General features: G+C 69.4%; 32 protein-coding genes and 1 pseudogene (2 of these 33 cut by a window edge). 13 read left to right on the top strand and 20 right to left on the bottom strand.

All coding sequences use genetic code 11. The features are described 5' to 3' along the window. Together ACH4RG_RS31775 and ACH4RG_RS31770 are read right to left on the bottom strand one after the other, a co-directional pair. Positions 1-1,267: the 5' portion of an NAD(P)/FAD-dependent oxidoreductase gene (locus ACH4RG_RS31775; RefSeq protein ID WP_397923506.1), read on the bottom strand. 95 nt of this gene lie to the left of the window's left edge; 1,267 of the gene's 1,362 nt are visible here — the first part of the coding sequence; the start codon lies at positions 1,265-1,267; its stop codon lies beyond the left edge, outside the window. A 125-nt stretch (positions 1,268-1,392) separates the two neighbouring features. Continuing rightward, a complete protein-coding gene (locus ACH4RG_RS31770) occupies positions 1,393-2,457 on the bottom strand; it encodes an aminoglycoside phosphotransferase family protein (protein ID WP_397931598.1) in 1,065 nt (354 codons plus the stop codon). 147 nt (positions 2,458-2,604) lie between these two features. Here ACH4RG_RS31770 and ACH4RG_RS31765 point away from each other — a divergent pair, with 147 nt between their 5' ends. After that, positions 2,605-4,167, top strand: a complete 1,563-nt coding sequence (locus tag ACH4RG_RS31765) for a fused MFS/spermidine synthase (RefSeq protein ID WP_398540612.1) — start codon at positions 2,605-2,607, stop codon at positions 4,165-4,167. A 24-nt stretch (positions 4,168-4,191) separates the two neighbouring features. On the opposite strand, the gene ACH4RG_RS31760 is transcribed toward ACH4RG_RS31765, so the two are convergent. From ACH4RG_RS31760 to ACH4RG_RS31740, 5 genes are all read right to left on the bottom strand, one after another. Beyond that, a complete protein-coding gene (locus tag ACH4RG_RS31760; protein WP_398540611.1) occupies positions 4,192-5,973 on the bottom strand; it encodes an ABC transporter ATP-binding protein in 1,782 nt (593 codons plus the stop codon). Then, the gene (locus ACH4RG_RS31755) at positions 5,970-7,811 is read right to left on the bottom strand and encodes an ABC transporter transmembrane domain-containing protein (RefSeq protein WP_398163348.1); all 1,842 of its coding nucleotides are present in this window, start codon (positions 7,809-7,811) and stop codon (positions 5,970-5,972) included. The genes ACH4RG_RS31760 and ACH4RG_RS31755 overlap by 4 nt, the downstream gene beginning before the upstream one ends. 160 nt (positions 7,812-7,971) lie before the next feature. After that, the gene (locus ACH4RG_RS31750) at positions 7,972-9,456 is read right to left on the bottom strand and encodes a Gfo/Idh/MocA family protein (protein WP_397931594.1); all 1,485 of its coding nucleotides are present in this window, start codon (positions 9,454-9,456) and stop codon (positions 7,972-7,974) included. A 262-nt stretch (positions 9,457-9,718) separates the two neighbouring features. Next, the gene (locus tag ACH4RG_RS31745; RefSeq protein WP_398540648.1) at positions 9,719-12,664 is read right to left on the bottom strand and encodes an FAD-binding and (Fe-S)-binding domain-containing protein; all 2,946 of its coding nucleotides are present in this window, start codon (positions 12,662-12,664) and stop codon (positions 9,719-9,721) included. Positions 12,665-12,698: 34 nt separating this feature from the next. Further along, on the bottom strand, positions 12,699-13,196 hold the full coding sequence (locus tag ACH4RG_RS31740; RefSeq protein WP_398540610.1) for a MarR family winged helix-turn-helix transcriptional regulator: 498 nt from the start codon (positions 13,194-13,196) through the stop codon (positions 12,699-12,701). A gap of 114 nt (positions 13,197-13,310) precedes the next feature. Between ACH4RG_RS31740 and ACH4RG_RS31735 the strand changes: the two genes are divergently transcribed. The 3 genes from ACH4RG_RS31735 (at position 13,311) to mltG (ending at position 17,107) form a co-directional block, all read left to right on the top strand. Beyond that, the gene (locus ACH4RG_RS31735; protein ID WP_397923520.1) at positions 13,311-15,137 is read left to right on the top strand and encodes an ABC transporter ATP-binding protein; all 1,827 of its coding nucleotides are present in this window, start codon (positions 13,311-13,313) and stop codon (positions 15,135-15,137) included. 92 nt (positions 15,138-15,229) lie between these two features. Continuing rightward, the gene (locus ACH4RG_RS31730) at positions 15,230-15,841 is read left to right on the top strand and encodes a hypothetical protein (RefSeq protein ID WP_398540609.1); all 612 of its coding nucleotides are present in this window, start codon (positions 15,230-15,232) and stop codon (positions 15,839-15,841) included. A gap of 405 nt (positions 15,842-16,246) precedes the next feature. Then, positions 16,247-17,107 (top strand): endolytic transglycosylase MltG, encoded by an 861-nt coding sequence (mltG, locus tag ACH4RG_RS31725; RefSeq protein WP_397923524.1) that lies wholly within the window; start codon positions 16,247-16,249, stop codon positions 17,105-17,107. A gap of 22 nt (positions 17,108-17,129) precedes the next feature. Here mltG and ACH4RG_RS31720 read toward each other — a convergent pair whose 3' ends face one another. The 6 genes from ACH4RG_RS31720 to ACH4RG_RS31695 all read right to left on the bottom strand — a co-directional run bounded on the left by ACH4RG_RS31720 (position 17,130) and on the right by ACH4RG_RS31695 (position 22,849). After that, positions 17,130-18,311 (bottom strand): NAD(P)-binding domain-containing protein, encoded by a 1,182-nt coding sequence (locus ACH4RG_RS31720; protein WP_398540608.1) that lies wholly within the window; start codon positions 18,309-18,311, stop codon positions 17,130-17,132. A gap of 79 nt (positions 18,312-18,390) precedes the next feature. Continuing rightward, positions 18,391-19,599, bottom strand: coding sequence for an LLM class flavin-dependent oxidoreductase (locus tag ACH4RG_RS31715; RefSeq protein WP_398540607.1), 1,209 nt, complete (start codon positions 19,597-19,599; stop codon positions 18,391-18,393). Beyond that, positions 19,596-20,624: an ABC transporter substrate-binding protein gene (locus tag ACH4RG_RS31710; RefSeq protein ID WP_397931580.1), complete on the bottom strand. Its 1,029-nt coding sequence runs from the start codon at positions 20,622-20,624 to the stop codon at positions 19,596-19,598. Before ACH4RG_RS31710 ends, ACH4RG_RS31715 begins: the two co-directional genes overlap by 4 nt. Further along, a complete protein-coding gene (locus tag ACH4RG_RS31705; RefSeq protein ID WP_398540606.1) occupies positions 20,621-21,562 on the bottom strand; it encodes an ABC transporter ATP-binding protein in 942 nt (313 codons plus the stop codon). The genes ACH4RG_RS31710 and ACH4RG_RS31705 overlap by 4 nt, the downstream gene beginning before the upstream one ends. Next, entirely contained in the window at positions 21,535-22,425 is an 891-nt protein-coding gene (locus ACH4RG_RS31700; protein WP_398163352.1) for an ABC transporter permease, read from the bottom strand. Before ACH4RG_RS31700 ends, ACH4RG_RS31705 begins: the two co-directional genes overlap by 28 nt. Before the next feature lie 340 nt (positions 22,426-22,765). Then, positions 22,766-22,849, bottom strand: a complete 84-nt coding sequence (locus ACH4RG_RS31695; protein WP_311307964.1) for a putative leader peptide — start codon at positions 22,847-22,849, stop codon at positions 22,766-22,768. 92 nt (positions 22,850-22,941) lie between these two features. Here ACH4RG_RS31695 and ACH4RG_RS31690 point away from each other — a divergent pair, with 92 nt between their 5' ends. Next, positions 22,942-23,352, top strand: coding sequence for a secondary thiamine-phosphate synthase enzyme YjbQ (locus ACH4RG_RS31690; protein WP_398540605.1), 411 nt, complete (start codon positions 22,942-22,944; stop codon positions 23,350-23,352). A 228-nt stretch (positions 23,353-23,580) separates the two neighbouring features. Here the strand turns inward: ACH4RG_RS31690 and ACH4RG_RS31685 are convergent, their stop codons facing one another. After that, positions 23,581-27,123, bottom strand: coding sequence for a hypothetical protein (locus tag ACH4RG_RS31685; protein WP_398540604.1), 3,543 nt, complete (start codon positions 27,121-27,123; stop codon positions 23,581-23,583). A 311-nt stretch (positions 27,124-27,434) separates the two neighbouring features. Between ACH4RG_RS31685 and ACH4RG_RS31680 the strand changes: the two genes are divergently transcribed. The 3 genes and pseudogenes from ACH4RG_RS31680 to ACH4RG_RS31670 all read left to right on the top strand — a co-directional run bounded on the left by ACH4RG_RS31680 (position 27,435) and on the right by ACH4RG_RS31670 (position 28,501). Further along, positions 27,435-27,581, top strand: coding sequence for a hypothetical protein (locus tag ACH4RG_RS31680; protein WP_398540603.1), 147 nt, complete (start codon positions 27,435-27,437; stop codon positions 27,579-27,581). Between the two features lie 12 nt (positions 27,582-27,593). After that, positions 27,594-27,974: pseudogene (locus ACH4RG_RS31675) on the top strand (winged helix-turn-helix domain-containing protein). After that, positions 27,971-28,501, top strand: coding sequence for a transposase (locus tag ACH4RG_RS31670; protein WP_319272951.1), 531 nt, complete (start codon positions 27,971-27,973; stop codon positions 28,499-28,501). The pseudogene ACH4RG_RS31675 and the gene ACH4RG_RS31670 overlap by 4 nt, the downstream one beginning before the upstream one ends. A gap of 27 nt (positions 28,502-28,528) precedes the next feature. Here ACH4RG_RS31670 and ACH4RG_RS31665 read toward each other — a convergent pair whose 3' ends face one another. From ACH4RG_RS31665 to ACH4RG_RS31640, 6 genes are all read right to left on the bottom strand, one after another. After that, complete coding sequence (locus tag ACH4RG_RS31665; RefSeq protein WP_398540602.1) at positions 28,529-29,050, bottom strand: hypothetical protein; 522 nt, start codon at positions 29,048-29,050, stop codon at positions 28,529-28,531. 105 nt (positions 29,051-29,155) lie between these two features. Then, entirely contained in the window at positions 29,156-39,736 is a 10,581-nt protein-coding gene (locus ACH4RG_RS31660) for a LamG-like jellyroll fold domain-containing protein (protein ID WP_398540601.1), read from the bottom strand. A gap of 832 nt (positions 39,737-40,568) precedes the next feature. Then, complete coding sequence (locus ACH4RG_RS31655) at positions 40,569-41,912, bottom strand: AAA family ATPase (protein WP_398540600.1); 1,344 nt, start codon at positions 41,910-41,912, stop codon at positions 40,569-40,571. Continuing rightward, on the bottom strand, positions 41,909-43,420 hold the full coding sequence (locus ACH4RG_RS31650; RefSeq protein WP_398540599.1) for a hypothetical protein: 1,512 nt from the start codon (positions 43,418-43,420) through the stop codon (positions 41,909-41,911). Before ACH4RG_RS31650 ends, ACH4RG_RS31655 begins: the two co-directional genes overlap by 4 nt. After that, positions 43,417-44,541 carry a hypothetical protein gene (locus ACH4RG_RS31645; protein WP_398540598.1) on the bottom strand — a complete coding sequence of 375 codons (1,125 nt, stop codon included), beginning with the start codon at positions 44,539-44,541 and terminating at the stop codon, positions 43,417-43,419. Before ACH4RG_RS31645 ends, ACH4RG_RS31650 begins: the two co-directional genes overlap by 4 nt. A gap of 53 nt (positions 44,542-44,594) precedes the next feature. Then, positions 44,595-45,494 carry a hypothetical protein gene (locus tag ACH4RG_RS31640; protein ID WP_398540597.1) on the bottom strand — a complete coding sequence of 300 codons (900 nt, stop codon included), beginning with the start codon at positions 45,492-45,494 and terminating at the stop codon, positions 44,595-44,597. A 139-nt stretch (positions 45,495-45,633) separates the two neighbouring features. Here ACH4RG_RS31640 and ACH4RG_RS31635 point away from each other — a divergent pair, with 139 nt between their 5' ends. The 5 genes in view from ACH4RG_RS31635 to ACH4RG_RS31615 are tightly spaced (at most 57 nt apart) and all read left to right on the top strand, a layout consistent with a single transcriptional unit that may run on beyond the window. Then, positions 45,634-47,259 (top strand): PD-(D/E)XK nuclease family protein, encoded by a 1,626-nt coding sequence (locus tag ACH4RG_RS31635; protein WP_319272766.1) that lies wholly within the window; start codon positions 45,634-45,636, stop codon positions 47,257-47,259. Next, positions 47,256-48,452: a hypothetical protein gene (locus ACH4RG_RS31630; RefSeq protein WP_319272765.1), complete on the top strand. Its 1,197-nt coding sequence runs from the start codon at positions 47,256-47,258 to the stop codon at positions 48,450-48,452. Before ACH4RG_RS31635 ends, ACH4RG_RS31630 begins: the two co-directional genes overlap by 4 nt. Next, complete coding sequence (locus tag ACH4RG_RS31625; protein WP_398540596.1) at positions 48,445-51,891, top strand: signal recognition particle; 3,447 nt, start codon at positions 48,445-48,447, stop codon at positions 51,889-51,891. Before ACH4RG_RS31630 ends, ACH4RG_RS31625 begins: the two co-directional genes overlap by 8 nt. 57 nt (positions 51,892-51,948) lie before the next feature. Continuing rightward, a complete protein-coding gene (locus tag ACH4RG_RS31620) occupies positions 51,949-54,828 on the top strand; it encodes a pPIWI_RE module domain-containing protein (RefSeq protein WP_398540595.1) in 2,880 nt (959 codons plus the stop codon). Next, positions 54,815-57,671, top strand: the 5' portion of a protein-coding gene (locus ACH4RG_RS31615; RefSeq protein WP_319272759.1) for a sacsin N-terminal ATP-binding-like domain-containing protein. The gene runs 1,688 nt beyond the window's last position; only the first 2,857 of its 4,545 coding nucleotides appear in the window; the start codon lies at positions 54,815-54,817; its stop codon lies beyond the right edge, outside the window. Before ACH4RG_RS31620 ends, ACH4RG_RS31615 begins: the two co-directional genes overlap by 14 nt.

Below are 57,671 nucleotides of genomic sequence, written 5' to 3'. Positions count from 1 at the left end.
TGCGGGACTGGAACCCGGTCCGTACGAAGTCGTCACCGGCGACCGCGTTCAGCATCCAGTTCGTCATCACCCGGGTCCTGGCGACGTTCGTCCGCAGCGCCGACCAGTGGTAGCCGCGCGCCACCGCCTGCGCGGGCAGCCCGCGCAGCTCGATGCCCAGCGGCTTGGAGACGGCGTCCTTGCCGCCGAGGTCCACGACGAGCCCCAGGTCCTTGTGCACGTAGTCCTTGAGCGGCTGATGGCGCAGCGAGGCGATCAGGTTGTCCGCCAGCACCTTGCCCTGGCGCATCGCGTGCTGCGCGGTGGGCGGGCAGACCGCTCCGTCGCCCTTCGCGAGGTCGGGCACCGCGGCCGCGTCGCCGAGCGAGAACACCCCCTCCGCGCCCGGCAGGTTCAGCTGCGGGGTCACCGCGAGCCGACCGCGTACGGTCTCCGCGCCGAGGGTGGCGATCAGCGGGCTGGCGGCCACTCCGGCGGTCCAGATCAGGGTCCGGCAGGGCAGCACCCGGCCGTCGGTGAACGTGACCTCCTCCGGCCCCGCCTTCGCGATCGAGACCCCGAGCGACACCTCGATGTTCCGCTTGCGGAGCACCTCCAGGGCGGCCTGCCCCAGCTTGTCGCCCAGCTCCGGCATCAGCTTGGGCGCGATGTCGATCAGATGCCACTTGATCAGCCGCGGGTCCAGCCGCGGGTAGTGCCGGACCGCGCTGGTGGTCAGGCGCTGGAGGCAGGCGGCCGTCTCGGTGCCCGCGTAGCCGCCGCCGACCACCACGAACTGGAGCCGGGAAGCCCGCTCGGCCTCGTCGTCACTGGCGTCCGCCAGATCCAGCTGGGCGATGACGTGGTCCCGGACGTACGCGGCCTCGGCCAGCGTCTTCATCCCACGGGCGTTGTCCAGCAGCCCCGGGATGTCGAAGGTCCGGGTGACGCTGCCCGCCGCCAGCACGATGTAGTCGTACGGCTCGTTCACGATCTCGTCCGTGATCTTCCGGACCACACAGACCTTGGCCCGGGTGTCCACGCCGATCGCCCCGCCCGGCACGATCCGGGTCCGGTGGCGGCGGCTGCGGCGCAGCGACACCGCGACGGACTGCGGTGTGAGCACCCCGGAGGCCACCTGGGGGAGCAGCGGCAGATACAGCTGGTAGGAGAACGGCGTGACGAGCGTGATCCGGGCCTCTCCCGGAGCGAGCCTGCGCTCCAGGCGGCGTACGCACTCGACGCCTGCGAAACCGGCGCCGACGACGAGAATCCTGGGTGGTGCCACGGTCTGCGTCCCTTCTCGGGCTTGCGTGGTTCTGCGCTCGCCTGCCCCGTTTACCGGGTGATTCACCTCTCATCCTTAACCGGATGCCCCCGCGTCCGCCTCCTGGCAGGGGTCAACGGGGCCGCTCACAGGGGCGGGGCGACCGCCAGCTCCCGCAGCCAGTGGGCGGCCTCGGCGCCCCCCGGCACAGCCGGTCCACCCGGCGGTACGGGGAACATCCGCCCCCACGAGGCGGCCCGGCCGAGCGGCGCCAGCCGCCAGGCCAGGCTCACCGCACGCCGCAGCCCGGCCGCCGTGACGCCCCCGCCGGTCCACGGCTCCAGATAGGCGTCCCGCAGCCGGGGCAGCACCCCGGGGCCGCAGCGGTCACGGGCCGCGAGGGCGGGCACCAGCAGGCTGGAGAACGGATGCCCGACCAGCGCGTCGCCCCAGTCGAAGAACGCGTACCGGCCGCCCACGGGCGCGAAGAGCTGCTTCTCGTGCAGATCGGCGTGGTCCAGCGAGTCCGCCACCCCCGACGACGCCAGCTCCTCGCACCATTCCGCCATCCGGGGCCGCAGCGCCTCCAGCGCCGCCCGGTCCTCCCCGGTCAGCGCGGCGTTCTCCGCGATCAGCCGGTCGAACAGCGCCGGCAGCGCGAGCGGCCGGGCCGCCGGCACACCGAGTGCTTCGATCGCGTCCGCGTACGGGGTCAGCGCCCGCTGCATCGCGGCGTACTGGCGCAGCGGCTCCTCCCAGTACCGGGGGTCGACGGTGCCTCCCTCGCGTCCTTCCAGCACGTCCCACAGCACCGGGCCGCCATCCGGGGTGAGCGTCCAGCCACGCGCGGCCTCGACGGCGAGCGGGGCCAGCACCTGCTCCGGGACCCAGTGCGCCAGGGCCTCGGAGAGCCCCGCCTCGAACGCCGCGGAGGGCGGAACGGCCTTGAACCACACGGGCGCGGGCCCCGCGACGGTCAGCCGTACCAGCACCGACCAGGGGCGCAGGCGTACCGTTCGCGGGCCGGTCTCCCGCAGCCCGTGGGCGGCGAGGCCCTCGGTCACCCAGGCGAGGGCCGCCGCCCGCCAGGCCGGGTCCTCCCAGGGGCTCACGGCGTCCTCGAAGCGCCCCCGGTCCACGGTCGTGGGCACGTCGGCCGTGGCTTCGCCGGCCGTGGTTTCGTCGATGGTGGTTCCGTCATCTCCGCGCACCGGATCATGGGACCACCGGTCCCTGCGCGTGCGCACCGCATTTTTCCGGGGACACCCGTTCCCGTCCCGCACGACCGGTGGCCCCGTCCTCTCCGTCCCCCGCAACAGCGGGAGTTCGCCGGCCGCACCCCGTGCGAGGATGCTGCGGTGACCACCTCGCCCCCCTCGCCCGTGGCCGACGACTCCCCTGCGGCGGACGCCCCGCCCCACGATCACGGCCTGGGCCCCCGCGCCGCCGCGGTCCTCGTGTTCGGATCATCGGCCGCGGTCCTGGTGGTCGAGATCGTCGCCCTGCGGCTGCTGGCCCCGTACCTCGGCCTCACCCTGGAAACCAGCACGATGGTGATCGGCATCGCCCTCACCGCCATCGCGCTGGGCTCCTGGCTGGGCGGGCGCGTCGCGGACCAGGCCGACCCGCTCCGGCTCATCGCCCCGGCGCTCGGGGTGTCGGGCGTGGTCGTCGCGCTCACCCCGCTCCTGCTGCGCACCACCGCCCAGTGGTCACCGGCGCTGCTCCTGCTGGTCGCCTCGGCGACGCTCCTGGTGCCCGGAGCGCTGCTCTCCGCTGTGACCCCGTTCGTGACGAAGCTGCGGCTCACCAGCCTCGCCGAGACCGGCACGGTCGTCGGGCGGCTGTCGGGCATGGGCACCTTCGGCGCCATCGTCGGCACCGTCCTCACCGGGTTCGTCCTGGTCTCGCGACTACCCGTCAGCTCCATCCTGATCGGCCTCGGCGCCCTGCTGGTGCTCGGCGCCGCACTGGTCGGACGGCGGGCCCGCCACGGGCGACGCGCCTCGGCCGTCGCGCTCGCCACCGTCGTCGCGGGCTCCCTCGCCACCGCGTTCGCGCCCGGCGGCTGTGACGCGGAGACCCGCTACCACTGCGCACAGGTCGTCATGGACCCCGACCGGGACAGCGGCCGGACCCTCGTCCTCGACGGTCTGAGCCACTCCTACGTCGACGTCGAGGACCCGACGCACCTGAAGTTCGCGTATGTGCGCGCCATCGCGTCGGTGGTCGACACGGCCTTCCCTGCGGGGGAGCCGCTGACCGCCCACCACATCGGGGGCGGCGGCCTCACCTTCCCCCGCTACCTCTCGGCCGCACGCCCCGGGACGCGCAGCACCGTCTCCGAGATCGACGGCGGAGTCGTCCGCATCGACCGCGACCGGTTCGGCCTGGGGCCGTCGACCGCCACCGGAATCGACGTACGCGTGGAGGACGGCCGACTGGGCCTGCGCAGGCTGGACGCGGGAAGCCACGACCTGGTCGTGGGCGACGCCTTCGGGGGCGTCAGCGTGCCGTGGCACCTCACGACGTCACAGGCGCTGGGAGACGTCCGCCGGGCGCTCGACGAGGACGGCCTCTACGTCGCCAACCTCATCGACCACGGCGAGCTGGCCTTCGCCCGCGCCGAGGTCGCCACCCTCGCCGCGACCTTCGAGCACGTCGCGCTCCTCGGGAAGCCCGCGGACATCGGGCTGGACCCGACCGCGTCCACCGTGGGCGGCAATCTGGTGGTGGTCGCCTCCGGCCGGCCCATCGGCGCCCCCGCGGTCCAGAAAGCCCTGGACGCCCGGGACGTCGGCTGGAAGATCACCACCGGCGACGACCTCGCCCGCTGGACCGGGGACGCCCGGGTGCTCACCGACGACCACGCGCCCGTCGACCAGCTCCTCCAGCCCGACCGCACGCGGACGGCCCGGTGACCCCCGGGCCGTCCGCCGGGCGGCTCACCCGTGCCAGGACCGCCACAGGGACGCGTACGCGCCGTCCGCCGCCACCAGCTCGTCGTGGCTGCCCAGCTCGCTGATCCGGCCGTCCTCCACGACCGCGATCACATCCGCGTCGTGCGCGGTGTGCAGCCGGTGCGCGATCGCCACCACCGTGCGGCCCTCCAGTACCCGGGCCAGCGAACGCTCCAGATGACGGGCGGCCCGCGGGTCCAGCAGCGAGGTCGCCTCGTCCAGCACCAGCGTGTGCGGATCGGCGAGCACGAGCCGGGCCAGCGCGATCTGCTGGGCCTGCGCCGGGGTCAGCGCGAAGCCGCCCGAGCCGACCTCGGTGTCCAGCCCCTTCTCCAGGGCCTTCGCCCAGCCGTCCGCGTCGACCGCGGCCAGCGACGCCCACAGCTCCGCGTCCTTCGCCCCGTCGCGGGCCAGCAGGAGGTTGTCCCGGAGCGAGCCGACGAAGACGTGGTGCTCCTGGTTGACCAGGGCCACATGCTCGCGGACCCGCTCCGCCATCATCCGCGACAGCTCCGCCCCGCCGAGCCTCACCTCACCGGTGCGCGGCGCGTAGATCCCCGCCAGCAGCCGGCCCAGTGTGGACTTGCCCGCGCCGGAGGGGCCGACCAGGGCGATCCGGGTGCCCGGAGCCACGTCGAGCGACACCTTGTGCAGGACGTCGACACCCTCCCGGTACCCGAAGCGGACGTCGTCCGCCCGTACGTCCCGCCCGTCAGGACCGACCCCGGCGTCGCCCGCGTCCGGCTCGATCTCCCGGACGCCGACCAGCCGGGCCAGCGACACCTGGGCCACCTGGAGCTCGTCGTACCAGCGCAGGATCAGACCGATCGGGTCGACCATCATCTGGGCCAGCAGCGCACCCGTCGTCAGCTGTCCGACCGTGATCCAGCCCTCCAGCACGAACCAGCCGCCGAGCAGCAGGACCGCGCCGAGGATCGTCACGTACGTCGCGTTGACGACGGGGAACAGCACCGAACGCAGGAAGAGGGTGTACCGCTCCCAGGCCGTCCACTCCGTGATCCGCCGGTCCGACAGCGCCACCCGGCGGTCGCCGAGGCGGTGCGCCTCCACCGTCCGCCCGGCGTCGACGGTCTCCGCGAGCATCGCGGCGACGGCGGCGTACCCAGCGGCCTCCGAGCGGTACGCCGAGGGCGCGCGGCGGAAGTACCAGCGGCAGCCCACGATCAGCACCGGCAGCGCGACCAGCACGGCCAGCGCCAGCGGGGGAGCGGTCACCGTCATCGCGCCGAGCAGCAGACCGGCCCACACGACGCCGATCGCCAACTGCGGCACGGCCTCGCGCATCGCGTTCGCCAGCCGGTCGATGTCCGTGGTGATCCGGGACAGCAGATCGCCCGTCCCGGCCCGCTCCAGGACCCCGGGCGGCAGCCCGACGGACCGTACGAGGAAGTCCTCGCGCAGATCGGCCAGCATCTCCTCGCCCAGCATCGCCCCGCGCAGCCGCATGCTGCGCGTGAACAGGACCTGGATGACCAGCGCTACCGCGAAGATCGCTGCGGTGCGCTCCAGACGCAGGTCGGTGACACCGTTGGACAGGTCCTCCACCAGCCCGCCCAGCAGATACGGTCCGGTGATCGAGGCGATCACCGCCACCGCGTTGACCGTGATCAGGACGGCGAACGCCCTGCGGTGCCTGCGCAGCAGACTCCGTACGTAACTCCGCACGGTCGTCGGCGTGCCCACGGGCAGCGTCGTCGCCGACTCCGGGGCCGCGGGGTCGTACGCCGGGGGTGCGACGCCGATCATGCCCTCTCCTCGATTTCCTGGACGCACTTCATGGCGGGGACTTCGCCGACGCCGTTCGGCGGGCTCGCGGCGGCCGCCTCGTCGTCGGTCTCCCGGGTGACGACCGCCCGGTAGCGGGGTTCGGTGCGCAGCAGGTCGCGGTGGGTTCCCACGGCGACCACCGTGCCCTCGTGGACGAGCACCACCCGGTCGGCGGCGTCGAGCAGCAGCGGGGACGAGGCGAACGCCACCGTCGTACGGCCCTGGCGCAGCTTCGCGATCCCGGCGGCGACCCGCGCCTCGGTGTGCGAGTCGACCGCGGAGGTCGGCTCGTCAAGCACCAGCGCCTCCGGGTCGGTGACCAGCGACCGGGCCAGCGCGAGACGCTGGCGCTGACCGCCGGACAGGGACCGGCCGCGCTCGGTGATCCGGGTCCGCATCGGATCCCCGTCGTTGTCGGGGGAGGCCTGTGCCAGGGCGCTCAGCACATCACCGCACTGGGCCGCCTCCAACGCCGCCCCGGCGGTGACCAGGCCCGATGCCGGAATGTCCAGCAGCTCCTGGAGCGTGCCGGACAGCAGCACCGGGTCCTTGTCCTGGACCAGCACCGCGGTCCGTGCCGCGTCCAGCGGGATCTCGTCCAGGGCGACCCCGCCGAGCAGCACCGACGGAGCCTTCGCCGAAGCCTCCGTGTCCTCCTCGCCGGTCTCCGCGTGCCCGCCGAGCCGTTCGGCCAGCCGGCCGGCCTCGTCCGGGTCGCCGCAGACGACGGCGGTGAACCGCCCCCGGGGGGCCATCAGCCCGGTCACCGGGTCGTACAGATCACCGGAGGGCGTCACACCCTCGACGGTGGCCTCCCGCGCACTGCGGCGCAGCGACAGCACACGCACCGCACGCTGGGCGGACGGCCGTGAGAAGGAGTACGCCATCGCGATCTCCTCGAAGTGGCGCAGCGGGAACAGCATCAGGGTGGCCGCGCTGTAGACGGTGACCAGTTGACCGACGTCGATGCGGCCGTCCCGGGCCAGCGTCGCCCCGTACCAGACCAGGGAGATCAGCAGGATCCCCGGCAGCAGCACCTGCACCGCCGAGATCAGCGCCCACATCCGGGCCGAGCGCACCGCCGCCCGGCGGACCTCCTGGGAGGCGCGGCGGTAGCGGCCCAGGAACAGCTCCTCGCCGCCGATACCGCGCAGCACGCGCAGTCCGGCGACCGTGTCCGAGGCCAGCTCGGTGGCCTTGCCCGCCTTCTCGCGCTGCTCGTCGGCGCGCCGGGTGGCGCGCGGCAGCAACGGCAGCACGGCCAGGGCGAGCACCGGCATGGCGAGCGCCACCATCAGACCGAGGGACGGGAGGTAGAAGGCCAGCCCCACACAGATCACCGCGAGGGCGGTGGCGGCGGCCGCGAAGCGGGAGAGCGCCTCGACGAACCAGCCGATCTTCTCCACGTCGCCGGTCGAGACGGCAACGACCTCACCGGCCGCGACCCGTCGTGTCAGCGCCGAGCCCAGCTCGGCGGTCTTGCGGGCGAGCAGTTGCTGGACCCGGGCGGCGGCGGTGATCCAGTTGGTCACGGCGGTCCGGTGGAGCATGGTGTCGCCGACGGCGATCAGGACGCCGAGGGCGACGATGAGACCGCCGGCCAGGGCGAGCCGCGCCCCGGAGCGGTCGATGACGGCCTGGACGGCGAGTCCCACGGTGACCGGGAGACCGGCGATGCCCAGCTGGTGCAGCAGCCCCCAGGAGAGGGCCTTCAGCTGCCCCGCGAGCTGGTTGCGCCCGAGCCAGTACAGGAATCGTGGGCCTGATCGGACATCGGGGTCGCCGGGATCCGAATACGGAAGGTCGCGAATCTGCATGAGGTCCCAGGGCTTGTGAAACGGAGATCCGGACGGACCTCGAAGAACGGGGTGACGTGCAAGGTTCCCTGTTCGTCCCGGTCCGGGGCAACCGGTTTTCCGGCCTTCTCCGCCGCCCTGCGGGGTCCCGGGCCGAGCCGGCCCGGGACCCCGGGGGTGGTCACTCCGCGGGCTTCTCGGAGTCCATGCCGGACCGGGCCTTCCGCCACTCGCCCCGGGTGAAGTCCGGGATCGGCAACGGCGCGCCCTTGGCCTTGATGGAGAGATGACTCAGCGGCACGGGGGCCGTCCAGACCGCCGCGTCGTACACGTCGAAGTCGGGGACCAGACCGAGCCGCATGCACTGCATCAGGCGGAAAATCATCATGTAGTCCATGCCGCCGTGCCCGCCCGGCGGGTTCGCGTGCTCCTTCCAGAGCCAGTGATCCCACTCGGTGTACTTCTTGAAGTCGTCCCACTGGTGGTTCGTGTTCGTGGGCTCCAGGTAGATGCGCGCCGGGTAGTCCTCGAACACGCCCCGCGTACCGCCGAGGCTGTTGATCCGCGAATACGGGTGCGGGGAGGACACGTCGTGCTCCAGCCGGATCACCCGGCCCTTGGCCGTCTGTACGAGGCTGATCGTCCGGTCGGCCCCGATGTACGACTCCTTCCAGCTGGGGTCGCCGGGCGGCATGTGCTCCTTTCGGTACTCGGCGAGCGACAGGGCCGGAGTGCCGATGCTCGTGATGCTCACGGCCCGGTCGCCCCGGTTGACGTCCATGTAGTTGGCGACCGGCCCGAACCCGTGGTTGGGGTAGAGGTCACCGCGCAGCCGGGTGTGCCACAGCCGGCGCCAGGGCCCCTCGTAGTAGTCGGGGTCGAACATCAGCTCGCGCAGGTCGTGGTTGTAGGCGCCCGCGCCGTGCAGCAGATCGCCGAAGAGACCCGCGTGCGCCATGCGCAGCACCCGCATCTCGTTCTTTCCGTAGCAACAGTTCTCCAGCTGCATGCAGTGCCGCCGGGTGCGCTCGGAGAGGTCCACCAGCTGCCAGAGCTCTTCCAGCCGCATGGCGATCGGGCACTCGACGCCGACGTGCTTCCCGTTCAGCATCGCGGCCTTCGCCATCGGGAAGTGGAGTTCCCAGGGCGTCGCCACATAGACGAAGTCGAGGTCCCCGCGCTTGCAGAGGTTCTCGTAGTCGTTCTCGCCCTTGGCGTAGACGGTGGGTGCGGGCTGACCGGCGGCCGTCACCTTGGCCGCGGCCTTCTCCGCCTTGTCCCGGACCGGGTCGCAGACCGCCTTCACCTGGACGCCCGGTACGGCGAGGAACAGGTCGATCATGCTGCCGCCCCGGTTGCCGAGGCCCACGATGCCGACCCGGATCGTGGAGCGTCCCTCGAAGCGGACGCCCGCCATGGTGCGGCCCTGCCGGGCGGGAACGGCGGCGGCCGCCTCCGCGGCGGAGAGGGCCTGTGGGGCGGTCGCCTCGGTGGCCGACGCGCTCCCCGTTCCCAGTGCGCCGAGGCCGAGTCCGGCGCCGGCCACACCCGCCGTGGTCCACAGCACCGAACGGCGGCTGGGATCCTGCCGCGTCGCCTCGTCGGCGGCGCCGCCGTGCGGGGGCATGTCCTGCGGATCCGGTGCGGGCCGGGCGTCGTCGTTCATCGAGCCTCCAGGTGGGGTTGGGGGTTCAGACGGTGCGCGAGCGCGTCCGGTCCCCGCACGGATGACGAGCGCGGGGGCCGGGTCTCGGTAAGGACCCTGGAGGGTGAGGCTGATGGTGCGCAAGAGAGGTATTTGGACTCTCGTCCTCAAACCATGGACTTTCTTCACGGCACGCCGAAGCCCCGACTGGTGCAACCAATCGGGGCCCGGAAACGCTCAGATGTGCACGTCGGTAAGGGTGTTGGTGTCCGACGTCCGAGGCTCAGCGGAGGGTCGGCCGGGTGGCGTGCTCCAGCTCGATCAGCGCCGAGCGGTAGGGACGCCCGGTGGCCCGTTCCATGCCGATCTCGCACATACGGTTCGCCGACAGATAGGTGTCGTAGTCGCGGAGGCCGACCTCGGCCGCCTCCTCGGCCGTCGCCGAATCGGTCAACTCCTTGTGCAGCATTCCCCGGTCGCCCGCGAACGCGCAGCACCCCGCGTCGTCCGGCACCACGACCTCGTCCGCGCACGCCTCGGCCAGCGCGCGCAACTGCCCCACATCACCCAGGTGTTCCATCGAACAGGTCGGATGCACCACGGCCGACCTGGCGGTGCGGAACACCGTCAGCTTCGGCAGCAGTTCGTCGGCCGCCCACACCAGCGAGTCCACGACGGTCAGTTCACGGTGCAGCGCCCGGTTGTCCTCGCTGAGGTAGGGCACCACCTCCTCGGCGATGCCGAGCGTGCACGAGGACGCGTCCACGACCAGCGGCAGCTTTCCGCCCGCCGTCCATCCCCAGACGGCCTCCACGATGCGGTTCGCCATGATCCTGTTGCCCGCGTCGTACCCCTTGGAGTGCCAGATCGTCGCGCAGCACGTCCCCGCGACGTCCTCGGGGATCCATACCGGCTTCCCGGCCCGCCCCGACACGGCCACCACCGCCTCGGCCAGGGAGAGGCCGGGGCGGCCGTCCGGCCCGGCGAAGATGCGGTTGACGCAGGCCGGGTAGTAGACCGCGCTCGCCCCGATCCGGTCCGTACGCGGCAGCCGTCGGGCCGCCGCCCCGGGGATCTGGGGCAGCCACTCCGGTACGAGATCGGGGCGGACGGCCTTGCGGGCGAGCCGCGTCGCGGCCCCGAGCGGCCGGTCGCCCACCCGGTCGCCGACCGCGTCGGCCACCGCCACTGCCAGCCGCGCCGAGGCCTCCACCACACGGAAGTTCTTCGCGGTCAGCGCGGCGATCCGCTCCTCGCGCGGCGTGTGCCTGCGGTGCCGGAAGCCCTTCATCATCGCCCCGGTGTCGATGCCGACCGGACAGGCGAGCTTGCAGGTGGAGTCCCCGGCGCAGGTGTCCACGGCGTCGTACCCGTAGGCGTCCAGCAGACCGGCCTCGACCGGTGAACCGTCCACCTGGCGCATCATCTCCCGGCGCAGCACGATCCGCTGGCGCGGAGTGGTCGTCAGATCCTCGCTGGGGCAGGTCGGTTCGCAGAAGCCGCACTCGATGCACGGGTCGGCGACCGCCTCCACCTTGGGAATGGTCTTCAGACCCCGCAGATGGGCCCGCGGATCCCGGTCCAGGACGATGCGCGGCGCGAGCACCCCGGCGGGATCGATGACCTGCTTGGTCCGCCACATCAGCTCGGTGGCGCGCGGACCCCACTCCCGCTCCAGGAAGGGCGCGATGTTGCGTCCGGTGGCGTGCTCCGCCTTGAGCGACCCGTCGAAGCGGTCCACCACCAGCGCGCAGAACTCCTGCATGAACGCGTCGTACCGCTCGACGTCGGCCGGCTTCGCCGCGTCGAACGCGAGCAGGAAGTGCAGATTGCCGTGCGCGGCGTGACCGGCCACGGCGGCGTCGAAACCGTGGCGCGACTGAAGCTCCAGCAGCGCCTCGCAGGCGTCCGCCAGCCGTGCGGGCGGCACCGCGAAGTCCTCCGTGATCAGAGTGGTGCCCGAGGGCCTGGACCCGCCGACCGCTGTGACGAACGCCTTGCGGGCCTTCCAGTACCCCGCGATCGTCCCGGCGTCCCGGGTGAAGGCGTTGGTCACCGACACGGCCGGGACGACCAGGTCCAGACCGGCGACGACGGCGTCGGCCGCCCGCTCGAACGCCTCCTGGCCCGCCTCGTCGGCAGCCCGGAACTCCACCAGCAGCGCGGTCGTGGTCCGGGGCAGCGCCGCCCAGTCCGCCGGAACACCGGGCACGCTGACGGAGGCGCGCAGCGTGTTGCCGTCCATCAGCTCCACGGCGATGGCCCCCGCCTCGTTGAACCGGGGCACCGCGGCCGCGGCCGCGGTGAGGGAGGGGAAGAACAGCAGGGCGCTGGAGATCCGCCGATCGAGCGGCAGGGTGTCGAAGACGACCTCGGAGATGAAGCCGAACGTGCCCTCGGAGCCGACCATCAGCCCCCGCAGGATCTCCACCGGGGTCGCCCCGTCGAGGAAGGCGTCCAGGCGGTAGCCGTTGGTGTTCTTGATCGTGTACTTGGCGCGGATGCGGGCGGTCAGCTCCTCGTCCGCCTCGATCTCCGCCTTCAGCTCCATCAGCCCCGCGCACAGCTCCGGTTCGGCGCGGGCCAGCTCCTCGTCGGCGGCCGGACCGGCGGTGTCGACGACGGTGCCGCTCGGCAGGACGAAGGTGAGCGAGGCGAGCGTCCGGTAGGAGTTGCGCGTGGTGCCCGCGGTCATGCCCGAGGCGTTGTTGGCGACGACCCCGCCGACGGTGCAGGCGATGGCGCTGGCCGGGTCGGGGCCCAGCAGCCTGCCGTGCCGGGCGAGGGCGACGTTGGCCCGCGTCACCGTCGTCCCCGGCCCGATCCGGGCCCGCGCCCCGTCGTCCAGCACCTCGACGCCGGTCCAGTGGCGGCGTACGTCGACGAGGATGTCCTCGCCCTGCGCCTGGCCGTTGAGGCTCGTGCCCGCGGCCCGGAAGACCACGTTCCGGCCCTTGCCGTGGGCGTACGACAGGATCGCGGAGACGTCGTCGAGGTCCTCGGGGACCAGCACGACCCGGGGGAGGAAGCGGTAGGGGCTGGCGTCGGAGGCGTACCGCACGAGGTCGGAGATCTTCCAGAGCACCTTGTCGGCGCCGAGCAGGGCCGTCAGCTCGCCGCGCAGCGGCTCCGGGGTGCCGCCCGCACTGCGGTCGGTGACCCGGTCGGGGGCGGGCTCCCGTGCGGTTCCGGGGCGAAGGGTTTCCGGGTCGGGCTCCAGCAGCGGCATGTCGGCCATCTCCTCGGCGGCTAAGGCGCGGTGTTCAGCAGTGGCGTTCCGGCATGCCGTCGACCAGGGCGGACAGCAGCCCGCCGAGGACCTCGCGCAGATCGGCGGTCAATGGGGCCAGGATCTCCTCCGCGGCGGCCCGGCGCGCGCTGCGCAGGGACCGCAGCGTGGCGCGCCCCTCGTCCGTGATCTCGACGCGGACCACCCGGCGGCTGTCGGGATCCGGTGCGCGGCGCACCCGGCCGCTCGCCTCCAGGGCGTCGACCAGCGTCGTCACGGCGCGCGGAACGACGTCCAGGCGCCGGGCGAGATCCGCCATCCGGGGGGCCGCCTCGTAGCTCGCGACGGTCCGCAGCAGCCGGAACTGGGCCGGAGTGATGTCGATCGGCTCCAGCTGGCGGCTCTGGATGCGGTGCAGTCGGCGGGTCAGCCGCAGCAACTGCTCGGCGAGCATGCCGTCGGTGTCGGGGGAGCCGGTTGAGCCGGTTGAGCGGGAGGAGCCGAGCGGACCGGGGGAATCGGGGGCGTCCATACGGGAACAATATCAGGACCTCGTTCATTGTGAGTATAGGTAACAATGAGCTAAGCTCTCCATGTGCGATGGCCGGGTCCGCCCGGTCACGCCTCATGCCCGACGAAGGAGCCCATGAAGCCCGACGAGCCCACGTGGGCGCCCCCACCCGATACCCACACCGCGGCAGCCGCCACCGACCGGCCGCCCGCCGAGGTGCGCCGCATCCTCCGCCTCTTCCACCCCTACCGCGGCCGGCTGGCCGTCGTCGGCCTGCTGGTCGGCGCGTCCTCCCTGGTATCGGTCGCCTCCCCGTTCCTGCTGCGCGAGATCCTGGACACCGCGATCCCGCAGGGGCGCACGGGCCTGCTGACCCTGCTGGCGCTCGGCATGATCCTCACCGCCGTGATGACCAGCGTCTTCGGCGTGCTCCAGACCCTGATCTCGACCACCGTCGGTCAGCGCGTCATGCATGACCTGCGCACCGCCGTCTACACCCAGCTCCAGCGGATGCCGCTCGCCTTCTTCACCCGCACCCGCACGGGCGAGGTCCAGTCCCGCATCGCCAACGACATCGGCGGTATGCAGGCGACGGTCACCTCCACCGCGACCTCGCTGGTCTCCAACCTCACGGCCGTCATCGCGACCGTCGTCGCCATGCTCGCGCTCGACTGGCGGCTCACCGTCGTCTCGCTGCTCCTGCTGCCGGTCTTCGTCGCGATCAGCCGCCGCGTCGGCCGGGAGCGCAAGAGGATCACCACCCAGCGCCAGAAGCAGATGGCCGCGATGGCCGCCACGGTCACCGAGTCCCTCTCGGTCAGCGGCATCCTCCTCGGTCGCACGATGGGCCGCTCCGACTCCCTCACCCGGGGCTTCGCCGAGGAGTCCGAGCGCCTGGTCGACCTCGAAGTGCGCGCCAGCATGGCCGGCCGCTGGCGGATGTCGACGATCGGCATCGTGATGGCCGCCATGCCCGCCGTCATCTACTGGGCGGCAGGTCTCACCTTCGCGTCCGGAGCGGCCGCCGTCTCCATCGGGACCCTGGTCGCCTTCGTCACGCTCCAGCAGGGGCTGTTCCGCCCGGCGGTGAGCCTGCTCTCCACCGGTGTGCAGATGCAGACCTCCCTCGCCCTCTTCCAGCGCATCTTCGAGTACCTCGACCTCACGGTGGACATCATCGAACCGGAGAAGCCGGTGCGCCTGGAGAAGATCCGCGGCGAGATCGCCTTCGAGGACGTCGACTTCAGCTACGACGAGAAGAACGGCCCGACGCTGACCGGCATCGCCGTCACCGTTCCCGCCGGCGGGAGCCTCGCAGTCGTCGGATCCACCGGTTCCGGCAAGTCCACCCTGAGCTACCTCGTGCCCCGGCTGTACGACGTCACCGGCGGCCGGGTCACACTCGACGGGGTCGACGTCCGCGATCTGGACTTCGACACCCTCGCCCGAGCGATCGGTGTCGTCTCCCAGGAGACCTACCTCTTCCACGCCTCGGTCGCCGACAACCTGCGCTTCGCCAAGCCGGACGCCACCGACGAGGAGATCGAGACCGCGGCCCGCGCGGCGCAGATCCACGACCACATCGCGTCCCTGCCCGACGGCTACGACACTCTGGTCGGTGAGCGCGGCTACCGCTTCTCGGGCGGTGAGAAGCAGCGCCTCGCCATCGCCCGCACCATCCTGCGCGACCCGCCGGTGCTGATCCTCGACGAGGCGACCAGCGCGCTCGACACCCGTACGGAACAGGCCGTGCAGCAAGCGATCGACGCCCTCTCCGCAGGACGGACCACGCTCACCATCGCGCACCGCCTCTCCACCGTGCGCGACGCGGACCAGATCGTCGTCCTGGAGAACGGCCGGGCCGCCGAGCGCGGTACGCACGAGGAGCTGCTCGACCGCGACGGGCGCTACGCCGCCCTGATCCGCCGAGACGCCCAGCCGGCCCCGGTTCCCGCCTCCTGACCGCCCGGGCAGGACCGCGGGCCCCCGGCGTCAGGGTGCTGAGACAGCCCTGAGGCCACCGGCGCGACGCGCGTACGGCATGATCGCCGCGCATGAGAGCTCTCCTCGGGGTGGAACTCCCCGGCTACCGAACCGTGGACACCGACACCTGGCTGAACGACCACGGTGATGTGCTGTCACTGCACTTCTTCGACCTGCCGCCGGATCTGCCCGCCGCGCTGGACGACGGCCCCGCCCTGCGCCACGGTCTGACCCACTTCACCGCCCGGGCGGGCGGCGGACTCATCGAGGCGTCGGTGAAGCGAGTGGGCGAGCTGCCCGCCCTGCGTCAGATACTCAAACTGCCGCTGCCGGGACAGCGCAGCGGACAGGCGTTCATCGGCAGTTTCACCGTGCCGCGCGCCGGGTGCAGCACGGTGGTGAAGATCCAGGCGGCGGAGCGCGGCATGACGGGCATGCGGGAAGCCGTGGTGATGGCCAAGCTCGGTCCCGACCAGTACTTCCGGCCGCACCCCTACGCCCCCGAGGTCCAGGGCGGGCTGCCCTTCCACGCGGCGGACCACGCCCAGTGGGACGCGCAATTCCCGGACCACCCGCTCAGCCGGGTCCGCCGGGCGCTCGTCACCCTCGCGGCGGCGGTGACCGTGGATCCCGGGTTCACCGCGCTGCCGCCCTTCACCGGGCCTGCGGCGGCGAACGGTTGAGCCGGCCGGCGCCGCACACACGGCGGCGCCGCCGCTTCCGTGGGACGGGGAGCGGCGGCGCCGGGCGGAGCGATGGTCAGACGAGCCAACCCACGAAGTGGACGACGCCGGCAAGCAGGTTGGTCAGGAAGTTCATCTGGTCTTTCTCCTTGTACGTGGTGCATCTGTGGGACTGCGCAGTAGCGGTCTGCAGCCCGTTGACTGCGCTCTGCAATCATCACCCCTCGGACGGGTGAACAGCGACGAATACCCTGACGATCACACGTTCCAGCGAACACCCGATCCCCTGTTCGTGTGTTCCGTATATCGTGCGTTCTGGTCCGCCGGTACGGCGTTCGTGTCGCCGGAGCCGACGCCGTGGCCGAGCTACCGGCCGTCGCCGACGCCCCGGGTTAACGTGCCCGCATGGTGAACGAGTCCCCGGACGCCCGGCCCCGTCGCAGACTCCGCCCGACCCGCCGCGGAAAGGCCGTCCTGGCCGCCGTCGCCCTGCTCGTCGTGTCGGCCGCCGTCCTGATCCCGCTGTCCCTGACCGGATCGGACGGGGACGGGCCCGAGAAGGAGCGCCCGCAGGCCACCCTGGTGATCCCCGAGGGCCGTCGCGCCTCGCAGGTGTACGAGGCCGTCGACCAGGCGCTCGACCTGAAGCCCGGCAGCACGCGGAAGGCCGCGACGGCGGTGGACCTCGCTCTGCCGGCCCAGGCCGAGGGCAACCCCGAGGGCTACCTCTTCCCGGCCACCTATCCGCTCGACGCCGCGACCGAGCCCGCGGCCCTGCTGCGTTACATGGCGGACACCGCCCGCAAGCACTTCGGAGCGGACCACGTCACGGCGGGAGCCCAGCGCAACAACGTCTCCGTCTACGACACGATCACCATCGCCAGCATCGTCCAGGCCGAGGCCGACACCGCGTCCGACATGGGCAAGGTGGCCCGGGTCGTCTACAACCGGCTGCTCAGGGACATGCCGTTGCAGATGGACTCCACCATCAACTACGCCCTGAAGCGCTCCACCCTGGACACGACGACCGCCGACACCCAGCTGGACAGCCCGTACAACAGTTACCGGACCAAGGGGCTGCCGCCGACGCCCATCGGCAACCCGGGGGAGGAGGCCCTGCGCGCGGCCGTCAGCCCCACGCCCGGACCCTGGCTGTACTTCGTCACGGTCGGTCCCGGCGACACCCGCTTCACCGACAGCTACGACGAACAGCGGAGAAACGTCGAGGAGTTCAACCGCGCCCGCGCGTCCGCCGCCACGGGCTGACGGGCCTCCGCCCGCGGAGCGCTCAGCCCCCGGAGACCGGTGCGGCGGCGACCGCCCCGGCTTCCCGGTCCGGCCGTCCGCCGTCGGCTTCCCGGTCCGCCCGCCCGGCGTCGGCCTTCCGGTCCGGCCGCTCGTCGCCGCTCTCCTCGCCCGTCTCCTTCAGCAGCCGCATGACCGACCGGACCGCCGCCCGGCCCGCGCGGTTCGCGCCGATGGTGCTGGCGGAGGGGCCGTACCCGACGAGATGGACACGCCCGTCGCGTACGGCGCGGGTGTCCTCGGCCCGGATGCCGCCGCCCGGCTCGCGCAGCTTCAGCGGTGCCAGGTGGTCAACGGCGGGCCGGAACCCGGTGGCCCACAGGATCACGTCGGCTTCGACGACCCGACCGTCGTCCCAGGCCACGCCGCTCGGCGTGATGCGGTCGAACATCGGTAGCCGGTTCAGCACCCCCTGCTCCCGCGCCCGCCGCACCGCGTCTGTCATCGGCAGCCCGGTCACGCTGACCACGCTCCGCGGCGGCAGCCCCTTGCGCACCCGCTCCTCCACCATCGCCACGGCCGCCCGCCCCCACTCCTCGGTGAACGGCCCCTCGCGGAAGACCGGTTCGCTCCGGGTCACCCAGAAGGTGCCGGCCGCGTGCCCGGCGATCTCCATCAGATGCTGCGTGCCGGAGGCGCCGCCCCCGACGACGATGACGCGCTGCCCCGCGAACTCCTCCGGCCCCGGATAGTTCGCCGTGTGCAACTGCCGCCCCCGGAAGGTTTCCTGACCCGGGTAGCGTGGCCAGAAAGGCCGGTCCCAGGTGCCGGTCGCGTTGATCAGGGCCCGCGGGGCGTACGTCCCCTCGGACGTCTCCACCAGCAGCCGCCCGCCGCTCCCCTCCTGTACGGCGCTCACCTCCACCGGGCGGTGGACCCGCAGGCCGAAGCGCTCCTCGTACGCGGCGAAATACGCGCCGATCACCTCCGACGAGGGTCGGTCGGGGTCGGCTCCGGTCAGCTCCATGCCCGGCAGCGCGTGCATCCCGTGGACCTTGCCGTACGTCAGCGAGGGCCAGCGGAACTGCCACGCGCCGCCCGGCCGGGGCGCGTGGTCCAGCACGACGAAGCCGACGTCCGGCTCCAGTCCGGCGCGGCGCAGGTGGTGGGCGGCGGACAGCCCCGCCTGACCCGCGCCGATCACGACCACGTCCAGCTCACGCACCCCAGAAATGTTCACGCTTCTACTAACTCGTCGGGGGTCCGGGATCTTCCCGGCCCCCCGACGAGCAGCACCGCGAGACTCAGCGGCCCCCGGCGACCAGCAAGGGCGCTCCACCCGGAGCCGTGGCGGGCCGGGGCTCGGCGCCGTTCGCACCCAGCAGCGGGGACGCGGGCACGGTCGACAGCAGTCCGCGCCGGGCCAGCTCGGGGGTGACCCCCTCGCCGAACCAGTACGCCTCCTCCAGGTGCGGGTACCCGGAGAGCACGAAGTGCTCCACGCCCAGCGCGTGGTACTCCTCGATCCGGTCCGCGACCTCGGCATGGCTGCCCACCAGTGCGGTCCCGGCCCCGCCGCGCACCAGGCCGACACCCGCCCAGAGATTCGGTGCGATCTCCAGGCTGTCCAGCGAACCGCCGTGCAGGGCCAGCATCCGCTGCTGCCCGACCGACTCGCTCCGCCCCAACGCCTGCTGCGCCGCCGCGATCGTGTCCGGATCGAGGTCGCCCAGCAGCCGGTCGGCGGTGGCCCACGCCTCGGCCGAGGAGTCCCGCGCAATGGTGTGCAGCCGGATGCCGAACCGGACCGTCCGTCCCTGGTCCTCCGCCAGGCCGCGAATCCAGTCGATCTTCTCCCTCACCGCGGCCGGCGGCTCGCCCCAGGTCAGATAGACATCGGAATGGGCCGCGGCCACCGGCCCCGCGGCGGCCGATGACCCGCCGAAGAAGATCTCCGGCAGCGGATCCGGCGGCAGCGCGGTCAGCCCGCCCTCCACCTGGTAGTGCTCACCGTCGAAGTCGTACGGCTGCCCACTCCAGACGCCCCGCACCACCGACAGGAACTCCGCGGTCCGCGCATAGCGCCGGTCGTGGTCCACATGGTCCCCGAACCGTCGCTGCTCCGTGGAATCACCCCCGGTCACCACGTTGAGCAACAGCCGCCCCCGGGTGATCCGCTGATACGTGGCGGCCATCTGGGCGGCGAGCACCGGGGAGATGACCCCCGGCCGGAACGCCACGAGGAACTTCAGCCGCTCGGTGTGCTGGGCGAGCGCCACCGTGGTCAGCCAGGCGTCCTCGCACCACGTACCCGTGGGCGTCAGCACGGCCTCGAAGCCCAACTGCTCGGCCGCCTTGGCGATCTGGATCAGATACTCCATGTCCGGGGCCCGTACGCCGCTCACCGGGGTGATCCGGTCGCGTTTGATGCCGCCGTCGGTGTAGGCGTGCCGGTCGACGAGCGTCCGGCCGTCGCCCCCGGTGGGCAGGAACCAGTGTAGACGGACGTTCACGATGAGGCCTTTCCGTAGGAGCGCGGCGCGGTGGAGGAAGCGGGGAGGTCACGGTTGAACCGGGTGTCGACGTAGTCCTCGAAGTCGAACCGCCGGGGAATCAGCCTCAGTTCGGCGAAGGTGTCGGCGATCTCCTGCTCGGAGGCGATGGCCGCGGCGTCGATTGCGACCGGGACACGGGTGCCGTAGCTGAGCTTCACGGCGTCCAACGCCACCTCGTAGGGCAGCCCGGTCTCCTTCGCCCAGACCTTCGCCCACTCCTCCGGGTGCTCGAAGACCCACTTCTGGGCCCGCTCCAGCCGGACGAGCAGGTCGCCGATGGCCTGCGACTTCTTCCCGTCCTTGAGAGACACGGGTGAGGCGACCTGAAAACCGAGGCCGTTGACGACGCCTTCGCCGGTGGTGAGGACCCGGGCGTCCGCCGTGCGCAGGACCTGCGAGGTGTACGGGTCCCAGATCGCCCAGGCGTCGACCTTGCCCCGGCTGAACGCGGCGAGCGCGTCGGCGGGCTGGAGGTAGTTCAGCTTCACGTCCTCGATCCCGAGGCCGGCCTTCTTGAGCGAGGCGACCAGCTGGAAGTGGGCCGAACTGCCCTGTGCCACGGCGATGGACGCGCCCTTGAGCTGGGCGGGCTTCTCCAGCGGCGATTCCTCGGGCACGACGATGACCTCACCGGCCGACGAGCCGTGCGTGGCGCCGACGACGGCGATGCTCGAGTCGGCCCCCGCGGCGAAGACGGGCGGCGTGTTGCCGACGCCTCCGATGTCCACCGCACCAGCGCTCACGGCCTCCAGCAGGGGCGGTCCCGAGGTGAAGGTGGACCACCTGATGCGGTAGCCGAGGTCGTCGAGCTCTCCGGAGGCCCTCAGGATCGCCTCGTAACCACCCTTCTGATCACCGACGTTGAGCGTGACGCTGCCCGTTCCGTCCGTGCTGCCGCCCGAGTTCGCGGAGGAGGGGCCGCCGCACGCGGACAGGAGCAGGGCAAGGGGGAGGAGCAGGGCAGGCAGGGCACGGCGTTTCATGATGCCTCTCCGTGGCGGGGGTGTGCGGATGACGCGGCGGGGTTCTTCGCCGGTCCGGGACCGGGCGGGGCGGCGGCCATGGCCGGTCCCGGACCGGCCGCGGCCGGCTTCGCACCGGCGGTGGCGTCCGGCTCACCGCGGGCGGGGCCCTCCCTGTCGACGCCGCCACCGATCTCGACGCCCAGTTCGGTCAGCAGACGGGAGCGCAGGTCGGTGGACCCGGGGGAGCCGGTGACGCGGGGCCGGTCCAGCGCGACAGGCGTGTCGTACGCGATCCGCCCGTCCCGCATCACCAGCGCCCGGTCGGCCAGCAGCAGGGCCTCGTCCACGTCATGGGTGACCAGCAGTACGGCGCAGCCGCGCCGCTGCCAGAGCTCCGCGACGAGCTGCTGAGCCCTGATCCGGGTCAGGGCGTCCAGTGCGCCGAAGGGCTCGTCGAGCAGCAGCAGATCGGGCTCGCGCACCAGGGCTCTGGCCAGCGAGGCGCGCTGCGCCTCCCCGCCGGACAGCGTCCTGGGCCACGCCCCGGCCCGCTCCGCGAGACCGACCTCCGCCAACGCCCGCTCGGCGACGCCGCGTCCGGGCTTGCCCGGCAGCCCGAGCAGTACGTTGCGCCAGACCTTCTTCCAGGGCATCAACCGCGGGGCCTGGAACGCGACCGCGCGCCGACGCGGCACCAGGACGGTGCCCGAGATCTCCCGGTCGAGCCCGGCGAGCACCCGCAGCAGTGTCGACTTGCCGCAGCCGCTGCGCCCGAGCAGAGCGGTGAACTCGCCCGGCCTCAGGGTGAGATCGAGGTCGTCGATGACCGGACGGCCGTCGAAGGCCCGGGTGAGCCCTTCGACCCGTACGGCGGCCTCCGGAGCGCCGTACGGCCCCGCGGTCGGCGGGCCGGGGACAAGGTCGTCTTTCACTGGCCGGTGAAGGTCGGTCGCCATTGCAGCAGCAGCCTTTCGAGGATCCGGACGATGACGTCGGCGGTGAGACCGAGGAAGGCGTACACCACGAGACAGACGACGATCACATCGGTCCGGAAGAACTCGCGGGCCTGGTTCATCAGGAACCCGATCCCGGCATCGGCGTTGATCGACTCACCGAAGACGAGCGCGAGCCAGGCCGTCGCCAGCGAGTACCGCAGCCCGGTCATGGCTCCGGGCAGCGCACCCGGCAGCACCACATGCCGGACCAGCCCCCACCGTCCGAGCCCCAAGGACTCGCCGGCTTCGATGAGTTGGGCATCGACGCCGCGGATTCCCGCATAGACGTTGAGATACAGATGAAAGGCCACCCCGAGCGCGATGAGGGCCACCTTCGGTGCCTCGCCGATCCCGAGCCAGATGATGAACAGGGGGATCAGCCCAACCCAGGGCACCGTGCGTAGCATCTGCACGGTCGCGTCGACCAGGTCCTCCCCGAGCCGTGAGAGCCCCGACACGAGCGCCAACGTCGTCCCGACGAGGCCCCCGAGCAGGAGTCCCACGACCACCCGCTGGAGCGAGACGCCCATCGCGGCGGGCAGCGTCCCGTCCGTCACCAGGTCGGCGCCGGCGCGGGCGATCGTCCCGGGCGAGGCGAGCACATCGGGATGCAGTACACCCGTGGCGCTGAACACCTGCCACAACGCGAGCAACAGCAACGGCCCCACCGACCGCCGGACCCACCGCGGAGAGGCCCGTAGCCTAGACCGCCGAACGGACGCCGGAACGACCGTCTCCAGATCGGGCGGCGTACGGCTCGGCGCGGAGGTCTTCTTCGGGGCAACGGACAGGCCGGGGGATGGTGGCGCATGGCTGACAGTCATGAGGGCTCCACGGAAGGGCGCACGGATGCGGGGCGAAAGTCCGGGGGAAGGAACGGGGAGAGGGAGCGACGCGAAGAAGTGAGGAGAAAGGGCGGCCGAGGGCATGCCGGGACACCCCGTACCCACGCGCCACGACGACCGGGAGGCGGCCCGACGAGGGCGGCGGAAGGCAGGAGCAATCACGGCGCGCTCAGTGGTCACGAAGCGGCGCGGAACCGGAGGCGACTATGCGCCTAAACGACCAACACGACTACGGAACGGCGAACGCCGGAGTACCGCAGGCACAGCCGTGCGGTGGGAAACCGCGGCGCGTGACGCCCCGGAAGTCGCTGGGAGAACGTCAGCAGCCGCGACAACACGCGGCGGAAGCCACTCGCAGCAGGTCGATGTGACCGCGCGAAGTGAGCAGAGCTGATCGGAACATGGCGCTGAACGTAGCCAGCCGGTCGGGACACGGTCAATGGCGTCTCGGAGCGTGGACGTGTCATCTCACTCCTGTGGGGCGAAAATGGAGACATGTCCTCCTCCTTCACCACCACCGTCCTGAACATCACCACGGGTGCGGCCGAGAGCGTCACGGACCTGACGCGCGCCTGCGAAGAGTTCCTCGCCCGAACCGCGTCCGGCCGCGACGGGCTGCTCAACGTCTTCGTCCCCCACGCCACGGCCGGCATCGCCGTACTGGAGACCGGCGCGGGCAGCGACGACGACCTGCTGGCCGCCCTCCACCACCTGCTCCCCGCCGACGACCGCTGGCAACACCGCCACGGCAGCCCGGGCCACGGCCGCGACCACGTGCTCCCGGCCCTGGTCCCGCCCCACGCCACGCTGCCGGTGATCGGCGGCAGGCTGGAACTGGGCACCTGGCAGTCGGTCTGCCTGGTGGAGTCGAGGGTCAGCAACATAGACAACTCTGGGGCATGCTGACGAGGGCCTCTTCGGGGCACCTGGTGGACATGGCTGCAATTGCTGGCCATGCGTGCAGTTCTCGTCTGCACTCAGGAACGCCTTCAGCGGCAGCGGAGCCCGCCCCGGCTACCAGCGATGCAAGATGAACCCGAGAGACACCCGTGAACAACGGATGCGTGAGTACCAAACGGTCAGCCATACCTCTCCCCGATATGGCATGCCCACCCGCTATTACGCACCAACTCGTTACCAGCCACGGACGCGTGTGTCGCGTTCTCTCTCCTCTGCCTCGCGCAGCAACGCCTGCTGTTGTGAGCAGCCGGCTGCGGCTACCGTCCGCAGCGCCGGGGCGCGATCGGCCAGATCGGTGAAGTAGTCGATGAGCTCCAGGTGTATGCGTGAGCGGTCACCTGACCAGGAACTGTACGAGGCCGCGGCGGCTGCGATCTGCTGTGCGGACACTCCCCGCTCCAGTAGCAGAGGACCGATTTCTTCCAGGGCTGTGTTGCGCTGCTCCTCCAGGCAGGTGACTAGCCGGCCGGGATCGACGGCGTGCTCGTCGAGCAGCTCTTTGGCCAGCTCGGCGTCCGAATTGATCAGAGGGACCAGAGCGCTGGGGCCGATACGGGGCATACCAATGCACTGGAGAGCCAGCCGCAGCCTGTGCGGGCGGGGCAGGAGAGCCAGGAGATCCTCGCTGTCATGGGGGAGAGGCGAGGAATACCAGCCTTGGGCAGACATGTCCTGCAGCCGACGGTCGAACCATCTTTCGAAGGTGTCGGCATCGTGCTCGGCCACGTACGCAAGCACGTAGCCCGCCCTCCACCTGTTGTGCGAGGTAAGACGGTCGATGAGCATGCCCTCAAGAGCACTGCGCCAAGCTGCCCGCCAGGTCTCAGGAAGAGCGGGCCCATGCGCGGTGCCCACGGCGAAACTGACCGCCGCGCTTGCGGCGACGGCCGGATCGTCATGAACAAGCAGCCGGTGCATGACGTCGTCCGCTTCGCGGCAGAACAGCCTATCCAGCCAGGGAACGTCCTCGGCCCGCAGCGAAGCGATCACTGTCTCTCCAGCTCGGTCCACCACGCTTCGCGCAAGGACCGCGCTGATGGCGGCGGGCCGACTGCGCGTGTCCTCGAGGGCGGCCTGCAGCATAGACGGCGGTATCGCGTCCGGAGCCAGCGTGAGCCACTGTGTCAGGGCGACGCCCTGCAGCATGCGGCACTCCAATGCGGATGCTGCCCGGTACCAGGCTTCCGGATCGGTCATCAGCTCGCCCGTGCGGACAGCGGTCAGACGTCCGGTATCCTCGCCCACCAGGCTTGCCTGCTCGGCCAGTTTATGAAAACGGGCCACTCCCGCGTCAGGGCCCAGGGCTACCAGTTTCCCCGCCAGTGCCATCGTTCGGGAGTGGACCTGCTCGGTGGCGGTCTCGACGTCAGAGATGAAGTCGGCGTTTCCCCATTCACAGAAGGACTGCAGATCGGGATCGACATCGAAGACAGGCAGCTCGTACCCGGTTTCACGGGCACGGTCGTGGATGCTGGCGAGCCCGCGATGTGCACGCAACGCTGCACCTGCGCTGCGCTGCAGCAGCGGGTATAGCGTGTCCAGGATGCGACGGCCGCCCTCGGCACCGTACTGCGTCTGCTCCAATGAGACGGCCTCCTGAGAGGAGACGCCCAGCCCAAGACGGACCCAGCCCAGCGCCATCTCCAGCAGCGCGATCAGCGCGCGCGGTGGGCAGGGCGCCCTGTTCTCAAAGCCCTCATCACTGGTGAGAAGCGGGACCACCTGTTCCCACAGGCCGATCAGCCCGGCGAGATTATCTGCCGCATCGATTCCGCGAGCGAAGGTGTACGTGTCGTGCGTCCCAGGCTCGGACCAGTTCCCCGACACCTCGACACTGAAGATGCCCGCCAGAGCCTCGCCAGCCACACACCACTGCTCATCGCTGCTGCAGTGGTCGCGAATCCAGGCGAGTACGGTCCGCAAAAGACGTGTGCGGATTTCCAGCGACGTGCCGAAGTCAGGATCGATGACACCGGCCAAGTCGTTGAGCACGCGCAGCGGATGTAGTGGTGTGGAGTGACGGCGGCGGTTGTCACCCACGGCCATGGCCAGCAGTCCCGCGATCGCTTCGGGCAGCAGGAACTGACGCGCGCTCTGCACCAGTTGGTTGACCGCAGCATCGCCGAGGAAGCCTGCCTCCACCCCGACTGCCCTTTCCGGCTCGTCAAGAGCAGCCAGGACGGACAAGGCGGCGTTCGTTGCGAACTCGGCTGCGGATACATCCAGATTCGCATACTTCGCGACTACGGCGAATGTGCCGGTGTCCCAGATGCTGGCTGCCGGCAGCGCTCTAACCCACCGCTCAGCCTCCTCTCGCGCCTGCCGAGAGGAGGGAGCAGCAGCCGCCGCCGCCATCACCGCAGCCGCCAAGTCCAGCCCATGATCAGGGAAAGCGGTCACCAGAGTTGCCCACGGCCGCCGAACCGGGGCAGTGAAGAACCAGCGGGCCACCAATGCCGGGCACAGGGCGGGCTGCAAGTGCCACACACCGGCGCGGCACTCCACCAGCCCGTTGTGTGCAAGATCCTCCGCCATGCCCGACAACTCGGCCGGAGCCACTCCGACCACAGACGCGAGGGCGTACAGCGTGTCAGGCGATGCTCCGCCCAGAGCGGCCACGCATGCCAGCGCGTCCAGCACCGTGCGCGAGGCAGTCGCCTCGCGCAAGTATCTTTCGACTTGCGCCACATGTGCCTTGCCACTGAAAACGTCTTGGCCCTCACCGCCAGCCAGCGACTCGCACAATGCCAGCGCCCAGCCCGGCCGACCGTCTGCCTGATTGAGCACCGCGGTCCGGGACCGGTACCCGGTGACACCTGCGGACTCCACCAGCTCGTTCATCTGATGCCGCTCCAGTAGGCCCACCTCGATGACCATGGCCCCGGGGAGCCACTCCTGCACCCTCTCAAGCCGGTCCGGCCAAGTCGTGGTCACCACGGAGAACGACAGGCCCGTCTGACGGCGCGCATGCCGGAGAGCACTTACCGAATCAGCATGGGCATGGGCGTCGTCGACGACCACTGCGTGCGGTTTCGTCAGCAGAAGGTCGTCGTAGAGGTGGTCCAGAGCAGAGGGCTGAAGGTAGACCGCACGGGTGCCCAGCTGACCGGTCAACCGTGTTTTGCCCACCCCTGGAACACCGACGAGCACCACGTCCTGGCTGGCGTCGACCGCGCTGGCCAGGGCCTGTGTTTCGTCTGCCCTGCCCACCAGTGACGGGGGAGACGCGACCAGCGGTGGAATCAGCGGCTCATCGAGCAGTGCTCCGAGCCGGCCCTCAATGTCCAGCAGACTCCTGCGCCAGGCTGCATCCTGCACCAGCTCGGGAACGAACCATTCCTGGCCGTAGATGTGGGGAGGGGGCAGGTCTCGGTCCGAGCACAGCTTGTCGAGAGCCCTGCGGGTACGGCCGTTGACCGGCTTAGAACAGGCCACCACCAAAAGATCGACGCGCAGTCCCTCCACCTGCATCCGACGCAGGCCGTTGCGCACGTTGGCAACAGGATCGCCCGTCGTGACCATGAGACGTCCCCGCGCGTCCATGGTGTCTCCGTCGAAGGGGAAGTAAATATCTGCGTCACGGCCGAAGTCGTGGCCCTCCTCGACCGCCGACAGCCCCGGGTACCGAGACTTCAGCAGGGCACAGGCGCACTGCTCAAACTTTCCCGGATGCACAGCTTCACCAAGCGCCTGCCGGACACGTGCTGGAAGATTCACAAATCCATATTCTAGGCATAGTGGACTCTCCGGGGCGCCCACAGCCAGGCTGACTCCAGAAGTAGCACTCAGACTCGTTTGAGCGTCAGTGCTGACGGGAGTGGCTCCTTCATCTCGCCTACGAGGGATAGAAGTTGGACGCCGCTTTTCCTGTGGGCCAGAAGGGGCCCGCAGGGCCTCTCCGTCGAGCCTGAGGAGTACGAGCGCGTCGAGCAGGCCGCCCGCCGGCGAGCGGCGAGTGCAGCTACTCAGGTTGAACTCGCGGAGTCGTAGGGGCTGACGGCTCGTCGTCTGTGCGGTATCACCAGGGCATGCGGTATCCACAAGGGGGCGGGTTGACCGCCGAGCGGCAGCAGTTCCGCGAGGAGTTACGGCTGAAGGCGGCCGAGAGGTTCGCCCAGGGCGAGGCGAGCTCGGTGATCGCCAGGGACCTGCGGGTCAGCGTTCGCTCGGTGTAGCGATGGCGGCAGTTGTGGGACGAGGGCGGTCCGCGGGCTCTGCGGTCGCAGGGGCCGGCGTCGCTGCCGAGGCTGAGCGCGAAGCAGTTCGCACAGCTGGAGGCGGAGCTGGCCAAGGGGACCGGCCGCCCACGGCTGGGAAGACCAGCGCTGGACCCTGAGCGTGTGAAGACGGTGATCGGCCGGCGCTTCCACCTGGCCTACACGATTCAGGGCGTGCGCAAGCTGCTGGTCCGTAACGGCTGGTCCTGCCAGGTCCCGGCCCGACGTGCCGTCGAGCGGGACGACGAGGCGGTGGCCGGGTGGGTCAAGGAGGTGTGGCCGTGCGCGGAAGACTCGCGGCGGCCCGTGGAGCCTGGCTGGTCTTCGAGGACGAAGCCGGTTTCTCCATGACGCCGCCGCAGGCCAGGACCTGGTCGCAGCGCGGCCGGACACCGGTCGTGCGGGTCCGCGGCCGTTCCCGCAGACGGATATCCATCGCCGCGCTGACCTGCTACAAGCCCGGCCACCGGTCGCGGCTGATCTACCGGCCGCGCCGGGACGACGGCCGCCGCGACGGTCGTAAGAGCTTCTCCTGGCGCGACTACCGGGACTTGCTGATCGCCGCCCACCAGCAGCTCGGCGGCCCGATCGTGCTCGTTTGGGACAACCTGAACGTCCACAAGGCCGCCGGTCTGCGGGAGTTCGCCGACGATCGGGACTGGTTGACCATCTACTATCTGCCGCCCTACGCACCCGACCTCAACCCCGTCGAGGGGATCTGGTCGCTCCTGCGACGCGGCTGGCTCTCCAACGTCGCCTTCTCCACCCCCGAGCACCTCATCCAGCGCATACGACGCGGCCTACGCCACATCCAGTACCGCAGCGACCTCATAGACGGCTGCCTCGCCGAGACCGGCCTGACCATCAGACCCGCCTGAGGAACCCGCGACATCACGAGTTCAACCTCAGTAATCCTGAGGATTCTCGGCTTCACGCACCCGTCGACGCTCCGCCGAACTAGCGTAAGCGGGATGAGGTTGCCCCCACAGCGGAGAGTCATCCATCACCTCAACTCCCGGCCGCGCTTCCAGCACTCGGCACAAGAATTCCGCGATACCGAAATCTAGCCGAGTCCAGACGTCGTCACCATGACTGAAGACCAACACTGGCCACTCGGCCGGTTTACCACGAGCGAGCCAGCAGAAAAGGTCGGCGCTGCTTGCCGCCCCCCACGTCACCAGCTCCTCCGACTTGACATCGACACCGGCAGGCGCTGTATCGACCCAGATATCACGAGCGTCTGCCGTGATGAATCCCATGCCACCGAGCGGAGCGCCTGGCTCGTCGCATGTGTCTGGTGTGAATACGCCGGGGGCGAGCACCTCCAGGTACTCCCCTAGAAGCACATCACCATACCGAGTAATGATCTCCTTGTAATCGTGGGGAAATTCCGTACCCCAGGCTTCCTCGATCGTAGGCCAGTCCACGTCGAGGCCGGCTCCTGGCCTAGGAGGCAACAGGCCTTCCAGCGTCCTGAGACTATCGCTTGCGGTCATGATCGCAGTCCATTCCTGGTCGCCGTCTGCACGTGATCACTTGATCGGGGCGGGCTTGCCATGCTTGTCGTTTTGCAAACCGAGATTCTTGCCGCCCAGCTTATTATGAACCACACCATTACTGAAAAGTTGATACTGCTTCCCCTGAACATCCCAGGCCGTCGCGTTGAAAGTCCAAGAACTGGCCACGACTCGATTACCCGTGTAGTTGGGGGTCACCGAGTACTGAACAACATGGTTCTGCCCCGTCGCCTTTCGAACGGCCGTCTCGTAGTAGCGGAAATTCTTGTCTATTCGGTCGGTGCCGCGCACCCAGGCGTTCGACGGACGCGTACAACTGGACAGGTTCGCAGAATTACGCCCTGTACCGGAGAGCTCTCTGGAAAGCAGGTGACACGCGTTGACCCAGTACGAATCGTTAGCGTATCCCCAGTCGTTCACCGTGTCTTTGGCCCACTGGTACCCGGCCGCCTTGTCACCCACAGCCGCTGATCCCGTGTGCGAGCCCAGGTACACCTTGTCGAGGCAACTGTTCATAGTAGTGGCTCGGTTGCCGTGCGCAGTGTCAAGCTTGCCATAGTCCACCCACCCAGAACCTGCTCGGCGGCAGTCCTGCGAGTTGTCACGCCCACTGCCTGCCCCGGGGCCTGTACCTGGTGCCGGATGCGAGGTAGGCGCCTGGTCCGGCATGTACTGGTCATTGCCGGCCAGGTTCAGCATGTTTAGTGCGCCGACGACCATTTTCCAGCCATCGCCGGGCGTCCAGCCGCCGTTCTTGGGGTCCCAGTCGGGCTTGGGCGCTGGCCGAGTCGGCGCCGGCTTGGCGTTTGGCCCGCGATTGGGGTTCTGAGGAGGGCGTGGGGCGGGCGGGCGGGTGGTCACGGTTCCTTGGGGTGCCCTGTTCGTGGTCCCGGTGCGGGCGGAGCAGTTGTATGTGCAGCGGCCTCCGTTGCCCGGGCGCGTGGTGTTGGCAACCGGCCTGGTGCGTATCGGGCCCCGCGCGGTCGGTCGTACGGGTCGGCTGGTGGGCTTGGAGGGTCTGGCCGGACGGGCTCGGCCGGCGCCGCACCGACTGCTGTTGCAGAGGTCCGCGCGGGGGTCGCGGTAGGAGGTTCTGGGTCGTGTCTTGGACTTCGACTTGGACGTGGGCCGTGTGGCTTTGCTGCCGCCTCCGCCGCCCCTGGACCCGCCGCTGCGGAGGAAGACGCTTCCGCCGCCGCAGGCGCATGCCCGGTTGTGGCCGGTGGGGTCGGTGCCGTTGACAGGGTCTGAGTTGGCGTACACGTGGCGGTTGGCCTGGGCTGCCGGGCTCGGGTCGAGGAGCCAGGTGTCCCTTGAGGCGAAGGCTCCGCTTCCCGGCTGGTACCAGCGGGCCGCCATGTTGACGTCCCCGTTGCCGGGGTCGGTCCAGCCGGACTGATAGCCGAGTGCCGGAGTGGTTCCGTTGGTCGCTGTCTTCTGGCCGAAGGGGTCGTAGGTGGTGGAACTCGTGACGGTTGTGCCGTCCGCGGAGAGGCCGGCTACCAGGTCCGTGTGCCGGTCGGTGATGGAGAACTGTGGTGTGCCGCCCTGGCTGCTGGCGAGAAGCGCGCCGTCGGGGGTTCGGGCGTAGTGGGATGTGCCGTCACTGATCAGTTGGTTGGAGCCGCCGTCGTAGGTGAACGACGTGGTGCCGCTGGTGGTGGTGCGGTCGAGCGAGTCGTAGGCATAGCTGGTCGATCCGTCGGTGATTTTCCGCTCGAACGCGTCGAAGGCGAGGGTGCGGGTGCCTCCCGTGGCTCCGGAGACAGAGGCCAGGGTGGAGCGCGGGGTGTAGGAGTACGTGGAGGCGTCGTCCGTCAGCAGGCGGTTGCGTGCGTCATAGGTCGCCTTCCGGGTTCCAGCCTTCACGCGGTTACCGGCTTCGTCCCACTCGTATGACGTGGTCGTGGAGCCGTTCGTCCAGGAGGAGAGGCGTCCCGCGTCGTCGTATGCGTAGGAGTGTGTTCCCGCGCCTGCCACCCCGGTGGTGGTCTTGCTGGTCAGCCGATCATCGAGGTCGTAGCCGTAGGTGAGGGAAGTGACCGTCTTGCCGGTGTCGGTCGCGGTCACCGCGTCGCTTGTCTGGCGCCCCAGGCTGTCGTATTCGTATGTGCGTTGGGCTCCGACCTTCCAGGACCCGTCGGCGAGTGGTTCGGCGTACTGTGCCAGCCGCGGTCGCCCGGCCTCGTCGAAATCGACCCAGGTCTGACGTCCGGTGAGGGAGTCGCTGGTCCAGTCCAAACGGCCGACTGCGTCGTAGCCGAAGGAGGTTTGAACGTCCTGGTGCCAGCGGTTGGTCATGCTTCCGTCGCCGTCGTACTCGTAGCTCACTTCGCCGCCGGGGCCCTTGGCCGACAGGAGAAGGCCGCGATCGTTGTAGGTGTAGGTGTTCTTCTCCAGCAGGCTCGCGGTTCCCGCGGAGACGAGTCGGCCCGCTGGGTCGTAGCCGAGGGTACGGGTGACAGTGGCGGCCTCGGCTCCTGTTCCGGTCTCCTGTACGAGTCGGCCCATGCCGTCATAGACACTGTCTCTGCGGACTCCACCCGGCAGACGCTCCGTTGTGGCTTGGCCGGCCCTGTCGTAGACGGTGGTCCAGGTGCGGTCGCCCTCCGATGGGTGGGCGGCGGTGGCCGGCTCGATGGTTGACTCAGGCAGGCCCCACGAGTTGTGGGTGTAGAGAGTGATGTTGCCTCGGCCATCAGTGAGGCGGGTGCGGTTGCCGGTCGCGTCGTACCCGAAAGAGAGAGTTGTCGACTTTGTCGCCGTGGCTTTCTCGGTCTGACCGGTGATATGTCCGAGTGCGTTGAAGGTGCGCTCGGTGTGTGCCCCTTCAGGGGAACTTGTTGTCGTGTTGTTGCCGTCGAGGTCGAATGTCGCAGCCCACGACCTCAGGGGCGTAGCGCCCTTGCCGTAGTCGACGATCGCGGTCACGTTGTCCATGGAGTCGTAGGTCGTCCGGGACATGCGGCCGGTGGCGTCGGTGGTTTCGGTCGGCCGCCCCAGACGGTCGTAGGCGAAACGAGTGGTTCCGTAGGCGTCGCTGACGGTCGTGGTGTCGCCGGCGGCGTTGTAGGTGGCTGTGGTCGTGTGGCCGACGGCTGTGGTGTGGGTGGTCTGGTTGTCGGCGTCGTCCCACGTGTAGCGGCTGGTGAGATTCTGCAGTGCTGGGTACCGCTCGATGGCCGTGGTGGTGAGCTCGCGGCCGAGTTCGTCGTATGTCGCCTCGGTCCTGGCGCCGGTCGGGTCGGTGACCGACAGTTGAAGGCCGGTCGGCGTCCAGGCGTAGCGTGTCGTGCCACCGTTGGGGCCCAGGTCTGTGGGCTCACCCAGGGTGACGGGCGGGTCGAGGGAAGGTGTCGTTGCAGGGGGGTCGGTCCGGCTGACGAGGTTGTCGAACTGGTCGTAGCCGTAGCGAGTTGTGCGGTCGAGCGGGTCGGACGTCGTCGCGATCCGACCTGCTGCGTCGTACGTGGCCCGGCTGGTCGCGTCGGTGATGACGGTGCCGCCGGGCGGGGTGTACGACGGCATGGTGACCGCGGTGGCCCGGCCGAGCTTGTCGAACTGCGTCCGTGTGATCGCGCCCCGTGCGTCTTTGGTCTCCGTGGGTTCGCCGAAGGCGTTGTAACCGGTGACGGTCTGCGGCCTCAAGGTAGCCGGCAGAACGTTCTTTGCTTCGACCCGGACGGGCGGGCTGGTGGACTTCACGAGCCTGCCGAGAGCGTCGTACTGGTAGGAAGTCGTGTAGTCCGACGTGGCAACGCCTCCCGCGTTACCGCGGGGACTGACTTCTGCCTGAAGCAGACCGCGTTGGTCGAAGGACCGTGTGGTGACGTGCGTGGAGGTCCCGTCGCTGAGTGTGTCCCTCTCCGGGTTTCCGCTCGCGTCGAATTCTGTGGTGATGGTCAGCTTCTTGCCGCTGGAGTCGATCGTCGACGCCTGCTCGCTGACACGGTCGTCCTTGTCGTACCCGTACGTGGTGACGCGGTTGAGCCCCGACGGGTCCAGGGTCTCGCGTATCGTCCGGCCGCTGGCGTCGACCTGCCACTCGATGGTGGTCTTGCCTCCGCCAGTGGTCTGCCGGGTCAGGTTGCCAGCTCCGTCATAGGTGTTGGACACCTGGACGATGTCACGACGCGTTCCATCGGGTTGTGAGATTGCCTTCGCGGTCTCGGTGGCCAGCAAACCGTCATCGAAGTAGGTGTAGGCGGTGGTGGATCCCATCGCGTCAGTAGCGGTGGCAAGCTGTCCGGCCGGGTCATAGGCGTAGGAGGCCACCACCAGGTCGCGGACCCCGCCTTCGGGGTGACCGGACCAGTCCTGGAGCACGGTCTGCGCATGCTGGCCGCGTGATGTGTAGGAGTGGCGGTACGTGCGTCCGGCCGGGTCCGTCTCAGTTACCACACGGCCGAAGGCATCGTGAGAGAAGGACGTCGTACGGTTCTCCGCATCGGTCACCGAGTCGTTGAGACCGTGGGCGTTGTAGCGGTAGGTGGTGCTGCGGACGGAGCCGCCGCCTGTCGTGTCCTCGGTCTTCTCGGTCAGAAGATTGCCGTCCGCATCAAAGGTACTGCTGACCTTTGTGGTGTGAGTTCGCCCGGTGATCTCGTTCTTCACACCCGGGCCGCTCTCCGTCACGATCCGAGACTGCTGATCGTAGGTGAACGAGGTGGTGACCCCCGCGGGGAAGGTGTCGGAAATCTGGGTTTCGCTGGTCTTTCGACCCAGTCCGTCGTAGGTGTACTTGACGACGAGGCCGGACGGAGACTTGGACTCGCTCAGATCGCCGTTGGCGAAGTAGGAGTGGACGGTCACCGCACCGGCAGGCGTGGTCTCGGACGCCACCAGGCCGGCCGGGACGGTTCCGCCGCCCACAGCCGGCTCGGTGCCGACCGTGTACGCGAGCTTCGCCGTGCGACCGTCCGGCAGGGTGGTGCTGTCGGGGAGCCCCTGAGGCGTGTAGGTCTGAGCGGTCAGATAGCGCGAATCCCGGGGTCCGGTGGAGCGGGCGTCCCTCATCTCCACCGGTCGGTCATTGCGGGGGTCCAGCTCATCGGCCTTGTTCTCGTAGTACTCGGTGAACGAGGTCCAGCATGAATTCGCGTCTCTGCAAGTCGTCGTAGTGACTGTGTTGCCGCGCTCGTCCTGACCTGTGATGGTGGCATGGCCGTTCGGATCGGTCACGGTGTGCAGAAAGCCACCACTGTCGTACCGATACGTGGTCGTTCCACCATCAGCATCGGTCACCGAGGTCGGCCGCATCCCTCTCAGAGAGTCATAAGAGGTGCTCACTAGCTTCCCCGCGGGATCGGTAACGCTGACCGTGGAGGTGAGCGCCGAAAGGGCCGAGCGCTCACGGGTCGCGAAGTGGTCCGCCACCTGGTCAGCCGTCAGCGCATGTGTGTAGAGGGCTGCTTCGTCGATCTGCCCGGTGAAGTGGTAGGTGCCGCTGGGCACGCCCATCCAACCGGAACTGGCGTAGCCCGCTCCGAGGTGTGCGTAGGCCAATTCCTGTTCAGAGATGGTTCCCGGCAGCGTTCCGATCAGCTCGCCGTCCAGGTAGAGGGATTGCGTGGTGCGGGCGCCGGTGAGAACCGCGTGGTGCCATTTCCCGTCGGTGACGGTTCTAGAGGAGGTGATGGGGTTGGCTCCGGGGCTTCCCGTCAGGTACCACTGCCCTCGAAGCTTTCCGGCTGCGTCGACGTTGAGGGCCGGCCTCCATGACGTGGGTGTGTCACCGAGCTTGGTGTTCTGGAAGCCGAGCAACACACCGGACTTGGTTGTTCTGAACCAGAGCTCTGCGGTGAGGTCGGTGGTACCGGCTATGACTCTGCCGGGGATCGAGACAGCGCCGTTGCCCGAGAGCTGCACGGCCTGTCCGTCTCCTGTGCCGAAGATTCCGGTCGTGCCGGATGCGGCATTCACATAGGTGCCGTTCCCATCCGATGCGGCAGCCCGGCTGACAGCGGTGGACGCTCCGCTGTCCTCGTCCAGGGGCCAGTACGCCGCGGGGGAGTCGCCCACGACTTCCCCGCGGTAGTGCGCGCTGTCGCCTGAGATGAGTGCGGTGCGTGCGGCGAAGTGCTTCTTCACCGTATCCATCGACATGGTGTGCTCATACAGCGCCACCTCGTCGATCTGGCCGGTGAAGTGGTAGGTGCCGCTGGGTACGCCCATCCAGCCGGAACTGGCGTATCCGGCGCCCAGGTAGGCGTAGGGACGGCCCTGGTCGGAAATGGTTCCCGTCTTCGAACCGACGAGGGCCCCGTCCAGATAGAGGAACTGCTTGTTGCCGGCGCCGGTGAGTACGACGTGGTGCCACTGGTTGTCGGTCACCGACTGGGTGGAGGTAATCGGATCGGCGCCGGGGTTTCCGGACAGGTACCACTCGCCTCGGAGCTTGCCGTTCCCATCGATGTTCAGCACCGGCCGCCAGGATGTGGGGACCTCGCCGAGTTCGGCATTCTGCAGCCCGATGAGGACGCCCTGCTTGGCGGTCTTGAACCACATTTCCACGGTGGGTGTGGTGGGGCTGGTGGGCAAGTCGTTGGGGAGCTGGACGAAAGAATCGGAGCTTCCGTCCAGGGAGATGGCGGTGTCATCGGCCTCGGCGAAGACCCCGGGATCGCCGAGGCGTGCCCGGTCCCCGTAGGAGGCTTCGGAGGCATCCCCGGCTGCACTGGTCGCCTTCGACCCTGAACGTTCTCCGAGCCGCCAGTAGCCCTCGGGAGCGGCCGCTCTGACCTCGTCGGCGTACGCGGCCGATCCTGCGGAGTAGGTGGGCGCCGAGACCTTCCAGGTCCCGCCGTTCTGGTCGGTGTGTTCGGTAAGACGGCCGCTGACGTTGTCGTAGCCCGCCTCGGCGTGGGTTCTCCCGGATGGCAGCGTCACCTTGGTGATACGGCTGCTGGTCGCGCGAGCTGTGTAGTGATCGTTGACCGTGGCGGCATCCAGGGGACGGCTGTAGATGGCGGCCTCGTCCAGGCTGCCCTTGAAGTGATGGGTGGCAGCTGCTGTGCCCATCCATCCTTCGTTGCCCCAGCCCGCCCCGAGAAAGGCTCGCTGGTCCTCGCGCATGCTGACCGTACCGGTCAGAGTCCCGACTCTGGAGCCATCCAGGTAGAGAGTCTGCTTGGTTCCCTCACTGGTGAGAACGGCATGGTGCCATGCGTTGTCGGTGACGATCGCGGGCGACGTGATTGGCCGGGTGCCGGCATGTTCGACCGTGTAGAACTGGCCTCGCAACTTCCCCGCGTTGTCCACACTGAGAAACGGACTGTACCGGGTGGGCTTCTCACCGATCTCAGCATCCTGAAGGGCGCCGAGTACGCCGGGCGTCGTGGTTTTGAACCAGAGTTCGACAGAGAGAACGTCGCTTGATTCCAGTGCACCGACAGGCAACTCGACCACGGAATCCGTGCCGTCGAAGGAGCCGGCAGTGTCCGTCGTACCGGACAACGCGGGCCCGGCTCCCAGAGTGACATCTCGGTAGAGCGCATCATGCAGACCGGACCGAGAAGGCGCATGGCTGTGTGCAGTTGAACCTTCTTGCTCACCGAGAGGCCAGTACGAGACAGGGCCGGCGTCCAAAACCATGCTGCGGTACAGCGAGCCCTCTTCGTAGTCGTAGACCGTGCACTCAGTGGAGGTGGCGGGTGGGCATACCTTCGTCAGGCGGTCGCCGGAATAGCTGTACGTCCAGGTCAAGCCAGGTGTCCCGGGGCCCACTGCATGGGTGGACACCGAGCTGACATGCCCATTGCTCCAAGTGAATTTCAGCGTCCGGCCGGAGAGCTTGTCGGTGACCGTAGTCAGGTTCTGCGTGCCTGTGCCCGCATAGGCCAGAGTCTGTGTGCGGCCTGCTCCATCGGTGATCGAGGAGAGCAACCCGGAGGTGTCGAACCGATAGGCCGTGCCGGACCGTTGCCGGAGCGTCCAGCCCGAAGCATCGGCTCTGAGGTCCATGGTGGTACCGGTCGGGCCCGCAAGGCTCCCGTTCGGGTTACGGCCGAAACGCACCTGTGAGCCGTCCGCCATGGTGATGAGGACAGTGTTGCTCAAGGGCTCCTGGACCAATCGCGCGTCCCAGCGTGTTGCCCAGCCTGCTCCGAAGGCGTTGGTTCTCCGAGGGTCGAGGGAGTTGTAGGTCCGGGTCACCGACAGTTCCGGCCCCACGGTGGGGATGGCGGCGTCGGTGGAGGCTGTCACGTAGTTCCCGGACCGTGAACCGATTTCTCCCGTGCCATCGGCTCCGCCGAGATGGCTCGTGACTGCTGGCTGGGGCACTGCGGTGCTGAGATACGCAGGGCGTGGTTCAGGGGACGTCGCGCTTCCGTCGTAGACATAGGCGTACCACGCGTAGTGCTTCCCCCACGCAAGCCAGCCCTCTGGAACGGTCCATTGCTGTCTCTCGCTCCGAGGGCCCTTACGGCAGTTCTTACGCGCGTTGTCGCCCTCAACCTCGCAGATTTCGAACGTGTAGCCCAGCGCGGCCTTCGGGTACCGGTCCACGTCTTTCCCATGGGCCCATAGCGCTGGGGTAAGCGAGTCCACCTGTGTCCCGCTCGGAGGAGACTCAGCAGTGAGAACGGGCGGTATGTTCACAGCAGAGAGCTGGACGGCGGCTCCTGGAACACCGGCCGAGGTGAAACGGCTGACGCCGAGGTCGGTCATGGTCCATTCGATGGTGTACGTGGCGGGAGTCAGCGGAGCGATCTTGGCGTCCACCGTGACGCTCGCTCCGGGCGCGACCGCGCTCGGCATCTCCGTGTACGCGATCTTCGCGCTGTCGGTGATCTCGGTGCCCGCTGCGTTGTACAGGTTGTAGCGCAGTTTGTAGTTACCGCCCTTGGGCCAGGTCGCCTGTCCCCGGTTGGTGAGCTTGATCTTCATCGAGCCCTGGGTGGTGGCGGTGACAGGAGCGGTGAAGTCTCCGAGTCCGTAGGTCGCCCCGTAGGGCGTCCAGGTGACGTCCAGGCTCGGCTTGCCGTTGGGGTAGTCGTCCGAGCCGAACTGCTTCCAGCCCTTGGAGTCGGACGTCGACGCCTTCACGGCCAGTCCGTAGTTCTTCTTCCGGCCGTGCGTCCAGTCGTCCACCAGCTTGCGTCCGGCCGAACCCAGCTTGATCAACTCCCACTTGGCACCGCCGCAAGGGTAGGCGGTCTGACCCTCGGGCCGCCAGCCGTGCGCGAAGCTCTTGGAGGCGAGCGCCGAACCCGTGGACGGCCCGGGGTACTTCGTCGTGGTCGACTCGGCCCAGTTCGAGGTGATGGGGTGGACCGTCACCGGACGGGCGGTGCAGGAGTAGGAGTAGGTGTTGTAGAGGGCCAGCCCGGCGTTGACCACCCAGGCGTTCTTGAGCGTGGACTCCAGACCGGAGAACCGCAGGAACGCGGCCGCCTTGTGCCCGCCACCATCGTAGGTGCCGGTCTTGAGGACCGTGTCACTGGAGAAGTTCTGGTTGTACGGGGACTGCACGTACGTACCGGAGGTCGCCGCGACGGACTTCAGCGAGGGGTCCACCCGGACCGGGAACACCCGGTCGGGCGCATGGAGCCACTCCTCGTCCAGATCGACCACCAGAACCTGCCCGCCGGCCTCCTCCACGAGGCTGAACCGGACCCCGGAGGAGATCTCTCCCTGACCGGAGTTGTCCTCGCGCCGGGAGTCCTCCATCCAGCCCGCGGGCATCCACGCCTGTTCAACGCCCTCGGCGTCGGTGAACGACACCCCGCCGTGGTCCGCGATGCTCGCGGTGAGCCCCTGGACGTGAAGCGGGAAACGCCAACGCGACGGCGCGTCCTTGCTCCGCAGGATCATCGTCTCCTTGAGCGACCCGCTTCCGGCGACAAACTCCAGGTCAGCAGACTCGTGCACCTCGGGATACGTGATGACGCTGCCGGACACCTGCCCGCCGGACGGCTGGGCGTTCTCGACGCCGTAGCCCACCGACAACTGGTCACCCAGCTCCATCCGCACCACGGGGCCGGCCGCCGCGTCCGGGGCGAACGTCAGCGGCGCCTCGGTGGACCTGGTCTGCCAGCCCGCGTCCTCGTCACTGCCGCTCATGGTCCGCGACCCGGCGCCCTCGGCGGGCACGAGAGAGGCGTCGGTCTTCCGCCAGCTTCCGTCCTCGGTGAGGAAGTTGACCGGCTCGTTGTAGAAGCGGGTGGTGTAAGTCCCGTCCTCGTTAAGGAAAGTGGACTCCCGCTCCTTGCGCGCGCTCTCCACCTCGACGCTGCGTTCCGCATCGAAACCAGGAGGGGTGGAGAGGCGAGGGCTTTCGATCTCTTCGGCGCGCCCTGGCGCTGGGAGCTCTGTCTGTGGATTCAGCTGCTCTATGGACGACGCACTTTCGGCGGGCAGCTCTCCCGGCAGGGCCACCGCCCCGTCGCGGCCCCCGGTGGCGGTTGCGTCAGTAGCACTGCTGGGGGCGCGATGACTCAAGCCCTCGGCGGATCCCCATCCCTGGTCCGGCCTGTCTCCGAGCCCCGCCTGTGCGGCACCTGCAAGGTCGAAGGCCCTCGCTGCCTGCTCCGTGCCGATGAGCGATGTCATCGTGAGGGCAGCAGCAAACGCCAGCGAACGCACAGCACGCACAGAAAACTCCCACAAGTGTGATGAAGATATGGAGAGATTTACGAGAGCTGAGTGCGAAGTCGCAAGGGGCCTCTGGGATCTGTGATGATCTTGTGACGGAGGATCGGGTGCGACCGTAGTGCGCTTGCGAATGATCTATGTCGCAGTGTGCGGTGAATAGTGCGGCCGCCGGGTAGCTCCGGGGTCTTCGCTGTCCAACGAGGAGGCGGATGAGCGCCGCAGATGTGTCGGAGAGTCAGGCGTCTGGTCGTGCGAGAGCGGGCACTGTCAGGTGACGGTCAAGTCTGGCTGAGCTTGGGCAGGGGTTGTGACCGGCTGAGGCTTTGATGCGCTGTTGTCGGCTCGCGAGTGGCCGCGCGCTGCCTTCGTTTGGACGGGGGATCAGGGCAACTTCGTGCCGTGCGTTCAAGGTTAGGGGGCTGACGAGAGGAACGAGGCCACCCGCCCCCGCGCGTCGCCCAGGGCGCCTATCGCCGAAGCCGATAGGTGAGGGCTATCCTCGGGGTTGCCTTAACGGAGTTTGGTGGAGTCGAGGGTCACCAACTTAGACAACTTCGGGTATGCCGGTTTCGGGCATGCGCCCGCCCGCCGTTAGGGGCGCCTTCACTGAGGGCCGGAAACAGGGCACGATCGGCGACCGTGTTCACCAGCCTGGCGGTTCGGGCAGTGCCGCTACTACGCCCTTGCAGTCGGGCGCGTTCGGTAGTGCTGGCAGCTTGGTGCCACGTGGACGTTTAGCTGGTGTTGGCAGCGTAGACATCTCGTTCTGTCCACTGGCGTGCGTGATGCGCGCTGCGCCTACGTACAGGGCGAGCTGAAGGGCGGCCTACAGCTATGGACGAGCTTGTTTCTCCAGGTAGTCCATGACCACTTGGTGCGCCCGCCACCCGTCCGGGAACTTCGGTGGTACGTCGAGGTAGACCGGGCTGCTGCGGGGATGCCGGTCCAGGAGGTCGGTGATGCCGGCGCGGGCCACGACGATGCAGGCGAAGCGGTGGCGGGAGAGCAGGACGCACAGGCGACCCGTCTCCAGATGGAAGGCGGAGGCATCCTGACGGCCGGAGAGCGGGTGCCAGACCAGTGTGACGTCGAACTCGCGGCCCTGGAGACGGTTGGCGGTGTCCACGGTGATGTCCGTGAGACCCCGCTTCTCCAGTCGCGACCGTACCGAGTCCGCCTGGATCGTACGGGCGGCTCCGATCGCGATGCGAGACTCGATGAGCGGCTCTCCGTTCACCAGCGCCCCTCGCTCCAGCAACCGGGCCGCCGTTTCTGCCAGTGCTTCGGCCACCTCGGGGTCATCGTCGAGAGTGTGCCGAGCGGGAAGCTCCAGCAGACCCCAGCCCGACCCGGCCGCGCAGGCGAGGACGGCGTCCGACGGTGTTGCACGGTGAGGTGCGGTGCCGTAGGCGAGGACGCGGTCAGCCGCCTTGGTACCGGAGATGAAGGAGTAGAAGGGATAGAACGCCTTCTGCACGAGAGGGGCTGCCATCTCCGGCAGCCGCCAGGAGACCGGGAGCTCGTGTCGCAGCAGGTCCGAGTTGTGCGCCAGCGCCACGTCGACGGCGTTGCGCAGCGGGTCCCAGGTCAGTCCCTGCCAGCGGTCGGTGTCCACTGTGGCGAAGGGATCCAGCTGCCCGGGATCGCCGACGAAGAGGACTTGTGAGTCCTTTTCGGAGAACAGCGGTGCCGTCGCCAGCAGCGCATCCGACCGCATCTGGTAGGCCTCGTCCACGATGGCCCAGCGCCATGGAGCACACTTCTCAGGTTTGACGTACGACCATTTTTTGGCGGTGGAGACCACGACCGCCAGCTCGCGGAGGGCGTCTGCCTCATTACTGCCCCGTACATTCGCGTGTCGGCTCACGCGCTCGGGAAGACGGAAGCCGTTCGCGTGCAGGCGCCCGAGGGGAAGAGCAGGGTACTCCCGGGCGATGTTGTCGACCAGGTCGTCGACCTGTTCGTTGGTCTGCGCGACGATCATCACCTGATGGCCGGCCGATGTCAGGTGGCCGGTGGCGCGCTTGACCAGCGTGGACTTTCCCGCGCCTGGTGGAGAGTCCACCACGATGCCGCGTCCGGTGGTCGAGTCCAGGCCGGACAGCACGTCGGCGACCGCCCGGTCGGCGAGGGCGCCGGGTGACGTGCCGCTGTCGGGTTCCGGAGTGGCTGTCATTCCCAGACCTCTTCCGCGTCCTCGTCGGTGGGTTCGTACGGCTGTGGCGGACCGCCGTGGGTCCAGGGGGTGTCCTCCTCAGCCGGGAGCGAGGACGGCATGTTCTTGGGATCGATCGACGTGAAGGTGATCGTCTCGCCGAGGTCGGCCATGGTCCCCTCAGGCGCGGGCGGCTTGCGCTTGTTGCCGAAGCCGCCGTTCAGCTGGATCAGCACGGCGGACCCGGCTCCGTCGGGGGCGACGTCTAGGATCTCGGCCTTCTGCCTCGGTCTTGCCGGGGACTTGACCGCCGTTCCCGCCGCCATGGACACGGGAATTTCGCAGTGCACGGTGATCGTCGGGCGCCACAGCGGGGATCCGGGCCGCGCCCCGGGGATGGTGCGATCTTCCTCCCGGGCCGTGACCACGCCCGTGAACGCCTCGCCCGTCAGTTCGTACTCCGCCATCACCAGCGGATCGTCATACGCGCGCTCGGCGTCGTACCGCTCCTGGGCCTCCTCCATACGGGCGAGGCGGCGGGCTGCGCCCACCGCGTGATCGCGGCGGGCCTGTGGGCGCCCGTCATCGTCCAGATAGGTCGCGTACTCGCCGAACAGACGCCGGTCGTATGCCCGCCGTTCGGCGACGTGGTCCCCTGCGGGAAGCTCGCGCAACAGGCGGACGCCGTGCCACATCAGCTGCCAGGTCGGCAGCATCTGGGCGTGCAGCTCGCGGTCGATGGTGCGAGCGGCGGCGTCCCGCGCCCGCTCTCCGGTTGCGCCGTCGTACTTCGTGATCAGTTCGTCGAGCGTGCGGTCGAAGACCGGGTCGGTCGTCGGCCCGGCGGGCGGCCACGCCGCGGGGTCTTCGCGCTCCCGGGCGGTCTCGGCCCCGGTGCGTCCGGCGGGGGGATCGATCCAGCCGAGCAGGGATGCCAGGTTCGCGTTCTCGGTGGAGCTCTGCCCGGTGGCCCAGTGGGCAGAGAGGGACCGCGTCATGGCCTGGAGCAGGGCGGAATTCGGGAACTCGGCCCGGTCGGCGAACGAGGTCAGCCACTTTCCGAGCAGGGGTACGGATGGGGAGACGGCATGCGGACCATCTGTCGCGCGCAGCCGGGTCAGACGGCCCAGCAGCCGGACGTACGTGATCCCCCCAGCGTTCGGGACGAGGAGCTGGGGTGCGCGCAGGGGCCGCTCCCGCTCCTCCTTGTCCTTGCCGCGCCCGACCGTGTACGGCTCTTTCGGCGCGGCGCGGCATTCCTCGAAGTAGGGCAGGAGGAGGTCCGCGAGGCTCTCGACGAAGCCGAAGCGCTCGGTTCGGTCGTGGGGGCGGCGAACCGTCAGAAGCGCCGGGTGGTCGGGATCCGTCCCGGCGAGAGCTGCGAGTGGCGCGCAGGCCTCGCCGGCGAGGGTGAGCGGGATGAAGACGAACGGGGTGTCGTCCACATGCGCGTGGCGCACGGTCGTCAGCCGCTCGGCGTATTCCGACGTGGATGCCCGCAGGGCGGCCACCGTGGCGATGACGCTCACGCGGTCGCACCTCCACGCAGTCGACGGAGTCGTTCGGCGGCCCGCAGCCGGATGATGACCGCCTCCTCGGCGGGGCCCGGGGTGCTGGTGCCGTCGAGGTGGCGGAGGGCGGTCCGGGTGGAGTCGATGCCGGGAAGACTGTTGCGCACCACTCCACCCAGTCGGGCCGGGGAGGCGCAGTCAGTGGCCTCGTCCCGGCAGTAGCGGGACATCTCGCAGAACGAGAGGCAGTCGGGGGTGAAGCTTGCGTCCAGCTCCCGCATCGTGGCGTCGATCTCGGCCTTCGGCCGTTCGGCGTCGAGCGTCGCGTCGGGAGAGAGGGCGTGGGCCAGGTCTTCGGCCCGGCGCAGACGCGATAACTGGAACCGCAGGGCGTCGAGTTCCTGGCGGAGGTCGATCAGCTTTCCGTAGGGCCGGTTGGAGAAGTCCTTAGGGCAGATGAGAAGGAACCTGTGGGCGATTGCCTTTGGATCGAGGCCGAGTTCGGTGAAGGTCTGTCGCAGGGCGAGGACGCTGACCGCGGCCTGTTTCGTGGTCTGGGCGACCGCCGAGGGGTTCGCCTGGCCGTCGATGGCCGGGAAGGAGCGGATCTCCACCACGTAGAACTGTCCGCCGGTGCGGTGGCTGAGGGCTTGCGGTATCACGTGGGCGGTCTGACCGGCGACCTCCAGGGTCAGGACGGGGCGGTCCAGGATCAGCCGCTCGTCGGCGCCGGCCGCCAGGCGGTTCAGAAGCCGCCGACTCTCGCCCGCCCGCACCGCGAGCGAAGCGTCGCCGCCCACCTCGGTCAGATCGGCTACCGCGGCTTCCTCGACGGGGACGCCGAGTTGCTCCCGGAGCAGGCGAATGAGCTCCGCGTAGCCGCCCCATTTGACCAGGGCCTCGAAGCTCTGCTCGCGCCGGATCGCGAAGGGGGACTGGCCGAAACGCGGTTCATGGCCCAGGCGTTGGGCGAGCAACGCCTTGTCCACGCCCGCCGCGTCGAGTACGGCGCGGCGGGAGCAGGCCGGGTTGGCCGTGAGGGCGGTGATCTTGCGTGCCGTGTACTCCTGCGGAGGTCGCGGTCCGCGCAGGACGGCGAGTCTTCCCGGAGAGGGGGCAGAAGGGTGCTGCGGAGGCATCTTCTCTTCTTACGCGGAATTCTGTGGCGGCACCGGAGGAATCCGGTAGTCGGTCAGATGGTGAAGCCGGCTGAACCGCGCAGGGCATCGTGCAGGGGCGGGGACCCGAAGAGCTGCTGTACTTCTGTGAGTTGGCCGCGTGCGCGGTCGGCGGTCGTGCGACGCAGGGAGTAGTCCGCCTCCTGGTGCACTGCGGCCTCCGTGCGTGCTGCGGAGATCACGCGTTCGGGGTCGATTTCCTCGTCGTCGTACGCGCCGGGGATGTTGAGCGCGAAACGGCGCAACAGTTGGCGGGCTGCGCCGGAGGGCGCGTGTCCGGCGACGTCGAGCCGCAGGATCTGCTCGGCGGTGCCGATGGCGTGGACAAGGAAGTCGGCACGCGGGCTCAGTGGGCCGATGATGCGCTGCTCCAGGGGCCAGACGGATACGGCGAGGAGACCGCGGGCGGGTGTGAGCCGGTCGTGGGTGAGGGCGGCGCAGATGTAGTAGGGGCGGGCGTAGCCCTGTGCGGTGAAGGACCTTTCCTCGTCCCGGCGGAGGGAGGCGAGTTTCGTCGCGACCAGCGGCTCGGTGAAGAAGGCCTGGTATACGGATGAGATCAGCTTGGGCGACGCGGGAGCGCCGAGCAGGGTGAGTGCCTGGTGCACCTGCTCGCGGACCGGGACGGCGCCGGGGGTGGACTGCTTCCCGTGGGCCTGGAGCCGGAACGAGGATGCGGTCCCGGCGGTGGTGGCAGGTGCCGGGGTCCCGGCGGGTGAGGAAGGAGCCGCGGCAGGTGGCGCGGCCCCCTCCGCCTCCTCGGCGTCGAGGGCTCGCTCCCACGCGGACTCCGCCTCGCGCAGTTCGGCGCGGATGCGGGCGGTGGCCGCGTTGTCGCGGGCGCGTCGAGCCTCTCGCAGGAGGGCGCGCAGGCGCGACAGGCGTTCCTCGAGCTCCTCCAGCGATGCGGTCATGGGCGCACTGTATCGCCGATCCCTTTGATTTCCAAGGTTATCCAAAGAGTTCCAAAGTTGTGCGCTACGCTCGGCGGCACGGCCTCGGGGTTCACGACGGCCGGCCTAACTCCGTGCTTCGGCCGGGAGGGGGAACGACATGACGTGCGACGTGCCGTGGCGTGTGCCGCAGTGGATGACGGGGGACGAGGGGCCGGTCCGGATCGGGCCGGGCACAGGAGGGGGAGCGGACGAGCCGCACGTCTGCCTGGCCCGCGACGCGGCGAAGGCCCGGCCAGGACTTCGGGCGCGGGTGCCGTCGCAGCTTCCCCGGGAAGAGCACGAGACCTTCACGCTCGGTCCCGTGTGTGCAGCGCTGGACCAGATCGAGTTCGGTGGCGCCACGGTGGACGAGGCGCTCGGAGCCCTGTCCGGCCACCGGCCTGCTCTGCACGAGGGGCACCGGACCTACGTGGAGCAAGCGGTGCGGCAGTACGCGAGCCAGGGGCCGGACGACTTCGTGCCGGTTCAGTCGTACTGGGCGGTGCGCAAGGACAATGGCCGGCGCTGGGAGCTCTACGCATGGTGGCGCCGCTACCAGTCGGCCGACGGCAAGGTGCGCGAGTACCGGCGGCTGAGACACGGGGACGCCCGTGCGTCGAGCCGGGGTGAGATCGCGGTCGCCGCGTACACCGCGGCGTTCGGAGCCGACGCGGCGTGGCCGCGCCGCTGGAACCAGGAGTTCGTGATCCACGGCTCTCCCGGGCCCGTCGCGAGGGTCAGGATCATCGAGATCGGCCTGGGCGACGGATCGCGGACCGTCCAGTTCGACGGAACTGCGGAGGAGGCCAAGGCGTACTACGAGGCCCACGGCGGCCCCCACGTGAGGAATGTGGTCAGGGGCGGTCCGGAGCGCCCCGGGGCGGCCTGCTTCGACTGCAAGCAGTTCACCGGGTGTGAGGCGGTGCCCCGGTCTCCGGGGGTACTGGCGCTGCCCTCCCGCCGGTTACCGCTGCGGAAGGTGTCCATCAGCGACCTCAGGTACCACGCCGCCTGCCCTGCACAATCCCTGCTGCGCTCTCTGCACCTGCCGAAAACAGGCGAGTACAGCGACGCGGCCAAGCTCGGCCAGGCCGTACACGGTTGGGTCGAGGCGCTCCACCGCCGCACCGGCCCCATTCCCTGCACGCGCGGCGACATGCCCCCGCCGGGGGAGAACTGGACCGCCGGCCGGTGGAGGGTCCCGGACGAGGAGGCGGAGACGGGCCGCGCCATGCTCCTGCAGCATGTGGACTCGTGCCCCTTCCAGCTCCCCGAGGCCATCGAGCGGGTCGAATGCGAACCGACCCGGGTGTTTCACGACACGGCGGCCCAGGCCCTGGTCGTGGCCAAACCCGACCTGCTCTACAGGGAGGACGGTTCCTGGGTATGGCGGGAGCTCAAGACCACCCGCACTCCCGCTCGCATCGGCAAGGATCCGCTGGACGCTTATCCGCAGCTCGCCCTGGCCGTCGTCCTGCTTGCCCAGGGGGAGCTGGGCGGTGACCCCTCCGGATCGAGGGTGGAGCTGGAGATCCTCCGTCCCGACGGATCCGACCCTCACGTGATCGACCCGATGGACGCGGAGCGCCTGGCCAAGGCGCGAGCGGTGCTCCAACGGTACGCCGGCCCCTGGCGCGAGGACCGTGCGTGGGACGCGCGGCCGGGCGGGCACTGCCGTCAGTGCCCGGTCTCGCAGTGGTGCCCGAGCGCCCAAGCCCCTGCCGACGCGGAGGAGAAGGCATGATCACCCAGACCTCACCGAACTCCGGGGCAGCCCGATCCGGCCTGATCTCCCGACCGTCCGCGGGCTCGGACGAATCCCTGCTCCGGGAGATCGCCAGTGCGCTGGTCCGTCTGTCCCGGCAGCGCGGCGTGCCCCACCCGATCTATCCGGCCCAGGTCCAGAACGCCTACAACCGACTCGTCCTGCACTGCCTGCGACACGGAGTCGAACCGCCGGGCAGCATTCCCGAGATGGTGCGCTGGGCCTGCGAACGACCGCTGACGGGCTGGCCGCTGGACCTGCCTCCCGAAGCCCGTGGGGCCGCCGGCACGCTCGTGGATCCCCAGACGAGACTGCCGCACCAGCTCTGCCTCGAGTGGGAGGTGGATGCGGCGGACCCCGCTGCGGAGATCTTCGAGAACCAGCGCATGCTGGAGGCACTCACCGTATGCCGGGCAGCAGGCGATCCTGCGGCGTACACCGCCTTCCGGTCCCTGCTGACCACCCGGCCCGTACTCACCGGCGCGGAGCTCGCCCTGCTCGGCGGGGACCCGGAGTGCGGACTCCTGCTCCACCACGTCATCAGACAGTGCTACGAACCCGTCCCTGCGACCTATCGAAGCGACGGCGGCTACCAGCAGTGCGGACGCTGCCGCTGCCTGATGGTGCCACTGCCCGACGGAGGTCACCGCTGCGAGCTGGACCGCTGCCGCCGTGACGCCACCGCCGCTGTCCCCGTTCCGGTACGTCCCGACCGCAGCGGGCTCCACCAGCTCAGCCGCCCCCTGCGGATGTTCGTCACCAGTCCGGGCCTGGCAGAGAACGACATCGGGTCAACCCTCAAGAGACGCTTCGGCATCCACGCCGAGATGTGGCCCCAGTTCGACGCGTACGACTTGCGCGTCCCGCTGCCCGGAGGTCGGTACTGGGCCGTGGACGTCAAGGACCGGGTGAACCCGGTTTTGCTCGCACGCACACTCACCCGCTTCCGGGCCGACCCGCCCTTCGACCGAGCCTTCCTGGTCGTGCCCCGCTATCGATTCCGCGAGAACGAGGCGTACGGACGACAGTTCCGCCGAAATCTTCCCGAAGAGCTGGCAGGGAACATCACCCTGCTCGACGACCGGACCTTCCTGCGTCTCGTGGCCGAGCAGATCGCCGACCGGACGGAAGCCGCCGGATCCCCTCGCCGCCAAGGAGACCACCATGCGTGATCGCAGCAGCTGGCACCGTCGCTGCTCCCGCCAGCTCACCGATGTATGGCCGGATGACCTTGGCGCGTTCCGGGTCGCCGATCTCCTCGACGTCGAACTGGGCCTCTATCTGCTGCAGAGCGTGGCGCCCACGCGCGCCGCACTCGACGTGTGGCCCCTCCTCGGCGGATACCCTCACAGCGAAGCGCTCGGGGACGTCCGCTCCGACGAACAGCGGCTGCGCATCCTGCGCGCCCGCCACCACCTGTGGGTCCTCAGACGCGGACACGCTTGGTCTGAAGCGCTGGAGGCGTACCTACGCGTGCCGCAGCAGCTGCGCGGATACGACCTCGAAAGCGTCGACGCGGTCCCGCGTCGACGCGTACCCGCCCGGGCAGCGCGTCGTTTCGAGGTGTTCGAAGAGCTGCTCATCACAGCACCCGAGTTCGCGACCCGCCGTGTTCCGCTCGCTGGATCGGGCGAGCACACCTTCCGGGCCCAGGACCGGCTCCACTCGATCGAGATCACCGACGACCTGCTGCTCGGCGCCCTCCCCAGGTCGCACGCCCTCGACGCGGCACCCGCCGGGCGCGGGGAAGCCGTAGACGTGACCTGGGAAGAACTCGAGACGGCGGCCGCAGCCATGGACGCGAAGGAGGAGGTCACCGGCGGCTCCCGAAGCGGATGGCGCGGTCGACTGAGCCGTGTCCGGTTACTCGTCCGGGACGAGGCCCTCGGTCGGTTCACGCGGGGCAAGCGCCTCAGGATCGACCAGCTGCTCCACCTGGTCGGCATGGTCGGTGCGGGCAAGTCGACCCTCCGCGACATCCTCACCTACCACCTGGTCACCCGGACGTCGCGACGTGTCACTCTGGTCGTCGGCGACGTCGCCGAAACCCTGGCCGTCGTGGAGCTGTTCAAGCGGCTCGGGGTAGCGGCGGCACCCATCCTCGGCCACTCCACGCGAGAGCGGAACATCGGACGCCTGCACCGCCGCACCGCGGTGGCGGGCGCCGACACCATGCTGGGACACGACCACCCCGGCTTCGCATACCTGAGCAGTGCCTGCCCCGTGGACGTGCTGCGCGGCATGGAGGCACGCAGGCCCCTCGGCATCAGGGAAGCCCCGTGCCTCGGGCTGTACCCCGCTGTGGACCAGGAAGAGACCCCGGACGATCCACTGGTCGAAGCGGACAACCCGGCCGGCCGAAGGCCGCGCCCCAAGCCCCAGCGGAAGCTGTGCCCGTTGTGGAACCGCTGTCCGAGACATCGCGGCGCCCGGGACCTCGTCGATGCCCGCGTCTGGGTTGCGACCCCCGCCGGGCTGGTGCACAGCTCCGTGCCCCAGCACCAGCACGACGAGCAGATCCGTTACCTGGAACTCGCCTGCCGACTCAGCGACCTGATCATCGTCGACGAGGCGGACCGCGTGCAGATGCAGCTCGACACCGTGTTCGCCCCGGCCAGCACCCTCGTCGGCACCTACCCGAACTCATGGTTCGACGAGGTCGCCGTCCACAAGTTCCAGCAGATGGCCCGAGACGGGCGGCTCCAGCTGTCCGAACGCGACGTCGACGACTGGACGAACGCCGTCAACACCGTGAGCGCCGCCACCGACCGGCTCTACTCGCTCCTGGTCAAGGACGGGGAGCTGCGGCAGTGGATCAGCGTCGACTACTTCAGCGCGTTCACCCTGCACAACCTGCTGATCGACAGCTGGTTCCCCGGACGGGACGCGGGCGACCAACCACCGCCCGCGGCACGGCTGCTGGACGAGGCGTTGCTGCGGTTCCGGGACGACCCCCTGCACGAGCACGAGAGCACTGGTGACGGCGACCAGGTGACCCCCCTGGTCAACACCTTCGTCCACCTGGCCCTCGAACTGCTCCACGCCCCCCAGGGCGCCCGCACCCGGGAACGGCTCCGCTCCACCCTCACTGCTGTCGTGGGCCACGACTCCGGAGTCCTCGACCGGATCGACGTACAGGCCCGACGCTTCGAGTTCACCCTGCTCCTCGCCGCGCTCCACAGCCGACTCGACTTCATGACCATCCTGTGGCCGCGCGTCGATGCCGCACTCCACCTGGAGAACGCGTCGAACGTCCTCTCCCGCAGACCTCCGAAGGACTACGAGGCGGTCATCCCCGAATCACCGATGGGCAACGTCCTCGGCTTCCAGTTTCGCCTCACGGACTCGGAGCGCGACGGCGACCGCAGCGGTGAGCTGCGCTTCTTCCACTGCAACGGTGTGGGGCGCGAACTCCTCATGCGAATGGGCGACCTGTGCCGGGTGGACAGTCGACCCGCCCCCCACGTTCTGCTCATGTCCGCGACCAGCTGGGCCGGCACCTCCAGCCGGTACCACCTGCACGCCGATGTGGGAGCCGTGCTTCGCCCGCGGGACGAGGAGGTCGAGGCCGTCCTCGGCACCGAGTTCCGCAAGGAGTTCCTCCACTGGCCGGGCAGCGAAGGGCCGCGGCCCCTGCGGCTGTCGGGCTGCCCCCCGAAGGAGCGGCCCCAGGCGCTCGTCGAGATGCTCCGGCAGCTCGCGGTTCCTGACCGCAGCCTGCCCGGCGCGTCCAGCATGCTCGACACCGAGCTGGACGAGATCCCCGACCAGGATCGACGCCGCATCCTGCTCCTCGTCGGCAGCTACGACGAGGCGCGGCGCGCGGCCGAGTACCTCAACGGGATCCCCGAGTGGAACGGCCGTGTCGTCCAGCTCGTCTCGGACGACGCGGACGCCGACACCGCCTGGGCCCGGCTGCCGGAGGACCCCGCGGTGCGCACCCTCACCCGAGGTGACGTGCACTCCTTCGCGAAGATCGGCGGCGAACTCCTGATCGCGCCGCTGCTCGCGGTGGAACGAGGGCACAACATCGTGCTGAGCACGGGCAAGGCCGCGATCGGCAGCGTCTACTTCCTCGCCCGGCCCCACCCGCGGCCCGACGACATCGCCCTCGCCATCCAGTCGATCAACGATTGGGCGGTACGCCAGCTCCGGGACACCGGAAGGGTCTTCACACAGGCGACGCTCGCGGCTGCCACGCCGCACCAGGCCGCCATCGGGTTCCGTAGTCGCGCCCGCCGCCAATGGAACCGGTACCTCACCCGCCGAATGGCCTGGTCCAGCCTCCGGGACGACGAGAAGGTCGCCTTCACCTGGGACCAGCTGGTCGTGATGTGGCAGGTGATCGGCCGCCTCGTACGTGGCGGTGTGCCTGCCAGGGTGGCCTTCGTGGACGCCGCCTTCTCACCCCGCGAGGCGGGATTCGAGGCTGTCGACACCCCGGACACCAGCCTGCTGGCGAGCATGCGCGCCGTGCTGGCCCCCTACTTCGACGAGCCCGACATCGTCGCTCAAGGTGCCGAAGCTCCGCCGGAACCCTCTCCGATCGACAAGTCGCTCGTCCGCGAACTGTACGAGCCGCTCTACCGCGCCCTCGTCGACATGGGCTGAGACCGCGGCTGCCCGCCCGCACCCCGCACCTGCCTCCGATCTGAGGAGACTCACAAGATGGCGTACCAGCACGTACGGACCGCCTCGTACATGCCTGAACCGGCACAGGGGCCTTTCCCCGTCCTACGGCACACCCTCTCGCTGCCCGCTCACTGGGAGGAGCCGCTCGGTCAGCTGCGTGACCATGGCCGGCCGGAAGGCCGATGGCACGGCCCACGTCGCATCCCCACCCGGGAGATCAACCAGCTGATCCGCACCACCGCCCCGGACGTCGTCACCGTGGCGTCCAACGCCACCTTCGGAACGGACTCCCCCTGGCTCTACTGCACCGAGCCGTTTCCCACCCCGGTGACCAACCTCTACGCCGCCACCTGGCTCAGGAATCTCCCCCGCCATCCCGATGATCCGGACGCACGGCGTCTGCTCGCGGAGTGCTTCCGCGAGCTGGACACCGGAAGCCTGACCTGGCGGGCAGACACCATCGACCTGCTCGAACAACAGCCTTCTCCCGGTGGCACCGCCAAGCCCGCCCGTCTGGTGTACCGACTGCTCCCCGACGAACTGGCCGCACGCATCGCACGTCGGGGTGCCTACGAGCACGGAGGCCGGCAACTCACCTTCCACCAGGTCGCCGGCGCCGGCGGCGGGTACGACGCCGGAAGCAGCAGCGCGGAACTGATGTCGTGGCCGCCGATCGAATACCGACCCACGGGTAGGGGCGGCGAGCGCAAGCCGTCGTACTACGCGGCCACCCTCCGCGTCGGCGTGCGCACCGTCCCGTTCTCGCCGGTTCCTCGGATTCACCTCAGCGCGGGAATCCGCCGGTTCGTCACCGGAAAGGTCTGGATGCCCTTCCGCAAGGGGGTCTCGGTCTACCTACTGCCAGAGATCTCGCTCGTGCCGGACGCACCGGTGTCCCGGCGACTCTCGGTTGCCATGCTGCAGTGGCGCAACGGGACCACGGATTGGAGGCAGGGCGGCCCCAGTGGCATGCTCGCCGCCGTCGCCGCGCTCGACGGGCTCCCGTCGGTGGATCGACTGGTCAAGGAGGCCGACCACTGGATCGGGGACGGGAAGGACGGCATCAGGCTGGCGGTCGGTCACCAGGCCGCCATGGGCAGACACCCCATCGGGACCGGACTGATGCCCAGCGAACGCCGCCGTCTCATCGAGTGGGCCGAGCAGGCGCTGGCCCCCGAGTTCGTCCCCGCCGCGAAGCTCCAGCGCAGCCGGTACGGTCGCCCGCCTGTCAGACAGCTCACGAAGCGGCCCTCCATGCCAAAGAACGCCACCGTCGAAGAGCTCGCCGCCCTCCTGGAACGGACGGAACGGACCGCGGCGGACAACGCGCGGGTGCGGCGTGCGGCGCTCGCCGCGACGCTGGAGGGCACCGATCTCGTCGGCTTCCTGGTTCACCAGACCGACGACCAGCGGGACCGGCTCGTCGCCACGGCCGAGAGCGCGCTCGGACTCACAGAGTATCGGCGTGAACGAGGACCGGAGACATGGGTGTGGGAGGCCGAGGAACTCACCGTGCGGCTCCACGCCCACCCGCTGGGCGAGCTGGGATCCCCGCTCGGAGCGGAGGACCGGCCGCCGCGCGCGGGACAGGAACACGACCAGGCCATCCGTGAGCGGCGCGGACGGGTCGCCGAGGCGATGACCCGTCTGAGGGAGCAGGTGCCCGGGGCTCGGATCGCCCTTGTCGAGCTGGAGGGAAGTGAAGCGTTCCAAGGTCCCGCGAGGCGTACCGACCCCAAGTACGCGATCCGGCTCGGGTGCGCGGACGCAGGCTTGGTCACCCAGTTCATCCGCCCACTAGACACCGCAATGGACACGGCTGACGCCGAGAAGGACGCTGCCCTGCGGGCCGAAGCGGCCTGGGCGGACGGCCTTCGTCAGACCGGGATGCGCCTGGTGCCCCAGCACACTCTCGGCGATCGCATCCCTTCCGGTCTGAACCAGGTGGCCTTCCATCTGGTCGAGCGCCGGGTCGACGGTCCCACGGGCAGGGCACAGTTCACCCCGATCGCCGTGCTGCTCCGGCCGGACGCACCATGTGTCCTCGGACGGACCGCGGACACCTCCGAGTGGATGCCCTACCCGGACCTGCTCCGGATCCTGACCGGACGAGTGCGGGGGAATGACCTGAGGACCTCGGCGCAGCAGTCGGCAGTCACGGCTGCCTTCATCAGGAGGACCCTGGCGAGTCTGCGCGGCACGCCGACCTTGGTCCTGTCCCACGCACAAGACGTGCGCAAGCGCTGGCCGTGGCTCACCAACGGCGGGCTCGAGGTGGATCGGATCGGCCTCGACGGGGGCCCCGCGCAGCGGATCGGTCTCTACGGCAAGCACCTTCGTGTCGTCAGGGTCGCTGACAGCGGCCGTGACGAGACGCCCCAGTGGTGGGCGGAACGGGAGGAGCGCGAGGAAGAGTTGGCTGGGCAACAGCGGGGCGGCTTCGGCATGGGACTGTGGGTGCCCGACGAGCCCGGAGGCCCCGGCCGCGTCTTCTACAGCACTGCGGACAAGGCGAGCACGCAGACGAAGTTGACGAACGACGATGCGAAGCTGACCTCTCACGTCAACCCCGCCGGCCGGAGTGCCCACCGGCCGACGGTGAACGCGTGGAACCCCGAGCTACTGGAGCTCACCCTGGCCTGCCTTCAGCCCGGCGACGACCCCGAGGCATGGGCTGCGTTCGTCCACCAACAGCGCATCTGCAAGGACGACTACCGGGACGTGCTCGGCCTGCCGCTTGCTCTTCACCTCGCACGGCTCGCGGACGAGTACGCGCTGCCGCACGACGAGGAGGAGGCGGTGGACCCGACGGCGGGGCCGGTCGTAGGGACCGGCGTCGAAGACGGCCCAGGGCAGCTCGCATTCGACTTCGACACTGATGAGGACGACGAGGACCAGGCACATGGGAACGCGTGACACGAAGGCGGCCGCGCGGGCCGTCGGGTTCGCCGACCGCATCTTCGATCAGGAGGAAATGCGGGACGCGAACGACGTACCGGAGCCGGAGGGCGGTGAAGCGACGGCCGCAGCCGTCGAGCACCTGGGCAAACGGTTCGCGACACTGCCCGGGATGGTTCGCCACGCCTTCGGCCGGACCCGGGACCACGCGGGCAACCTTTCGAGTGATCCACTGCAGGGTCTGTCCGAGATCGTGCAGAACTCGGAGGATCTCGGCGCCTCAGAAGTGCGCATCCTCACCAGGGAGCGAGACCTTCTCGTTGCCCATAACGGTGCCCCGGTGCGGTTGCCGGACGTAGTGGCCCTGGCCATGCCGTGGCTGTCCAGCAAGGCGGACGAAGCCGAATCCACAGGGCGGTTCGGCATCGGGCTGATGACGCTGCAGTCGCTTTCTCCCCATCTGGAAGTGCACAGCGGCCACTATCGGGTGCGCATCGGCGATCCCTATGTCTCCGTCGCCGAACCGCTCGTCGTACCGGACTGGTTCGCGGACGACGCCTGGACCGTGCTCCGCGTTCCCTTTGCACCCGGTGCGCTCGACGCGGAGAGCGTCGACGGGTGGCTCGCTGCCTGGACCTCCGGCGCGCTGCTCTTCCTCGACCACGTATCCGACGTCACGCACCTGGATACGCAGGGCGGCGTCCGGCACCGGCTCGCTCTATCCCGGGAGCCCGGACCCGGCTTCGAGGCCGAGGTCGGCGGTGGACCGGCAGAGGTGGGGACCCACCTCGCCCGTGCGGCCACTGGGACTCGATGGCTGGTGTGCCGTACCACTGTGCCCAGTCCCTCGGGCATCGACAGGGCGCACAAGGCTGCCGGACCCACCACGACTCTCGCCGTCGCCCTCCCGCTCGGACACGGCGGTCCCGGACGGATCCACGTCGGTCTGCCGGTTCAGGAGATCGGGCCGGCCCTCTGGACGAGTGCGCAGTTCGACCCGCTCGCCAGCCGGCAGGCGCTCGACGAAACCCCGTGGAACCGTGCGCTCGTTCCATTGGTGGCCGATCTGTGGACGGCAGCCGTTCTGCGGCAGTTCCGGCAGGATCCGGTGAACGCCTGGAGTGCTGTTCCCCTGCCGGATCACGTCCGTGACGGGTGCAATCCGGCTGCTGCGATGGAACAGCGGTTGCTCGACCACGCCCGGCGCCTGGTGTCCGCGAAGCTGCTCCTGGAGGTCCCGGGGGAGGGTCTCCTCGATCTCGGATCGCTTGCCGTGGAGGACGAAGAACTCGAAGGTGCCGTGACCGAGGAGGAGGTCGCCCGTCTGGCTGATGTGCCCGCCGCGCTGCCCGGAGCGATGCGAGGCCCGGACGGCAGGTGGAGGGAGGTGCTGTCGGATTGGGAGGAGAACGGTGTCGGTGCACCGGCCCGGGTCGAGGTGTACGACACGCTGGACCTCCTTGGCGACGGGAGTCGATCACCACGAGCTACGGTCCGACTGGTCGCGCGAGTCATCGAAGCGGGTTGGAGCGGCCTCCTGTCGTCACGTGATTGGCTCGTGGACAGTTCCGGTACGCAGTACGGCATGCGCGGCTCTGTACCCGTGCTGTTCGCCGCCACTCCTCGTGGGCTGGGACTCGAACTGGGGCTCACCCGCGAGATCCATCCGGACTTTCTGGCCGACACCGACGACGCGCGGTCGGTCCGGGAGTGGCTCGGCAAGCAAGGGGTACTGCTCAACGACGACGACCCGGCAGCGGTGATTCAGCGTCTCGCAGACTTCGGGGGTGCGCGAGGTGGAGCTGGGCTTGTCCTCACGGATGAGCAGCTCGTGGCGCTGCGGGACGGTTTCGCACACGTACCGGAGAGCCGCCGTGAGCTGTGGGGCAGGAAGGTCGGGCTGGCAGTGCGGCTCCAAGGCCACCGCTACACCACCGATGGAGCGCGGGAGGACGTGGAGATCGCACCCGCCCGGGCCTATCTTCCGTCCGGGCTGGACAGCGCCGAGCACGACGAGAGCTTCGCCTTCGCCGCCGGCTCGACTTCCGGCCCGGCGTGGCTGCGATCGCGTTACGCCAAGGTGTTGCAAGGCGGCAGCATCGGAGCCCTGAGATTTCTCCGGTTGCTTGGTGCCGAGACGGCTCCCCGGCCGCGCAGCCATCCTGGACAGCACTCGCGGTTCGAACGAGGCGCCAGAGGACTTCCCTCAGCCTTCGCCTCGGGTTCGAAGGCGCGCACGGAAGCGCTGGAGGCTCTTCGCGCGACCTACACCCTCAACGATTACGACTGCCCCGACCTGTATGCCGTGGCAACCGATATCGCGAAGGACGACGACTCTGCACGTCGCCGACGCAGGGCGGCCGCGCTTCTCCACGTACTCGGCCGCTCATGGAGTCGCTTCTCCGAACATGCCGAGGTCGGTGCGGCTTTCGACTACCACACATGGCACGACCGAGGGCGGACGGCCGCCCTATGGCTCTGGCAACTACGCGAGGTGGCCTGGCTGGACGATCGGAACGGCACTCCGTCCAGCCCCTTCCGGCTCCGTACCCGCACCGCGGGCACCGTGGCCGTCTACGGGGACGGGGATGCCCAATTCCTGCATCCGGACATCCAGGAGCAGGCACGGCGGCGTACTGAGGTACTCCGAGCCCTGGACGTCGTCGGAGACGCCCGTACCCGCGATCTCGTCGAGTGCCTGCGGCGGGTCCGTCGTGAGGAGAAGGACGGGGCTGAACGAAACGCCCCCGCCGCAATGATCGTCTACGAAGCCCTGGCCGAGCGTGCCACCGGAAGGGGGACTTCGGGCGGATCAGGAGAGATGCCGTTCAGCGAAGTCCTTCGTGCCTTCACCACAGGCG

Source organism: Streptomyces sp. NPDC021019 (assembly GCF_044333295.1).
Classification (GTDB): domain Bacteria; phylum Actinomycetota; class Actinomycetes; order Streptomycetales; family Streptomycetaceae; genus Streptomyces.
Note: the sequence above shows the minus strand (reverse complement) of the source record. Positions and strands in the feature narration are given on the sequence as shown.

Bases quoted from the DNA above. Each gene is read 5' to 3' on its own strand.
- ACH4RG_RS31635 (WP_319272766.1), top strand. From the start codon at position 45,634: ATGACGTGCGACGTGCCGTGGCGTGTGCCGCAGTGGATGACGGGGGAC.
- ACH4RG_RS31680 (WP_398540603.1), top strand. From the start codon at position 27,435: ATGCGGTATCCACAAGGGGGCGGGTTGACCGCCGAGCGGCAGCAGTTC.
- ACH4RG_RS31690 (WP_398540605.1), top strand. From the start codon at position 22,942: ATGTCCTCCTCCTTCACCACCACCGTCCTGAACATCACCACGGGTGCG.
- ACH4RG_RS31730 (WP_398540609.1), top strand. From the start codon at position 15,230: ATGAGAGCTCTCCTCGGGGTGGAACTCCCCGGCTACCGAACCGTGGAC.
- ACH4RG_RS31640 (WP_398540597.1), bottom strand. From the start codon at position 45,494: ATGACCGCATCGCTGGAGGAGCTCGAGGAACGCCTGTCGCGCCTGCGC.
- ACH4RG_RS31700 (WP_398163352.1), bottom strand. From the start codon at position 22,425: ATGACTGTCAGCCATGCGCCACCATCCCCCGGCCTGTCCGTTGCCCCG.
- ACH4RG_RS31710 (WP_397931580.1), bottom strand. From the start codon at position 20,624: ATGAAACGCCGTGCCCTGCCTGCCCTGCTCCTCCCCCTTGCCCTGCTC.
- ACH4RG_RS31695 (WP_311307964.1), bottom strand. From the start codon at position 22,849: ATGTTCCGATCAGCTCTGCTCACTTCGCGCGGTCACATCGACCTGCTG.
- ACH4RG_RS31630 (WP_319272765.1), top strand. From the start codon at position 47,256: ATGATCACCCAGACCTCACCGAACTCCGGGGCAGCCCGATCCGGCCTG.
- mltG (WP_397923524.1), top strand. From the start codon at position 16,247: ATGGTGAACGAGTCCCCGGACGCCCGGCCCCGTCGCAGACTCCGCCCG.
- ACH4RG_RS31625 (WP_398540596.1), top strand. From the start codon at position 48,445: ATGCGTGATCGCAGCAGCTGGCACCGTCGCTGCTCCCGCCAGCTCACC.
- ACH4RG_RS31670 (WP_319272951.1), top strand. From the start codon at position 27,971: ATGACGCCGCCGCAGGCCAGGACCTGGTCGCAGCGCGGCCGGACACCG.
- ACH4RG_RS31760 (WP_398540611.1), bottom strand. From the start codon at position 5,973: ATGATCGGCGTCGCACCCCCGGCGTACGACCCCGCGGCCCCGGAGTCG.
- ACH4RG_RS31645 (WP_398540598.1), bottom strand. From the start codon at position 44,541: ATGCCTCCGCAGCACCCTTCTGCCCCCTCTCCGGGAAGACTCGCCGTC.
- ACH4RG_RS31750 (WP_397931594.1), bottom strand. From the start codon at position 9,456: ATGAACGACGACGCCCGGCCCGCACCGGATCCGCAGGACATGCCCCCG.
- ACH4RG_RS31745 (WP_398540648.1), bottom strand. From the start codon at position 12,664: ATGCCGCTGCTGGAGCCCGACCCGGAAACCCTTCGCCCCGGAACCGCA.
- ACH4RG_RS31705 (WP_398540606.1), bottom strand. From the start codon at position 21,562: ATGGCGACCGACCTTCACCGGCCAGTGAAAGACGACCTTGTCCCCGGC.
- ACH4RG_RS31755 (WP_398163348.1), bottom strand. From the start codon at position 7,811: ATGCAGATTCGCGACCTTCCGTATTCGGATCCCGGCGACCCCGATGTC.
- ACH4RG_RS31740 (WP_398540610.1), bottom strand. From the start codon at position 13,196: ATGGACGCCCCCGATTCCCCCGGTCCGCTCGGCTCCTCCCGCTCAACC.
- ACH4RG_RS31735 (WP_397923520.1), top strand. From the start codon at position 13,311: ATGAAGCCCGACGAGCCCACGTGGGCGCCCCCACCCGATACCCACACC.
- ACH4RG_RS31655 (WP_398540600.1), bottom strand. From the start codon at position 41,912: ATGACAGCCACTCCGGAACCCGACAGCGGCACGTCACCCGGCGCCCTC.
- ACH4RG_RS31620 (WP_398540595.1), top strand. From the start codon at position 51,949: ATGGCGTACCAGCACGTACGGACCGCCTCGTACATGCCTGAACCGGCA.